Source organism: Thermococcus sp., assembly GCF_027023865.1.
In the GTDB taxonomy this organism is placed as follows: domain Archaea; phylum Methanobacteriota_B; class Thermococci; order Thermococcales; family Thermococcaceae; genus Thermococcus.
On the sequence record NZ_JALVUC010000025.1, the window covers coordinates 67,981 to 124,870 of the forward strand.

Annotated in this window: 55 protein-coding genes and 1 other RNA gene (2 of these 56 running past the window's edge); 34 read left to right on the plus strand and 22 right to left on the minus strand. The window is 52.9% G+C overall.

Going from position 1 to position 56,890, the window contains the following annotated elements:
• From MV421_RS09960 to MV421_RS10010, 11 genes are all read left to right on the plus strand, one after another.
• On the plus strand, window positions 1–1,517 hold the 3' portion of the coding sequence (locus tag MV421_RS09960) for a V-type ATP synthase subunit I (RefSeq protein WP_297418640.1). Its footprint begins 457 nt before the window's first position; the window shows 1,517 of its 1,974 coding nt (coding positions 458–1,974); the start codon falls outside the window, past its left edge; it ends in the stop codon at window positions 1,515–1,517.
• Between the two features lie 15 nt (window positions 1,518–1,532).
• Window positions 1,533–2,018 (plus strand): V-type ATP synthase subunit K, encoded by a 486-nt coding sequence (locus tag MV421_RS09965; RefSeq protein WP_297418637.1) that lies wholly within the window; start codon window positions 1,533–1,535, stop codon window positions 2,016–2,018.
• Window positions 2,019–2,056: 38 nt separating this feature from the next.
• Complete coding sequence (locus MV421_RS09970; protein ID WP_297418634.1) at window positions 2,057–2,668, plus strand: V-type ATP synthase subunit E; 612 nt, start codon at window positions 2,057–2,059, stop codon at window positions 2,666–2,668.
• A 5-nt stretch (window positions 2,669–2,673) separates the two neighbouring features.
• The gene (locus MV421_RS09975) at window positions 2,674–3,774 is read left to right on the plus strand and encodes a V-type ATP synthase subunit C (protein ID WP_297503988.1); all 1,101 of its coding nucleotides are present in this window, start codon (window positions 2,674–2,676) and stop codon (window positions 3,772–3,774) included.
• Window positions 3,771–4,079, plus strand: a complete 309-nt coding sequence (locus tag MV421_RS09980; protein WP_297418629.1) for a V-type ATP synthase subunit F — start codon at window positions 3,771–3,773, stop codon at window positions 4,077–4,079. The genes MV421_RS09975 and MV421_RS09980 overlap by 4 nt, the downstream gene beginning before the upstream one ends.
• 5 nt (window positions 4,080–4,084) lie before the next feature.
• Window positions 4,085–5,842, plus strand: coding sequence for an ATP synthase subunit A (locus MV421_RS09985; protein ID WP_297518306.1), 1,758 nt, complete (start codon window positions 4,085–4,087; stop codon window positions 5,840–5,842).
• A 5-nt stretch (window positions 5,843–5,847) separates the two neighbouring features.
• Window positions 5,848–7,236 (plus strand): ATP synthase subunit B, encoded by a 1,389-nt coding sequence (locus MV421_RS09990; RefSeq protein WP_297503191.1) that lies wholly within the window; start codon window positions 5,848–5,850, stop codon window positions 7,234–7,236.
• Between the two features lie 27 nt (window positions 7,237–7,263).
• Window positions 7,264–7,917, plus strand: coding sequence for a V-type ATP synthase subunit D (locus MV421_RS09995; protein WP_297418620.1), 654 nt, complete (start codon window positions 7,264–7,266; stop codon window positions 7,915–7,917).
• Window positions 7,918–8,014: 97 nt separating this feature from the next.
• Entirely contained in the window at window positions 8,015–8,782 is a 768-nt protein-coding gene (locus MV421_RS10000) for an MBL fold metallo-hydrolase (RefSeq protein WP_297418774.1), read from the plus strand.
• Between the two features lie 10 nt (window positions 8,783–8,792).
• Window positions 8,793–9,560 carry a methyl-accepting chemotaxis protein gene (locus tag MV421_RS10005; RefSeq protein ID WP_297418773.1) on the plus strand — a complete coding sequence of 256 codons (768 nt, stop codon included), beginning with the start codon at window positions 8,793–8,795 and terminating at the stop codon, window positions 9,558–9,560.
• Between the two features lies 1 nt (window position 9,561).
• Complete coding sequence (locus tag MV421_RS10010; RefSeq protein WP_297418617.1) at window positions 9,562–10,776, plus strand: DHHA1 domain-containing protein; 1,215 nt, start codon at window positions 9,562–9,564, stop codon at window positions 10,774–10,776.
• Here the strand turns inward: MV421_RS10010 and MV421_RS10015 are convergent.
• From MV421_RS10015 to MV421_RS10035, 5 genes are read right to left on the minus strand one after another with little or no spacing between them, the layout of a single operon-like run.
• The gene (locus tag MV421_RS10015) at window positions 10,771–11,625 is read right to left on the minus strand and encodes an ATP-binding protein (RefSeq protein ID WP_297418613.1); all 855 of its coding nucleotides are present in this window, start codon (window positions 11,623–11,625) and stop codon (window positions 10,771–10,773) included. The two genes, MV421_RS10010 and MV421_RS10015, sit on opposite strands and share 6 nt — an antisense overlap.
• Window positions 11,626–11,656: 31 nt before the next feature.
• Window positions 11,657–12,346: a hypothetical protein gene (locus MV421_RS10020; RefSeq protein WP_297418772.1), complete on the minus strand. Its 690-nt coding sequence runs from the start codon at window positions 12,344–12,346 to the stop codon at window positions 11,657–11,659.
• Window positions 12,347–12,377: 31 nt separating this feature from the next.
• The gene (locus MV421_RS10025; protein WP_297418611.1) at window positions 12,378–13,295 is read right to left on the minus strand and encodes a radical SAM protein; all 918 of its coding nucleotides are present in this window, start codon (window positions 13,293–13,295) and stop codon (window positions 12,378–12,380) included.
• Between the two features lie 47 nt (window positions 13,296–13,342).
• Complete coding sequence (locus tag MV421_RS10030) at window positions 13,343–14,044, minus strand: dihydroorotate dehydrogenase electron transfer subunit (protein ID WP_297418608.1); 702 nt, start codon at window positions 14,042–14,044, stop codon at window positions 13,343–13,345.
• Window positions 14,028–15,251, minus strand: a complete 1,224-nt coding sequence (locus MV421_RS10035) for a dihydroorotase (protein WP_297503188.1) — start codon at window positions 15,249–15,251, stop codon at window positions 14,028–14,030. The genes MV421_RS10030 and MV421_RS10035 overlap by 17 nt, the downstream gene beginning before the upstream one ends.
• Window positions 15,252–15,637: 386 nt before the next feature.
• Here MV421_RS10035 and MV421_RS10040 point away from each other — a divergent pair, with 386 nt between their 5' ends.
• The 8 genes from MV421_RS10040 (at window position 15,638) to MV421_RS10075 (ending at window position 24,969) form a co-directional block, all read left to right on the plus strand.
• Window positions 15,638–18,124 carry a CGP-CTERM sorting domain-containing protein gene (locus MV421_RS10040; protein ID WP_297518309.1) on the plus strand — a complete coding sequence of 829 codons (2,487 nt, stop codon included), beginning with the start codon at window positions 15,638–15,640 and terminating at the stop codon, window positions 18,122–18,124.
• A 149-nt stretch (window positions 18,125–18,273) separates the two neighbouring features.
• Complete coding sequence (locus MV421_RS10045) at window positions 18,274–19,314, plus strand: ABC transporter permease (RefSeq protein ID WP_366938831.1); 1,041 nt, start codon at window positions 18,274–18,276, stop codon at window positions 19,312–19,314.
• 11 nt (window positions 19,315–19,325) lie between these two features.
• Window positions 19,326–20,858, plus strand: a complete 1,533-nt coding sequence (locus MV421_RS10050) for an ABC transporter permease (RefSeq protein ID WP_297418599.1) — start codon at window positions 19,326–19,328, stop codon at window positions 20,856–20,858.
• Between the two features lie 10 nt (window positions 20,859–20,868).
• Window positions 20,869–21,828 carry an ABC transporter ATP-binding protein gene (locus MV421_RS10055; protein WP_297418596.1) on the plus strand — a complete coding sequence of 320 codons (960 nt, stop codon included), beginning with the start codon at window positions 20,869–20,871 and terminating at the stop codon, window positions 21,826–21,828.
• A 10-nt stretch (window positions 21,829–21,838) separates the two neighbouring features.
• Window positions 21,839–22,846 (plus strand): ABC transporter ATP-binding protein, encoded by a 1,008-nt coding sequence (locus MV421_RS10060; protein ID WP_297418593.1) that lies wholly within the window; start codon window positions 21,839–21,841, stop codon window positions 22,844–22,846.
• Between the two features lie 15 nt (window positions 22,847–22,861).
• Window positions 22,862–23,320: a hypothetical protein gene (locus tag MV421_RS10065; protein WP_297418590.1), complete on the plus strand. Its 459-nt coding sequence runs from the start codon at window positions 22,862–22,864 to the stop codon at window positions 23,318–23,320.
• The gene (locus MV421_RS10070; protein WP_297418586.1) at window positions 23,320–24,084 is read left to right on the plus strand and encodes an NAD+ synthase; all 765 of its coding nucleotides are present in this window, start codon (window positions 23,320–23,322) and stop codon (window positions 24,082–24,084) included. The genes MV421_RS10065 and MV421_RS10070 overlap by 1 nt, the downstream gene beginning before the upstream one ends.
• A 9-nt stretch (window positions 24,085–24,093) precedes the next feature.
• The gene (locus MV421_RS10075) at window positions 24,094–24,969 is read left to right on the plus strand and encodes an EamA family transporter (RefSeq protein WP_297503185.1); all 876 of its coding nucleotides are present in this window, start codon (window positions 24,094–24,096) and stop codon (window positions 24,967–24,969) included.
• Here MV421_RS10075 and glnA read toward each other — a convergent pair.
• Window positions 24,966–26,291 carry a type I glutamate--ammonia ligase gene (gene glnA / locus MV421_RS10080; RefSeq protein ID WP_297418579.1) on the minus strand — a complete coding sequence of 442 codons (1,326 nt, stop codon included), beginning with the start codon at window positions 26,289–26,291 and terminating at the stop codon, window positions 24,966–24,968. The two genes, MV421_RS10075 and glnA, sit on opposite strands and share 4 nt — an antisense overlap.
• Window positions 26,292–26,509: 218 nt before the next feature.
• Here glnA and MV421_RS10085 point away from each other — a divergent pair, with 218 nt between their 5' ends.
• The 4 genes from MV421_RS10085 to rnpB all read left to right on the plus strand — a co-directional run bounded on the left by MV421_RS10085 (window position 26,510) and on the right by rnpB (window position 29,242).
• A complete protein-coding gene (locus MV421_RS10085) occupies window positions 26,510–26,917 on the plus strand; it encodes a DUF61 family protein (RefSeq protein ID WP_297418577.1) in 408 nt (135 codons plus the stop codon).
• Window positions 26,917–27,198, plus strand: a complete 282-nt coding sequence (locus tag MV421_RS10090; protein WP_297503184.1) for a hypothetical protein — start codon at window positions 26,917–26,919, stop codon at window positions 27,196–27,198. Before MV421_RS10085 ends, MV421_RS10090 begins: the two co-directional genes overlap by 1 nt.
• 40 nt (window positions 27,199–27,238) lie before the next feature.
• Window positions 27,239–28,882 carry a hypothetical protein gene (locus MV421_RS10095; RefSeq protein ID WP_297418572.1) on the plus strand — a complete coding sequence of 548 codons (1,644 nt, stop codon included), beginning with the start codon at window positions 27,239–27,241 and terminating at the stop codon, window positions 28,880–28,882.
• 38 nt (window positions 28,883–28,920) lie between these two features.
• Window positions 28,921–29,242: RNase P RNA component (rnpB, locus tag MV421_RS10100), an RNA gene on the plus strand.
• A 17-nt stretch (window positions 29,243–29,259) separates the two neighbouring features.
• Here rnpB and MV421_RS11085 read toward each other — a convergent pair.
• The 4 genes from MV421_RS11085 to priL form a co-directional block, all read right to left on the minus strand.
• Window positions 29,260–29,418, minus strand: coding sequence for a hypothetical protein (locus tag MV421_RS11085; RefSeq protein ID WP_366938832.1), 159 nt, complete (start codon window positions 29,416–29,418; stop codon window positions 29,260–29,262).
• A gap of 306 nt (window positions 29,419–29,724) precedes the next feature.
• Complete coding sequence (locus tag MV421_RS11090) at window positions 29,725–30,090, minus strand: DMT family transporter (protein ID WP_366938830.1); 366 nt, start codon at window positions 30,088–30,090, stop codon at window positions 29,725–29,727.
• Window positions 30,080–31,120 (minus strand): DNA primase catalytic subunit PriS, encoded by a 1,041-nt coding sequence (priS, locus tag MV421_RS10110; protein ID WP_297418569.1) that lies wholly within the window; start codon window positions 31,118–31,120, stop codon window positions 30,080–30,082. Before priS ends, MV421_RS11090 begins: the two co-directional genes overlap by 11 nt.
• On the minus strand, window positions 31,113–32,345 hold the full coding sequence (gene priL / locus MV421_RS10115) for a DNA primase large subunit PriL (protein WP_297418566.1): 1,233 nt from the start codon (window positions 32,343–32,345) through the stop codon (window positions 31,113–31,115). The genes priS and priL overlap by 8 nt, the downstream gene beginning before the upstream one ends.
• Before the next feature lie 233 nt (window positions 32,346–32,578).
• Between priL and MV421_RS10120 the strand changes: the two genes are divergently transcribed.
• The 3 genes from MV421_RS10120 to MV421_RS10130 are packed head-to-tail and all read left to right on the plus strand — an operon-like array spanning window position 32,579 to window position 35,667.
• Window positions 32,579–33,325: an ATPase domain-containing protein gene (locus MV421_RS10120; RefSeq protein ID WP_297418563.1), complete on the plus strand. Its 747-nt coding sequence runs from the start codon at window positions 32,579–32,581 to the stop codon at window positions 33,323–33,325.
• A 57-nt stretch (window positions 33,326–33,382) separates the two neighbouring features.
• On the plus strand, window positions 33,383–34,552 hold the full coding sequence (locus MV421_RS10125; protein ID WP_297418560.1) for a hypothetical protein: 1,170 nt from the start codon (window positions 33,383–33,385) through the stop codon (window positions 34,550–34,552).
• Window positions 34,534–35,667 carry a tripartite tricarboxylate transporter permease gene (locus MV421_RS10130; protein ID WP_297418556.1) on the plus strand — a complete coding sequence of 378 codons (1,134 nt, stop codon included), beginning with the start codon at window positions 34,534–34,536 and terminating at the stop codon, window positions 35,665–35,667. The genes MV421_RS10125 and MV421_RS10130 overlap by 19 nt, the downstream gene beginning before the upstream one ends.
• A 21-nt stretch (window positions 35,668–35,688) precedes the next feature.
• Here MV421_RS10130 and MV421_RS10135 read toward each other — a convergent pair whose 3' ends face one another.
• Window positions 35,689–35,997 (minus strand): DUF5748 family protein, encoded by a 309-nt coding sequence (locus tag MV421_RS10135; RefSeq protein ID WP_297418553.1) that lies wholly within the window; start codon window positions 35,995–35,997, stop codon window positions 35,689–35,691.
• A gap of 68 nt (window positions 35,998–36,065) precedes the next feature.
• On the opposite strand from MV421_RS10135, the gene MV421_RS10140 reads away from it, so the two are divergent.
• From MV421_RS10140 to MV421_RS10150, 3 genes are all read left to right on the plus strand, one after another.
• Entirely contained in the window at window positions 36,066–37,256 is a 1,191-nt protein-coding gene (locus tag MV421_RS10140; protein WP_297518313.1) for a class I SAM-dependent rRNA methyltransferase, read from the plus strand.
• A gap of 223 nt (window positions 37,257–37,479) precedes the next feature.
• Entirely contained in the window at window positions 37,480–37,740 is a 261-nt protein-coding gene (locus MV421_RS10145; protein WP_297418548.1) for a hypothetical protein, read from the plus strand.
• Between the two features lie 229 nt (window positions 37,741–37,969).
• The gene (locus MV421_RS10150; RefSeq protein ID WP_297418545.1) at window positions 37,970–38,287 is read left to right on the plus strand and encodes a hypothetical protein; all 318 of its coding nucleotides are present in this window, start codon (window positions 37,970–37,972) and stop codon (window positions 38,285–38,287) included.
• Window positions 38,288–38,291: 4 nt separating this feature from the next.
• Here the strand turns inward: MV421_RS10150 and MV421_RS10155 are convergent, their stop codons facing one another.
• Together MV421_RS10155 and MV421_RS10160 are read right to left on the minus strand one after the other, a co-directional pair.
• Complete coding sequence (locus MV421_RS10155; protein ID WP_297418542.1) at window positions 38,292–39,035, minus strand: class I SAM-dependent methyltransferase; 744 nt, start codon at window positions 39,033–39,035, stop codon at window positions 38,292–38,294.
• Window positions 39,036–39,261: 226 nt separating this feature from the next.
• On the minus strand, window positions 39,262–40,527 hold the full coding sequence (locus tag MV421_RS10160) for a M20 family metallo-hydrolase (RefSeq protein WP_297503195.1): 1,266 nt from the start codon (window positions 40,525–40,527) through the stop codon (window positions 39,262–39,264).
• Window positions 40,528–40,642: 115 nt separating this feature from the next.
• On the opposite strand from MV421_RS10160, the gene MV421_RS10165 reads away from it, so the two are divergent.
• On the plus strand, window positions 40,643–41,458 hold the full coding sequence (locus MV421_RS10165; RefSeq protein ID WP_297417902.1) for an MBL fold metallo-hydrolase: 816 nt from the start codon (window positions 40,643–40,645) through the stop codon (window positions 41,456–41,458).
• Here the strand turns inward: MV421_RS10165 and glmM are convergent, their stop codons facing one another.
• The 7 genes from glmM to MV421_RS10200 form a co-directional block, all read right to left on the minus strand.
• The gene (gene glmM, locus MV421_RS10170; protein ID WP_297417958.1) at window positions 41,459–42,826 is read right to left on the minus strand and encodes a phosphoglucosamine mutase; all 1,368 of its coding nucleotides are present in this window, start codon (window positions 42,824–42,826) and stop codon (window positions 41,459–41,461) included.
• 14 nt (window positions 42,827–42,840) lie between these two features.
• Window positions 42,841–43,248, minus strand: coding sequence for a UPF0146 family protein (locus MV421_RS10175; protein ID WP_297417899.1), 408 nt, complete (start codon window positions 43,246–43,248; stop codon window positions 42,841–42,843).
• A 68-nt stretch (window positions 43,249–43,316) separates the two neighbouring features.
• The gene (locus MV421_RS10180; protein WP_297417896.1) at window positions 43,317–44,435 is read right to left on the minus strand and encodes an ABC transporter ATP-binding protein; all 1,119 of its coding nucleotides are present in this window, start codon (window positions 44,433–44,435) and stop codon (window positions 43,317–43,319) included.
• 27 nt (window positions 44,436–44,462) lie between these two features.
• Window positions 44,463–47,822, minus strand: coding sequence for a glucodextranase DOMON-like domain-containing protein (locus MV421_RS10185; RefSeq protein WP_367184463.1), 3,360 nt, complete (start codon window positions 47,820–47,822; stop codon window positions 44,463–44,465).
• A 91-nt stretch (window positions 47,823–47,913) separates the two neighbouring features.
• Window positions 47,914–49,179: an ABC transporter permease subunit gene (locus MV421_RS10190; RefSeq protein WP_297417893.1), complete on the minus strand. Its 1,266-nt coding sequence runs from the start codon at window positions 49,177–49,179 to the stop codon at window positions 47,914–47,916.
• The gene (locus MV421_RS10195) at window positions 49,176–50,078 is read right to left on the minus strand and encodes a carbohydrate ABC transporter permease (RefSeq protein WP_297417890.1); all 903 of its coding nucleotides are present in this window, start codon (window positions 50,076–50,078) and stop codon (window positions 49,176–49,178) included. The genes MV421_RS10190 and MV421_RS10195 overlap by 4 nt, the downstream gene beginning before the upstream one ends.
• A gap of 47 nt (window positions 50,079–50,125) precedes the next feature.
• Window positions 50,126–51,244 carry an extracellular solute-binding protein gene (locus MV421_RS10200; RefSeq protein ID WP_297417887.1) on the minus strand — a complete coding sequence of 373 codons (1,119 nt, stop codon included), beginning with the start codon at window positions 51,242–51,244 and terminating at the stop codon, window positions 50,126–50,128.
• Window positions 51,245–51,299: 55 nt separating this feature from the next.
• Between MV421_RS10200 and MV421_RS10205 the strand changes: the two genes are divergently transcribed.
• On the plus strand, window positions 51,300–51,596 hold the full coding sequence (locus MV421_RS10205; RefSeq protein ID WP_297417884.1) for a hypothetical protein: 297 nt from the start codon (window positions 51,300–51,302) through the stop codon (window positions 51,594–51,596).
• On the opposite strand, the gene MV421_RS10210 is transcribed toward MV421_RS10205, so the two are convergent.
• Complete coding sequence (locus MV421_RS10210; protein WP_297417881.1) at window positions 51,593–53,557, minus strand: alpha amylase N-terminal ig-like domain-containing protein; 1,965 nt, start codon at window positions 53,555–53,557, stop codon at window positions 51,593–51,595. The two genes, MV421_RS10205 and MV421_RS10210, sit on opposite strands and share 4 nt — an antisense overlap.
• Before the next feature lie 80 nt (window positions 53,558–53,637).
• Between MV421_RS10210 and MV421_RS10215 the strand changes: the two genes are divergently transcribed.
• Both MV421_RS10215 and MV421_RS10220 read left to right on the plus strand, forming a co-directional pair.
• Window positions 53,638–54,660, plus strand: coding sequence for a TrmB family transcriptional regulator (locus MV421_RS10215; protein WP_297417878.1), 1,023 nt, complete (start codon window positions 53,638–53,640; stop codon window positions 54,658–54,660).
• A 36-nt stretch (window positions 54,661–54,696) separates the two neighbouring features.
• Window positions 54,697–56,049, plus strand: coding sequence for a glycogen/starch synthase (locus MV421_RS10220; protein ID WP_297417875.1), 1,353 nt, complete (start codon window positions 54,697–54,699; stop codon window positions 56,047–56,049).
• Here MV421_RS10220 and MV421_RS10225 read toward each other — a convergent pair.
• Window positions 56,046–56,408 (minus strand): ribonuclease P protein component 2, encoded by a 363-nt coding sequence (locus MV421_RS10225; protein WP_297417872.1) that lies wholly within the window; start codon window positions 56,406–56,408, stop codon window positions 56,046–56,048. The two genes, MV421_RS10220 and MV421_RS10225, sit on opposite strands and share 4 nt — an antisense overlap.
• A 73-nt stretch (window positions 56,409–56,481) precedes the next feature.
• On the opposite strand from MV421_RS10225, the gene MV421_RS10230 reads away from it, so the two are divergent.
• Window positions 56,482–56,890 carry the beginning of a radical SAM protein gene (locus MV421_RS10230; protein ID WP_297417955.1) on the plus strand. It continues 677 nt past the right edge of the window, so only the first 409 of its 1,086 coding nucleotides appear in the window; it begins with the start codon at window positions 56,482–56,484; the stop codon falls past the right edge of the window.

The window sequence follows — 56,890 nt, forward strand, 5'->3', positions numbered from 1 at the left end:
TCCGTTCCACGAACATGCTCGAGGTAGTCGTCGGTACGATAGACAGAAACAGGTTTAAGCCCCTTGTTGAGGAAGTTCAGAAGGCCACAGAGGGGAGAACAGTTCTTGTATCCAGGAACTTCAAGGACAAGGTTTTGGTAGTCTTCGTCTTCCTCAAGAGGGATTATGAAAAGTTCAACCCGGTATTAGCCAAGTACTCCCTTGAGAGGATCGAAATCCCGGAGGGAAAGGGCACTCCAAAAGAACTCATCCGCGAGTACGAGGAAAAACTCAGGACAAAGGAGAAGGAACTTGAACAGGCCAAGAAGGATGCGGAAACCCTGGCGGAGAAGTACTACGACGACGTTGTATTCTATCAAGAGCTCATGGAGAACGAGCGCGACAAGTCGGCGGTCTTGCCAATGCTTGCGAGGACCAACATAACCTTTGCATTAACCGGCTGGCTCCCAAGGGTCAACGTTCCAGAGGTTCTGGGGGGTATTAAGAGGATCACCGAGGGGAAGGCTTACATCAACATCCGCGAGCCGAGGGAAGATGAACTGGAGGACATACCGATAAAGCTCAACAACCCCGGCTGGGCGAAGCCCTTCGAGATGCTCACCGAGATGTACGGCGTTCCAAAGTACGACGAGATAGACCCGACTCCGATAATAACCTTCACTTACTCGTTCTTCTTCGGGTTCATGCTCACGGACTTTATGTATGGTCTCATCGTCGGCCTGGTAGCGGCCCTTCTCGTCAAGGGGCACAGGAAGTTCAACGACGGCACCTACAAGTTTGCCTACACACTCCTCATAAGCTCGTTCTTCACGATGTTCATGGGTGCAATATTCGGCAGCTACTTCGGCAACGCACTTGATTTGGCTGGCTTCCACGTCCCGCGCGTCTGGGACACCTTTGAGAACGCGCTCATAGTACTCCAGCTTGCACTGGCAATAGGTCTCGCCCATCTCTTCACCGGTTATACCATAGGGTTCACAGTTAAACTTAAGAACGGCGACAAGAGGGGTGCCATCTTAGATCAGCTTTCCTGGATGCTTATCATACTTGGAATAGTGGTTCTCGCCCTCGCAAGCGGCAACCATAACGCCAAGCTAACCGGGGAGGCTCTCTTCGGAATCGGTCTGCTGCTCTTCGCGGTGGGTGAGGTGATCAACAACAAGGGACTGGCAGCACTGCTCATAATCTCAGACTTCTTCGGCTTCGTCGGTAGCTGGCTCAGCTACGCAAGGCTGATGGCGCTCGCACTGGCAACCTCGGGAATAGCCATGGTCGTAAACATCCTCGTTCAGATGATATGGGGCTTCAAACTCCTTTACATCGGCCCCATAATCGGCGTCATACTGTTTATAGGCGGCCAGCTGTTTTCGGTCGCCATCAACTCGCTCGGAGCCTTCGTTCACTCGCTCCGTCTGCAGTATGTTGAGTTTTTTGGAACGTTCTACTCAGGTGATGGAAAACCCTTCGAGCCTTTCAAGGCGAAAAGAGAAGTTTCCGAACTGGAGCTTGAAGCTTAAGGAGGTGCAGGAAGGATGGATCCGATAGTTTACGTATCCCTTGGAGCCGCACTTGCGGCCGGTCTTGCCGGAGCCGCCTCGGCCTTCGGTGTTGGTGTGGCAGGTGCAGCGGCTGCTGGAGTCGTTGCCGAGGACGAGAAGAACTTCAAGAACGCCCTAATACTCGAGGGCCTGCCCATGACCCAGAGTATCTACGGGCTGATTACGCTGTTCCTCATCCTGATGGTCTCGGGAATCCTCGGCGGCGGCTTCAAGTTCACCGCCAACAACCCGGACAACATAGTCAAGAGCGCCATACTGCTCGGTGCCGGCCTCACCGTCGGCCTCACCGGCCTCTCGGCCATACCTCAGGGTGTCATAGCCAGCGCTGGAATAGGTGCCGTCGCCAAGAACCCGAAGACCTTCACCCAGGGAATCATCTTCGCGGCAATGGCCGAGACTATGGCCATCTTCGGTCTCGTCGGCGCGCTGATAATGATCGTCACTGGAGTCGGCTTCTGACTCCACCATCTTTCTTTGATTCCAAAGGAGGAAGGAGGATGGAAGGGGCAGAGCTGATCATCCAGGAGATAAACAGGGAAGCGGAGGAGAAGATACAGTACCTTCTCAGTGAGGCAAGGGAAGAAGGCAAGAAGATAAAGACCGAGGCACGGGAAAGGGCCGAGGCAAAGGCGGAGTGGATACTCCGGAAGGCAAAAACCCAGGCGGAGATAGAGAAGCAGAGAATAATAGCCAACGCCCGCCTTGAAGTCAGGAAGAAGCGCCTACAGATTCAGGAGGGACTGATCAGGGAGGTCATTGAGGCCCTTCGCGAGAGGCTTGCCAATCTTCCAGAGGAAGACTACTTCCCGATGCTCGTGAACCTCACCGCCAGGGCAGTTGAGGAGCTTGGAACCGAGAGCATCGTCGTCCGCTCCAACGAGAAGACCCTTAACATCGTATCAGGAAAGCTTGGGGAGTTCAAGAAAGCCCTCACCGAGAAGCTTGGAAATCGAGTGGATGTCAAACTCGGAGAACCCGTGAAGACCATAGGCGGTGTTATCGTCGAAACCCCGGACGGAACCGTGAGGGTGGACAACACATTTGATGCCAGGATAGAACGCTTCGAGAGCGAGCTTAGGGCAGAGATAGCCAAGGCTCTCTTCGGGTGAGGAAAATGGAAGTCGGAGCGGTGAGCGGGATACTCGACACGACACTGGCACTGGTGTTCACATGGGTGGGCTACAAGACATCGTTGATTATCTACAAATACACACCATACTCCTATCCTAACGCGAGGATAAAGGCAATGGAGGCCAGGCTCCTGACAGAGCAGAGGTTCAACGAGCTTGCAGAGAGCGGAACTCTTCAGGACTTCGCGGTCAGTTTGGAGGATACAGACTACAGGAACTACTTCGTCGAGATCCAGAGCTACAACGTCGAATCCATAGAAAGGGCGTTTGAAGAGGCCCTCGCGGGAACCTACGAGATGATGGCTAAAATACTCCCCAAGAGGGTCAACCCGTTCTTCAAGCTACTCCTCGAGGAGTGGGACGTCAGGAACATCACGAGCGTCATCAAGGCAAAGTTCGCGGGAGAACCCGCCGAGGATTACGTAATGGAAATAGGGTTCATGTTCCCGAGAGCAAATGCCATAGCGGAAGCGAAGAGCATTGAAGAGATCCTGGTCATCCTCGAGGGCACTCCCTACGAAGAACCCTACCAGAAGCTCCTGCTGGATGAGATAGACGTCAGAACCTTTGAGACGGAGCTTTACAGGATGCACTACAGAAAGCTGCTCAACTATGCACTTTCGAAGAAGGACGAGGAAAGAACAATCCTAGAGGAGTTCGTCAGACTCAAAATAGACAAAATGAACATCCTGACGGTTCTAAGGGCCAAGGCTGCAAAGCTCCCTGCGGAGGAGATAAGACCCATGCTCATTCCCGGGGGAAGCATTAAGCTTGAGTCGCTGCTCCATGTTGAGGATCTCGGCATGGCCCTAGCTGAACTCGACTCAACGAAGTATGGACCCGTAATCAGGGACGTCAGGGAGGAAGTCGAGAGGGATCTTGGAGTTCTCGAGAAGGTCCTCAACGGCTACATACTCAAAAGGATGAACGAGCTTAACAGGTTCTACCCGCTGAGCGTCGCCGCTCCACTCGTCTACATCCTCCAGAAGGAGAGGGAAGTAAAGAAGCTCAGGGCGATAGCCAAGCTCATCAGCGACGGCCTTCAGCCGGAGAGAATAAAGGAGCTGGTGGGTGATGTCGCATGAAAATAGCGGTTCTTGGCGAAAGGGACACTGCCCTTGGATTCAAGCTTGCGGGTGCTCACGAGGTTTACGCCTTCGACAACACCCCGATTGAAATGGAAATGCTCAAGAACAAGCTTAAAGAGCTGGTAGAGCGGGACGACGTGGGTATCATACTGATAACCGAGGGCTTCGCCCGGAGGATTGAACTCCCGGAGGTTACGCTTCCAATCATCCTTCAGATACCGGATAAATCCGGTTCAAGACTTGGAGAGAAGACGATTAAGGAGATAGTCCGTAGGGCTATTGGTGTTGAGCTGAAGAGGTGAGGTAAATGGGAAGGATAATTCGCGTTACCGGTCCGCTGGTTGTTGCCGACGGAATGAAAGGCTCGAAGATGTATGAGGTCGTTCGTGTCGGAGAGATGGGGCTTATAGGAGAAATCATCCGTCTTGAGAGCGATAGGGCAGTCATCCAGGTCTACGAGGAGACCGCGGGTATAAGACCCGGTGAGCCGGTCGAGGGAACCGGCGCCTCACTCAGCGTTGAGCTCGGTCCAGGCCTCCTGACGGCCATGTACGACGGTATTCAAAGACCTCTTAACACACTTAGAGACCTGAGCGGCGACTTCATAGCGAGGGGTCTCACCGCTCCCGCTCTGCCAAGGGACAAGAAGTGGCACTTCATGCCAAAGGTTAAAGTCGGCGACAGGGTAGTTGGCGGAGACGTCCTCGGCGTAGTCCCCGAGACGAGCATTATAGAGCACAAAATCCTCGTTCCGCCAGGGGTCGAAGGTGAGATAATCGAGGTTGTTGAGGAGGGCGACTACACCATCGAGGAGGTCATTGCCAAGGTCAAGAAGCCGGACAGGAGTTTAGAGGAGCTTAAGATGTACCACCGCTGGCCTGTCCGTCTCAAGAGGCCCTACAAGAACAAGCTCCCACCGGAGGTTCCGCTCATCACCGGCCAGAGGACGATAGACACCTTTTTCAGCCAGGCCAAGGGTGGAACCGCAGCAATCCCCGGCCCGTTCGGTTCGGGGAAGACCGTCACCCAGCACCAGCTGGCAAAGTGGAGCGACGCTAGGGTTGTCGTCTACATCGGTTGTGGTGAGCGCGGTAACGAGATGACCGACGTTCTTGAGGAGTTCCCCAAGCTCAAGGACCCAAAGACAGGAAAGCCACTCATGGAAAGAACCGTCCTTATAGCCAACACCTCCAACATGCCCGTTGCCGCGCGCGAGGCCTCAATCTACACAGGGATTACCATTGCCGAGTACTTCAGAGATATGGGGTATGACGTCGCGCTCATGGCGGACTCCACATCAAGGTGGGCCGAAGCCCTACGTGAGATTTCCGGCCGTCTCGAGGAGATGCCCGGTGAGGAGGGTTATCCTGCCTATCTCGCCTCAAAGATAGCCGAATTCTACGAGAGAGCCGGTCGCGTTGTGACCATTGGGAGCGACGAGAGGATCGGTAGTGTCTCGGTCATTGGTGCCGTTTCACCGCCCGGCGGTGACTTCAGCGAGCCGGTCGTCCAGAACACCCTCCGTGTCGTTAAGGTCTTCTGGGCGCTCGATGCTGACCTCGCGAGGAGGAGGCACTTCCCGGCTATCAACTGGCTTAGGAGCTACTCGCTCTACGTTGACTCAATCCAGGGCTGGTGGCACAGCAACGTTGACCCGGAGTGGAGGAAGATGCGCGACCAAGCCATGGCCCTCCTCCAGAAGGAGGCCGAACTCCAGGAAATCGTCCGTATTGTCGGTCCAGACGCACTGCCCGACAAGGAGAAGGCGATACTCATCATCACCAGAATGCTCCGCGAGGACTACCTCCAGCAGGATGCATTCGACGAGGTCGACACTTACTGCCCGCCGAAGAAGCAGGTCACCATGATGCGTGTAATCCTCAACTTCTACGAGAGGACGATGGAGGCAGTTGATAGGGGCGTTCCGGTCGAAGAGATAGCCAAGCTCCAAGTCAGGGAGAAGATAGGCCGTATGAAGTATGAGCCGGAAGTCGAGAACGTTAGGGCACTCATAGACGAGACGAACGCCCAGTTTGAAGAGCTGTTTAAGAAGTACGGGGCGTGATGCTGATGCCGGGAATGGAGTACTCAACCGTTAGCAAGATTTATGGGCCGCTCATGATCGTCCAGGGAGTTAAGGGAGTTGCCTATGGTGAGGTCGTTGAAGTAGAGACCCAGAAAGGGGAGAAGAGAAAAGGACAGGTTCTTGAGGCAAGGGAGGATCTCGTGATAGTCCAGGTCTTCGAGGGAACACGCGATTTAGACGTCAAGAGCACGCGCGTCCGCTTCACCGGTGAGACCCTCAAGGTTCCAGTTTCAATGGATATGCTTGGGAGGGTATTCAACGGTATCGGTAAACCCATAGACGGTGGACCGGAGATCATCCCCGAGGACAGGAGGGACGTCCACGGTGCACCACTCAACCCGGTCGCGAGGGCCTACCCAAGGGACTTCATCCAGACCGGTGTCTCTGCCATAGACGGAATGAACACCCTCATCCGCGGTCAGAAGTTACCCATATTCAGCGGTTCCGGTCTTCCGCACAACATGCTGGCGGCCCAGATAGCAAGGCAGGCAAAGGTTCTCGGCGATGAGGAGCAGTTCGCCGTTGTCTTTGCGGCGATGGGTATCACCTACGAGGAGGCCAACTTCTTCAAGAAGAGCTTTGAGGAGACTGGAGCCATAGAGAGGGCTGTCCTGTTCCTCAACCTCGCCGATGATCCTGCCATCGAGCGCATCATCACCCCGCGTATGGCCCTTACCGTCGCCGAATACCTCGCCTTCGACTACGACATGCAGGTGCTTGTCATCCTCACTGACATGACCAACTATGCGGAAGCGCTCCGTGAGATTTCCGCGGCTAGGGAGGAGGTTCCCGGAAGGCGCGGTTACCCCGGTTACATGTACACCGACCTAGCGACCATCTACGAACGTGCAGGTCGCGTCAGGGGCAGGAAGGGTTCAATCACGCAGGTGCCCATCCTGACGATGCCCGACGACGACATCACCCACCCGATCCCGGATTTGACAGGCTACATCACCGAGGGCCAGACAGTCCTCAGCAGGGAACTCCACAGGAAGGGTATCTACCCGCCCATAGATGTCCTTCCGTCACTCAGCCGTCTGATGAAGGATGGTATCGGTAAGGGAATGACGAGGGAGGACCACCCACAGCTCAGCCAGCAGCTCTACGCAGCCTACGCAGAAGGCAGATCCCTTAGAGACCTTGTGGCAGTTGTTGGTGAAGAGGCATTGAGCGAGACCGACAGGAAGTACCTCAAGTTCGCGGACCGCTTTGAGAAGGAGTTCGTTGCCCAGCGCTACGATGAGGACAGGAGCATCTTCGAGACACTGGACCTAGGCTGGGAGCTTCTTGCGGAGCTTCCGGAGAGCGAGCTCAAGCGTGTCAGGAAGGAACACATCCTCAAGTACCATCCCAAGTACAGGAAGAGGGCTTAACGCCCTTCAAAATTTTAGGTGGTCGAAATGGCAGAGTTGCTCAACGTGAAGCCGACGCGGATGGAACTCCTGAACCTCAAGAGACGCATCCAACTGGCCAAGAAGGGACACAAGCTCCTCAAGGACAAGCAGGACGCCCTTGTAATGGAGTTCTTCACCATCTACGACGAGGCCCTTCAACTCAGGGAAGAGCTCGGAATGAAAATGGAGGAAGCTTTCAAAGCCCTCCAATCGGCCGAAATAGACGTGGGGACGCTCCACCTTAAGGAGATAAGCCTCTCGGTGAAGCCAAACAGGGAAGTCAACGTCAAGAAGAGAAACGTCATGGGCGTTCCGGTCCCGCTCATTGAGGCCAAATCATTCAGAAGGGGTGCAGAAGAGCGCGGATACGCGTTCGTATCAAGCTCGTCCAGGGTAGATCTCGCCGCCGAGAAGTTTGAAGAAGCACTTGACCTGACGGTTCGCCTTGCAGAGGTTGAGGAAACCCTCAAAAGGCTCGCAAAGGAGATAGAGACAACCAAGAGGCGCGTCAACGCGCTCGAATACATCATAATCCCACGCATGGAAGCCACCGTCAAATTCATAAAACAACGCCTCGACGAAATGGAGCGCGAGAACTTCTTCAGACTCAAGAGAGTTAAGGCGTTAATCGAGGCAAGGAACCGGGCTGAAGGTTCCTGAAGCCCAAGCCCTCTTTTTTCTCCAGACGTTTATGTAAGTGGTTGTGTAAGCAAATCACTTAAATATGGCTTTCTCGGAATCCTCTCATGTGGTGACGGTGGGAGAATACTTCATCGAAGCAGGCCTAGATCCAAGGAAGGGCCACGTTCTCTATAAAGACGAGGATCACATGGTGGTCTACCTCGGAACCCAGGAGGGAAGAGAGGAGATAGACATCAACAGTTACCTCATAGTCAGTGGGGGCAAGGGCATACTCATCGACCCCGGAGGATACAAGATATTTTCGAAAGTGCTCGCTAACTCCTCCAAATACATCGACCCTAGGGACATAGAGTACGTTTACATCTGCCACCAGGACCCGGATGTTGCCGGGAGCCTACCGCTATGGAGAGAAGTGAGCAACGCCAAAATACTCGTCCACTGGCTCTGGACGAGGTTTCTGCCGCACTTCGGTTTTGAGGACGCGGGGGCGGTTACATACCAGCTCCCCGACGAGGGGGAGAGTATGAGATTTGGTGCAACAACGCTGGAGTTCATACCAGCTCATTTTCTTCACAGTCCCGGGCACTTTACGCTGTACGACCACAGGAGCAAGTTTCTTTTCTCCGGCGACATAGGTATAGCCCTCCTCGATGAACCATACATCGTCGTTGACAGTATGGAAAGGCACATACAGGCGATGAAAGCCATCCATGAAAGGCTCATGCCAACGAGTGCCGCCATAAAACTCTGGCTTGGCCGCGTAAAGTACCTCGAGGTAGAAGCCATACTGCCACAACACGGTGCCATAATCCCCAAGAAGCACGTTGGAAGGTTCTTTGACTTCCTGGCCAACCTCAAAACGGGAATAGACGTCATGAGATGAGGTGGTGGGGGTGCAGATAAGGAGCATCGAGAAGGCATCGAGTGCACTGGCCCAGTCGGTGAGGATAAAAACCTCCAGTAGAGAGTCAAGCAAGATAATAGACGAGCTGGCAGACCAGATAAGCGGAAAGTTCATGAGGAACAACACGATAATTATCGAGAACATAGGCAAGCTCTCCCAGGTTATGAAGGAGATGGAACGCTTTCAAAAGGATTTCTTACCCTTTTTTCAGCGCTTTGAGGTCTTCGCCCGGGAGTTCAACATGCTGGTGGAAAACTTAGAGTACATATCAAGGATAAGCGATTCAATAGGCAGCGTGGCCAAGCAGACCAACCTTGTAGCCCTCAACGCCTCGATTGAAGCGGCACGAGCGGGGGAAGCCGGGAGGGGCTTCGCCGTTGTTGCCGACGAGATAAGGAAGATGGCGATTCAGACCATGAACCTTGCCCGGGAGATCAAGGACTTCAACGCAAAGGTCATGGAGCAACTGGACACACTGAGGGATGCACTCACGGTTATGGATAAGATAAAGGAGGGAACAGACGTCCTCGGGAGGGACATAGGAGCAATGGTGGAAATAAGTGCTGTTTTAAACGAGATATCCCGCAAGCAGGAGGGGATAGTCACCGACATCAAGAGGTTGAACGGTATAGCCCTCGCCCTCAGGAAGTTCGCGGACATGCAGGACCGCTACAACAAGGATATGGCCTCGCTACTGAGGATGATGGCCAGCGAATACGCGCGCGAGATGAAAGGATCGGAGGAGTGGGGTGGTTGAAGTGACCGAGCTTCTTTTCTACAGGGACCCGTACCTTAAGGAGACTACCTCAAAGGTGGTTGACGTTAAAAACCTCAGAAACGGTTTCGTTGAGGTCCTGCTTGACAGGACGATATTCTATCCCGAGGGAGGGGGCCAGCCCTCGGACAGGGGACTTATCGAGGGCAATGGATTTACCATCAAGGTGACCAAAGTTAAGAGCCGCGAGGATGTTTGGCACGAGGGAATCATAGAGGACAGGATTCCGGAAAAGGGGGAGGAAGTGAGGCTAAAGCTCGACTGGGACTGGAGATACGAGAACATGAAGAACCACACGGGTCAGCACATCTTATCTGCGGTTCTCAAGAGGCTTTATGACTTAGACACAACAGGGTTCCAGATATTCGAGGAACACAACAAGATAGAGGTCAATGGTAAACTCGACTGGAGTATGATAACAAGGGCTGAGATAGAGGCCAACGACATCATCAGAAGGGCCATCCCCATTGAGACTGAGGAGTTTAAGTACCTTCCTGAGGATATCGCCAAGACCCTTCGGAAGCACGTCAGCAAGGTCACGGACAGGGTGAGGATAGTAGAGATTGAAGGTGTAGACAGAACTCCCTGCGGCGGAACCCACGTTAGTAACACCTCCGAGATAGGGCTGATAAAGGTCCTCAGGTTCTACAGGAAAGCAAAAGGCCTCTGGAGGATAGAGTTCGTCTGTGGCAACAGGGCACTGAAAAAGCTCAACGGGATTCTCGAAGACTACTGGAGCGCCCTCAACGACATGCCCAACAAGAACCCACCCCTAACGGAGAGGGTAATGGAATTTAATGAAAATATCAAGGCACTTGAAGGGCAGATAGACGACCTTAGAAGGGAGCTGTGGCACTGGAAGGGCCGTGCCCTCATCGACAAGGCGGTAGAGATGGGGAACTACAACGTCTTCTCCCTCGTCGAGAAGTGGGAGATGAAAGACGCTCAAGCCTTCGCTATCAACTTCGTCAAGGAGAATCCCGGGTCGATACTCCTGCTTGCTGGGGAGAACTATGTTGTATTCGCCAAGAACGAGGAAGTCGATGTCTCGATGAGGAAACTCCTCAGGGAGGTCATAGAAGAGCTTGGGGGCAAGGGGGGCGGCACCGACAACCTCGCAAGGGGGAAGGTAGATGCGGAGCCTGAAGATGTCATAGAGGTCGCAAAGGACGCCCTCAGGAGAACCATTGGGCTATGAGCCTTTACCTTTTAACACCATCCCAGAGCAGGAAACGTTAAGCCCAAGTTTCCCAAAGACGGTCCTCCTCTGCTCCTCCGGAACTGAGGGCCTTTCAAGCTCCCTCTCGGCCCTCTCCCTGCTCATAAGCCCGTACCTCACAAGGGCCGCTATTCTTCGTTGTTCGAAGCTGTGGCCGTGTTTCTCCCAGTAAAGCTCAAGGGCCGGACCCAAAACCAGACAGTTAGTAGTGTACCCCGGTAGCTCCGGGAACCGGAAGGGGAGCTTTTTCAGGATTTCAAAGCGCTCCTCCTCCGTCATCATTGAGAGGAGTCTTACCTGGGTTATTCCCCCGGACATTTTCTTGTAAGGATGGTGGCCGAAGGGAAGCTCATGGCCGGTTATGATGTAGTGGTAATTGTTCTTCAACGCGTACTTCCTAAGCTTCTCCATCATCCTTTTGGAGCAGGCTCTACACGGGCTTTGGGCCTTGAGAAGGGCCTCGCGGAAGATGTACAAGTAGTCGTATTTGAGGAGCTTGAACGGAACTCCAAGGTGCTCTGCTATTCTTTCCGCGTTCTCTATGGCCTCCTTTGCCATGAGTCCGTGGTCTATCATCACCGCCTCGAGTTCAGGGATTTTGTAAACTTCCTTCGCGAGGTATAGGGCCACAACACTGTCCTTTCCGCCGGAGTATGCGACAACCGCCCGATTAACGTTTTTCATAAGCTCATCTAACTCCTTGCGAACGGCGTTTCTATCGATTGGATGTCTGAGGTAGACTTGGCACTCCCGGCAGAGGGGCCTCCCGTTGATTACGTCGATCTTCGCGGTCCTCTCGTCGTGAACGCAGAGTGAGCACTTGAGCATGGTGGAAGAAAAGGGGAGACGTTTAAAAAGGTTATTTGCGCGTTTTTGATGTCCTTGGGAGGAGCTTTTCAGGGGCTTTTTTGACTGCCTCGACTGTCTTGTCCGCCTTGGATTTGCCCTTCCTAATCGTGAAGAAGCCAACGGTTGCTATGGCGTTCCTAAGGAGAATTCCGCGGTTGTTCCTGGCAATGAACCATCCAAAGAGCAAGCCAAAGAGCAAGCCGGAAAGCCAAAGATAAACTATGAAGGTGTTGGCCCCAACCCCCGGTCGGATTGCAACGGAGAGGGCCTTGTACGTCAGTGCAAAGGCCAGAACAAGAACAGTCTCCAAAAGAAGCGAGAGTTCGGTTGCCCTGGCCACTACGCCGAGAACCTTTCCTCCACTATCCTGCTCCTTGATAATCCTTCTGTCATGCAGGCCGTAGACGAGGGTTCTGGTTACGTTGGCACCGCTCCTGAAGGAGAGGAAGCCAAAGATGGCCCCGATGATCCTCATCAAACTCCAGCCCCAGAGGGTGATGAACGCCCACAGCCCAACGGCGAGCCAAATGAGGGCGTGCAACCTCTCCCAACCTTTTTTCTCATTCTCCGGAAGGTCGAGACGGAGAACCGTTCTCCATGCCATCCCCGTAAGGCTCCCTACCGTCCTGGCGAAGAGCACCACTATGTTGAAGATGATGAACAGACTCAGCAGGAACAGCGATAATAACTCCGATAGCATCGTTACCACAGACAAAATAGGGCGGAAGGACTTAAACGGTTTTTCCGTCTTCCCGCTCACGCTTCATTGCAGGTGCAACGTCCCTTGCAACGCGCCTCGCGCCGAAGAGCGTTAGCGGGTCCATCGTCCTGTATACCGCGAGCTGACAGCCGCTTATCCTTACGTCAATGTATTTCTTCGCCTCCATCGCCACCTTCAGGAACTCCCTCACGCTCTCTGCCCTCTCAAAGTCGAGGCCAGCCTCCCTCAAGCGCTCAACGTTGAGTTCGTGGATAGTTAGAGGTTGAAGCATCATCTCATCTATTCCGAGCGAAGCGGCAAGCTCCGCTATCTTTGGAATATCCCCATCGTTTATTCCGGGCATGAAGATCGTCCTCACGACGGAGCGGGCGCTTTTGTCACATCCGACTATCCTTAGAGCGTTCATCACTGCGTTAAACGTGTCCGCGTTCGTTATCTTCAAGTGTTTTTCCCGTGAAGCGGCGTCGAGGCTTATCATCACGAGGTCAAAGTCAAGTTTGCTCCATAGCTCCTCCGTCAAGAGCGAACCATTTGTCTGGAGATCGAGCCTCGCCTTCGGAAAGCGCTCGCGGAGCATTTTATTGACCTCGACGATGCGAGGGCTGAGCAATGGCTCACCGTACTGGGAGACGGTTATCGCGTACGGGTCACTCCCGCCGTAGTATCCGGGTTTGGGAGCCTTCCCAAGCTTTACTGCGACGTTTGAGTAGCAGAATATGCAATCGTGGTTGCAGGCTGGGGTCAGCTCGTAGCTTGGGTGGTGGACTGGATTGGGGTTGCTTAAATCCAGTCCCTGGCAGCCCCTGCAGTGGGTAGGGAACTTCAAATCCATGACGAACTCCTTTAAAAGTCTCGCCTCCCTGTTCTCGAGCCTCCTCGGCTCGACGCCCATGCTCCTTGCAAACTCCTCCCAGCTCATCCTCTTCATTCTCTCACCGACCGGGACGGATTCCCGGGGTTTAAAAAGTTGACTGGTTAGAGGAGTCCCCTGAGCTGGGAACCGCTGAAGACCGGGCCGTCCCTGCAGACTAGATACTTCCCAAGGGAGCAGGATCCACAGACACCTATTCCGCATTTCATGTAACGCTCCGCGGATATCTGGACGTTTCTGTAGTCCATCGCCCGAAGAACGGCCTTCAGCATCGGCTCCGGACCGCAGGCGTAGACTTGGTCAAACTCATCCTTCCTCTCGGCCAGGACGTCGGTTGGAAAGCCCCTCCTCCCCAAGGAGCCGTCGTCGGTGGTTATAACAACCTCGTCGACGTAGTCCTCGATATCCATGAGAGCCAGCTCTTCCTTAGAACGAGCACCGTAGATAAGGGTTATCTCCTCAAAGCCCCCCCTGTAAGCCCTGGCCAAGGCATAGAGCGGAGGTATCCCTATCCCTCCTGCAACGAGGGCGACCTTCTTCCCCACGGGTTCAAAACCCTTTCCGTAAGGCCCGCGGAGCCACAGCCTATCACCGGGTTCAAGCTCGAAGAGCCTCGAAGTGAAGGATCCAACGCGCTTGACCACTATTAGGTCTTTCCACGCTAGGCTGAAGGGTTTCTCCCCAACTCCAGGAAGCCAGACCATGACGAACTGGCCAGGTGAGAAATCGAAACGCTTTTTCAGCCTGAAGGCCTTAACATCCCTTGCCGCGCTTAGAATCTCATCAGTCTCAACCATCGTGTACATCAAGCCTAACCCCCATAGGTTTTCCGATGATTTCATCGTCCTCCATAACCACCCTTCCGCGGAGGATCGTCATCACGACCTTTCCCCTGATTCTCTTCTCCTCCCAGGGGCTCCACCTCGCCTTCGTGTAAAAGTCTCCGGGTTTAACGGTCCACTCCTTGTTAAGGTCCACCACCGTAAAGGTGGCCTCCTCCCCAGCTTCAAAGTGGCGTCCAGTTATCCCAAAGATTTTCACTGGGTTGTCATGCATCTTCTCCACGATATCAAAGACCGTAATTAGACCCCTGTTCACGGCATCGAGGAGAAGCGCCACTCCAGTCTCCAGCCCCGGAATCCCTGCCGCGCCATCCTCCTTGTCCCCCAGAGTGTGCGGCGCGTGATCGCTCGCTATAATTGGGATCCTTGAAAAGTTCTCCCAGAGCGCTTTTCTGTCCCTTTCATCCCTGAGCGGTGGATAAACCTTGAGCAGGCGGTTCCTCTCGTAGTCTTTCTTCGTGAGGAAGAGGTGGTGTGGTGTAACTTCAAAGCTCACCCATGGCAGTCCCACTTCCAAGATGGTTCGTATTCCTTCCTCCGTGGAGACATGGCAGATGTTCAGCGGTTTTTTAAGTCTCTTAGCGGCTTCCAAAGCACGCTTTACCGCCGTGATTTCCGCCTTGGGCGGCCTCTCCGGGTCTTTCCTGATTACTCCTGGGTCTTCAGCGTGAACACTCACAATACCCGGAGAGCAGGAGTAGTCCCCCTCAAAATCCTTGGAAAAGATTCCTCCAGTGGATGCGCCCATGAAGATCTTGTAGAAGTCGGCCTTCGACTTTTCTGCCTCACCACAGTTTCCACTGAGGAGAAAGCCGATGGCGTAGTCTGTGTACGCTTTCTCCCAGAGGAGTTCCTCCCTCCTCTTAAAGGTCCGCGCGTCCATGACTGGGGGTTTCGTGTTGGGCATGTCAAAGACCGCTGTTATCCCCCCGTGAAGCGCAGCCTTGGATCCACTCTCAATTGTTTCTTTGTCCCTCTGCTCGAAATCCCTGAGGTGAACGTGCGTATCGACGAGCCCCGGAAGGATGAGCCTACCATGAAGGTCTATTACCCTTTCACCCTTCAGTTCACCTACAGAAATCTTGGAGATTACCCCATTGGAAATGCCAATTGAACCGTTCAGGATGCGGTTCCTAAAAACAAATTTACCTCTTAGGACAAGCTCATGCATAGTGCCCGCCCGCCGTTGAAGTGAATAACGTTTTAAACTTTTCTATGATTTCATAATGGTTAGTATGAGGGCATGGTTTTTTCAGATTTCTACAGCTCGCTAACTCGGTTGATCACGGAACATAATAGTTAATGAAGTCTTAATTAATGTTCCACCCCAAATAGCGTCGCAATTTTATATACAAACCCACGTGATCCTGTTAAAGGATAAAGAACGCCGAATACATCTTTTTACATTCTAGCACTTTTACAATAACGTAACCCTTAAATAGGCTCTCGCTGTATAAGTCCATGCCATTATACCCCGTAGATGGCAATATTGCCAAAAAGTGAAGGAGGCAATGGAGTATGAATCGGAAGGCTTTGGGATTGTTTGTTATGGGTTTGATGTTGTTTAGTGTTTTCTTAGTTTCCAAGCCTGCAAGCGCTGCCAGCACTCCTCAGGGCGATGTTCTTAAAATCGTCCAGCTGGCTTCGAGCAACAACCTCTTCATGGGTGTCTTCAACCCATCACCGAGTGGAATGACCGACGTTTACACCCTTAGAGTCTGGTACTTCCTCAACGACCCACCCTACGCGGTAGGCGCGGACGCCCAGTACCACAACTACAGGTGCCAGCTCGTCAGTGTCAAGTACAACGTCCAAGTCCCGAACGATGCTTACATCTGGAACGGGACTCAGAAGACTTGGGTTGACCCGTACGCCGGCAAGACTGCAAAGAGCGCAGTCACCTGGAAGTGCGGTCTCGGCCAGTGGGTTGATGGTCAACCCATGACCCTCGCAGACTTCATGTTTGACCTCGCCATGAACTTCGAGTGGGCCTACCAGAACGGTAAGAACGATAAGTACTACGACCAGACTTGGGGCAACGACCTCCAGCAGGTCCTCGCCCAGTTCTGGGGTATAAAGGTTAACAAGCTCACGAACGATTACGTCGAGTACACCATCTACCAGAACTACGTTGTTCCATACAGCGAGTGGGGAACCGCTGTTGGAAACCTCATGGAGTACCCGTCCATCCCATGGGAACTTTACAACGTCCTCAGTCAGGCCGTTGCCAACGGTGTTGGAGGGAAGAAATTCTCCTGGAGCCAGCAGCCGCAGAACGGTTACCAGCTTGACATGATAAGCCCGAGTCAGGCGCCATACTTCAAGCAGGAGGCTCAGTCACTCCTCAACAGCGGGACCATCCCAATCTGGCTGAGCACCCTCAAGCCTGTCCTCCAGAAGTGGGGCATAACAATGGACCAGGCAGGCATCACCGAGAGCCTTGCGAAGCAGGGTTACCAGGACGTCATCAAGTGGGTTGACAACTACAAGAACGTCATCATCAGTAACGGCCCGTACTACGTTGCAAGCTACAACCCGAAGGCCCTCACCGTGGTCCTCAAGCTCGCTGGCAACAAGAGGATTGGTTTCGCCACCGGTAAGATCAACGGCGTCCCAATCCCGTGGCAGCCGCACTGGAAGCAGGTCGACATTTACGGTACCGCCAACGCGCAGACCGCAATCCTCGCCGTTGCAAAGGGCGACTACGACTTCTACTGGTACGCTACCCCGTATACTCAGCTTTCTAAGGTCGTTCAGAACTACGGTCAGGACGTCAGCCTTATCAAGTCCATTGGCGTCTGGTGGGCGCTCGACCTGAACCTTGTCGGCAACCCGCAGACTGGTCTCGTTAACTCGACTGGTACCGTTAAGTTCAACCCGTTCGCCCTCCGTGGTGTTAGGTACGCCATGAACTGGCTCGTCAACAGGAACTACATCGTGAGCAACATCCTCCAGGGCGGTGGATACCCGCTCTACGGTCCTGAGGTTAGCGGTCAGGTTGACGCTGCCAAGAGGATTGACATTGTTGCGAAGGCCCTCGGCTTCACCCCGCAGGGTGATGAGCAGTACGCTATTAAAATGATCGACCAGGCTATGAACAAGGCTGCTCAGGCGCTTCAGGCCAAGGGTCACACCCTGAAGCAAGTCAACGGCAAGTGGGAGTTCGACGGCCAGCCGGTTACGGTCAAGGTTGTTGCCCGTGTTGAGGACCAGAGGCTTGACGAGGGCAAGTACATCGGCCAGCTTCTGCAGAAGGCTGGTTTTGACGTCCAGGTTCTGAAGTGGAGCAGGACCCAGGCGAACAAGGTTGTTTATGGTAGTAGCCCAACGACCCTTCAGTGGAACGTTTACACTGAGGGTTGGGTTAGCAGTGGCATTCAGCCGCTGAGTTCAATTGCCTGGGATTACTGGTTCTTTGACTACTACGTTGACCCGAACTGGGGTACCGCCTACAAGAACCCAATGACCATTAACGACCTTATTCAGACGGTTGCTAACGGTAACGTTAACAAGTTCATCCAGGAACTCAACCTCAAGTACTACAACACCCCTGCCAAGCTCAAGCCGCTTGAGGACTGGACCGGTTACGACCTCGCCATGGTGCTCGCGTACAACAGCTGGAAGGGGCCGGACAACATGACCGTCAGCATCAAGAACGCCAACCAGTTCTGGGATCTTTATGAGCTTGCTTACGGCACGCACATGCTGAACTCGCCGCGTGTTTACACTGTTGAGACCTGGAACTTCTTCCTAGCCAACAAGAAGAAGATTAAGGTTACAATGCCCGACCCGATCAGCGGTCTCGGAAGCTTCTTCGCAGCAAGGTCAGTCGAGCCGGTTACACAGCAGACCACCACTTCAAGCCCCACAACCACGACAACCACCAGCAGCCCCACAACCACGACAACCACCAGCAGCCCCACAACCACGACAACCACCAGCAGCCCCACAACCACCTCAAGCAGTGGACACAGCATCTGCGGTCCGGCTTTGATCGTCGCCCTTGCGGCACTCCCACTCCTCTTCCTGAAGAGGAGGGAGTGAGGCTTTTTCCTTTTCTCATTCTTTCTAAGTAATGTTCATTCTGACAAATGTGTGCATCCGTGCATTTTTTAGAGAAAACTATTTAAAGTTTAACTAGCACGTAAAACCTGTTATCCTGGTGATTTAGAGACGTGCCCGGAGGGGATACAATGGGAATGAGCTTTGGAAAGTACGTTGCGTACAGAACCGTGAACGCCATTATAATCCTGTTTCTGGCAGTGCTGCTAATGTCAGCACTGTTCACAAAGCTGGCCACCATCCAGCTTGAATCGCAGGTTCAAAGCACAGTCGTTCAGGAGGTCAGGGCATACTCCCAGCATCATGGTTCGGCTCCATCACAGGAGTGGATAGACCAGAGGACAGCCTATTGGAGGCACTACTACGGTCTTGACCAGCCATACTGGGAACGAGCATGGCATTATACAGTGAACACGTTCCTGTTCCGGTGGGGGCGATCTATCGTTCCGCTGTTTGGAACCCACAACGTTAAGGATCAGATATGGACAGCACTCTTGAGGACAATACTACTCTTCACCACGGCTGAGATACTGGTCATCCTAATCGGTGTGAGTCTCGGTGTCAAGAGCGCCCAGAGCCCGGGAAGCCTCCTCGACAGGACAATATCCATCCTTGCAATGGTCACCACCAGCCTTCCGATGTGGTGGCTCGGAATGCTGATGATACTCCTATTCGTCGTTTACCTGGGCTGGCTGCCGATAACGCTCTACTCTCAGGTTGAAGTCAACGGATGGATCAACATACTGAAGAAGATGAGCCTTCCGGTTCTCACCATAGTCATCAACCTCTTCGGTGGATGGGCATGGCAGACCAGGAACATCATGATAGGGACCATGCAGGAGGACTTCATCATGGTCGCCAGGGCCAAGGGCGTCCCCGAGAGGAAGGTCATCTACGGTCACGCCCTCAAGGCCGCCTCACCACCAATCATAACCATGGTTATCTTTGGACTCATAGGCTCGCTCGGTGGAGCAATAATCACTGAGATAGTCTTCAACTGGCCGGGAATGGGCAGGCTCTACTGGACTGCCCTCGGAATGAACGCAGTAAGGACGATGATGGCACTTAACTACATGTTCGCAATAATCACCGTCTTCGCAATGGTGCTCGCAGACATACTCTACGCATACCTCGACCCGAGGGTCAGGATTGGTGCGTCGGCAGGTTCATGAGGTGGTGAAAGATGAGATGGGTAGACTTCAAAGACAGCGTCAAAAGGTTCTGGGACGATTACAAGCACCAGAAATCCGGTATAACCGGTTTAATCCTCCTCATATTACTCTTCGTATTGGCCATTGGAGCACCTTTCATGACGAGCCCCAACGTCCCCGTCAAGTGGCAGACGGGCACAGCATGGATTACCAACCCAAAAAACGCCCCACCCTCGTGGGAGAACTACTTCACCTCTCAAACCAGAGCCCCCCAAAAGGAGTACACTATCAATAACCTCCACCTTGAAACCCTAACCAACGGTTCCTACAAGGTTTACAAGCTGGCCCTAACATACGACATGAAGTACGACATTCCACCGGCGGATATCGTCATAATTGGCCTGAACTCCACGGCTACAAACCCAAAGGAAGTTCCCGTCGTTGCTGTGGAGCTTATAAGACCGCCTGAGAAGGGAGTCAAGGACAACAACCTGCAAATCATCTCAGGCATAACTCTGCCCAACGGCAATGCCATCCAGATTGGACCGCTTGGACAGACAAAGAACCACATCCTCTACTGGCTCTATGTAAACGGCATACTCCATCTCCCCAACGTTCCCCCCCAGATGGTTAACCCCAACAACATCAACATGTTCGCCATGGCCAACTCCACCCTCTACCAGCTGGTAGCCGCAATGGATCCGATGAGGGTAATGTTTGGAAAGATGACCAATAACGGCAACAAGCTTTCAGTTAACCAAATCCTCTCAAACCCGGTGTCCCTCAAGGGCACCTACGGACTAGTGATCACGATAACCGTTCCTAAGGATGTTAAGCTCGACTTTAGCAACTTCAAGGTGGCATTCGTTGGAAGAACCTATGGAATCCTTGGAACCGACCAGTACGGCAGGCCCATTGCCCTTGGTATCCTCTGGGGAACCAGGGTTGCCCTAGCGATAGGTCTGGCAGTTTCAATAAGCTCCGTTCTCATCGGAATACTCATCGGAGTTACGAGCGCCTACCTTGGCGGCTGGGCCGATGAAGCTATACAGAGGTTCACGGAGTTCATGATGACCCTTCCAATGCTCCCAATGCTCATCCTCCTTTCACTGTACTTTGGAGGCAGGATTGATCTCACGCAGCTGGTTTTGATCTTGGTCCTCTTCGGATGGATGGGCACCACGAAGGTCTCAAGGAGTATGGCTCTCCAAATCAAGGAGCAGACCTACGTTGAGGCGGCGAGAGCGCTCGGTGCCAGCACCGGAAGGGTTGTCTTCAAACACATAGTTCCCCAGCTCCTACCGTACGCCTTTGCAAGCATAGCCCTCAGCGTTCCGGGAGCAATCCTCTCAGAGGCTGGACTGAGCTTCCTCGGTTTGACCTCACAGAACCTCATCACCTGGGGTCAGATGCTTAACGCGGCACATCAGAACGGAGCCACGATAAACGGCTACTGGTGGCAGGTCATACCGCCCGGACTGGCAATATCGTTCGTCGGCCTGGTGTTCGTCCTGCTCGGTGTCTCGCTCGACACAGTGCTCAACCCGAGGCTCAAGCGCACGTGAGGTGATGTGAATGACGGACTATGCTCTTGAAGTTAAGAACCTTAAGATGTACTACTTCACCAGCAAGGGCGCTGTCAAGGCCGTGGACGACCTCACCTTCAACCTCAAGAAGGGTGAGGTTATGGGGCTTGCCGGAGAGAGCGGATGCGGCAAGTCCTCCCTCGGCTTTACCCTTTTGGGCATGCCCACCCCACCCGGAAAGATAGTCGGCGGGAGCATAAAGGTCGACGGAAGGGAGATAGTCGGTCTTCCCGACAACGTCCTCAGAAAGGAAATCCGCTGGGAAAAGATAGCTATGATCTTCCAGGGTGCAATGAACGCTATGAACCCGGTTTACACCGTCGGCTACCAGATGACTGAGCCGCTCGTCTATCACAAAGGCATGGAGCATGAAGAGGCCCTTGACAGGGCGCAGAAATACCTCGAACTCGTTGGTCTCGACCCCGAGATAGTTTACCGCTACCCGCACGAGCTTTCCGGAGGTATGAAGCAGCGTGTCATCATTGCAACGGCTCTCCTCATGGAGCCGAGCGTCGTTATAGCGGACGAGCCGACCACGGCCCTCGATGTTATCGTCCAGGCCCAGATTATCAACCTCATGAAAAAGCTCAAGAAGGAGCTTAACCTGTCAATGATATTCATCACCCACGACCTCAGCATCCTCGCGGAGATAAGCGACAAGATAGCGGTAATGTACGCTGGAAAAATAGTCGAGCTTGGCCCGAGTGAGAAGATTTACTACGAGCCTGCCCACCCGTACACCCAAAAGCTCCTTGCAGCTATACCAAGACTTCACGAGGACGTTGACAGACTCGAGTTCATCCCAGGACAGCCACCCAACCTCGCCCACCCGCCGAGCGGATGCCGCTTCCACCCGAGGTGCCCGTACGCGATGCAGGTGTGCAAGGAGCAGGTTCCCGAGCTTAAAGAAGTTGATAAGGACCACTACGCCGCATGCTGGTTGCTGTGAGGTGTGAGAAATGGCGGAGCCAATACTCAAGGTTGAAAATCTCAAGAAGTACTTCCCGCTCAAGAGAGGAATCATGGACTCGCTCCGCGGACTTCCCCCGAGGTTCGTCCATGCCGTCGACGGAGTCAGCTTTGATATATACAAGCAGCAGGTATTCGCCCTCGTTGGTGAGAGCGGCTGTGGTAAATCGACCACAGGAAGGCTAGTGGTCAAGCTCCTTGAGCCAACCGACGGAAAGATATACCTCGAGGGAACGGACGTTACCGAGATAACCACCAAAGAGGAGCTTCTTGCATACAAGAAAAAGGTTCAGATAATATTCCAGGATCCGTTTGCCTCCCTGAACCCGCGCTTCAGGATATTCGACGTCCTTGAGGAACCCCTCCTGATACATGGTATAGGTGAGACTAGGGCGGAGCGCGAGGAGCTTATCTACAAGGCCCTTGAGATGGTCAAGGTAACCCCGCCCGAGGAGTACGTCAGCAGGTTCCCACACATGCTCTCCGGCGGTCAGAGGCAGCGTGTTGCCATAGCCCGTGCCCTCATCCTCAACCCAACGTTCATTGTCGCCGACGAGCCTGTCTCAATGCTCGACGTTTCAATAAGGGCAGAGATACTGGAGTTGATGAAGGAGCTCAAAGATAAGATGGGTGTTACCTACCTCTACATCACCCACGACATGTCCACCGCCAGATACTTCGCCGACTGGATGGCAGTCATGTACCTCGGTAGAATAGTGGAGATGGGTCCGGCGAAGCGTGTCATCGACAATCCACTCCATCCGTACACTAGGGCACTTCTGGCAGCGGTTCCAGAGCCGAAGCCAGAGCGCAAGAACGTCATAAAAGAGCTGCCTATCAGGGGTGAGGTCCCGAGTGCAGTCAACATACCACCCGGATGCCGCTTCCACCCGAGGTGTATCTATGCCCAGAAGGGACTCTGCGATGTCAAGCAGCCAAAGCTAGTCGAGTACGAGCACAAGCACTTTGCGGAGTGCCACCTCGTGGGCAAGTTCTAGCCTCGGGGTGGTCCCATGTCCTCTTTCAACCCTTTTTCTTTCTGGCCCATAAAATTCGGTCTGACCTTTCTATTCCTGGCGCTTTTTCTCTCGGTAATAGGCCTCCATAAGGTCCCCATAACCTACGAACAGTCTGGAAAGCTCGGTCCTGGATATCACCTCCTCGGAAACGATAGCTTTGAGAACAACTACCTCTACGCCAATAGGACACTCCAGCTTTCCTCCAGCAACGCTTCCCTTGAAATTTACTGGGGCAGTCAGGAATACCCACTCAATCTAACCACCAGTGTGACCCTGAAGCCTGCTGGAAGGCCCGCGGTTAGGGTTATTTCAGGAGAGGTTTCTTACAGGTACAAGGCCAGTTCTTGGAGGTATCCCTACGCCTTTCTGGCAATTCCTGCCCTCTTCTCCGTGATGATTGGCTCGGTCCTTGTCTTTGTTGGATACATAAAGTTCAAACAGGGGGGTGCCTGATGCGCCGGTTAAACTACCCAAAAGTAATCTCGGAGATTAACAGGTTCATCCTGGAAAAGACCAGCGAGGTAGGGGGAAATGGAGCCGTTATCGGCGTAAGCGGCGGGGTAGACAGCGCCACCGTTGCGTACCTTGCCGCGAAAGCCTTAGGAAAGGAAAAAATCCTGGGCCTAATAATGCCGTACTACATGAACGGAGACGTTGAAGACGCCGAACTCGTCTGCGAGAGCCTTGGGATTGAGTACAAAGTAATCAATATAAAACCCATCGTTGACGCCTTCGTCTCCAAGCTCGGCTTCCAGCCGGACAAACGCTCCCTCGGCAACATAATGGCCAGAACGAGGATGGTTCTGCTCTACGCCCATGCAAACGTCAAGAACTATCTCGTCCTTGGAACGAGCAACAGGAGCGAGCTCCTCACCGGCTACTTCACCAAGTGGGGGGACGGTGCGAGCGACTACGCGCCTCTGGTAAACCTCTACAAGACAGAGGTATGGGAAATAGCCAAACTCCTTGGTGTCCCAGAGAAGATAATCAAAAAGAAGCCAACCGCTGGCCTCTGGAAGGATCAAACGGATGAGGATGAGCTTGGCATGAGTTATCACCTGCTTGACGAGATACTCTGGAGGCTGGTTGACCTTAAGAGGCACAAGGATAAAATCGCGGAAGAGCTTGGAATCAGCGTGGGGAAAGTTGAATATGTCGAGGGGCTTGTTAGGAGGAGCGAGCACAAGAGGCGTCTCCCCCTCGGTCCGTCATTCTGAGGTGAGCCGATGAGGCGTGGCTACCTCTTCATTTTTCTCGCGGCAAGCATGTGGGGAACTCTAGGGATATTTGCAACCTACATCTATCGCTACGGTGTTGACTCTTTCACGATGGTGTTCTGGCGCGTCCTCTTCGCCCTCTTGATACTAGGCACTTACATAGTGCTCTTCCTGCGAGAGAATCCCTTCACCCGTGAGAGGTTGTGGTTCTACGCCCTCTACGGCCTCGTTGGCGTCTTCGCATTTTACACCCTCTACTTCTACACGGTAAAGATATCATCCGTTGGATTCGCGGTCCTCTTAGTGTACACTGCCCCGGCATTTTCCGTCATCCTCGGGAGGCTGATTTTCGGGGAACCCCTGATCAGAGAAAAGATGGTAGCGCTCTTTCTCGTCCTGACCGGGGTTGTCCTTGTTGCAGGAAATGTGGACTTCCACGTGGGTTATCTAGCCCTCATAACGGGCATCACTACAGGATTTACTTACTCCATCTACAGTATTCTGGCCAAGTTTGGGGTGAGAAACGAGAGACCGGAAAGGGTGCTCTTCATGATCCTCTTCTTTGGACTGCTCTTCTTGGCGCCGTTCTCTAAGTTCTCCGTCCCTGGAGGAGCCATACCATATCTCCTCGGCCTTGCCTTCTTCCCTACATTCTTGGGTTACATCCTTTACAACCATGCCCTCAAGGAGGTTGAGGTGAGCAGGGCGAGCATAGTGGCGACGGTCGAGCCGGTTGTCGCAATAATCCTTGCGTTCCTCCTCTTCGGGGAGAAGCTGACGACTGAGCAGCTCATCGGTGCGACCCTGATAATAGGGGGATCCATCATAGTGCACTTGAGGGGAGAAGAAAAACCAGAGGAGAACCTGCTGGAAGAGACCCACTAAACGTGGAAGTACCTCTCCAGCTCCCACTCCGTTACTTTCTTGGTGTTTTCAGGCAGGTTCATGGACTCTAGGTACTCCACGTAGGCTTCCCACTCCCTTTCCTTGTATGTGACAAAGTTCTCGTAGGCACCGCCGAGGGCCTCCCTGACAATCCTGTCCCGCTTCAGCCCCTCAAGTGCCCCCCCAAGGTTCTCGGGTAGCGTCTCTATACCCACCTTCTTCCTGGTAGTATCGTCCATCTCGTAGACGTTTGTCTCAGCGTAAGCCTCAGGTTCCAGTTTTCTCTTTATCCCGTCGAGACCTGCCATCAGGATTGTCGCGAATGCCAAGTAGGGGTTTGCACTAGGGTCAGGACAGCGGTACTCTATTCTAGCACCGTTCCCCCAGAAAGCAGGGACCCTTATCAGCGTGCTCCTGTTCCTGTAGCCCCAGCTTATGTAAACCGGTGCCTCATATCCGGGGACGAGGCGTTTGTAGCTGTTGACAGTGGGATTGGTTACCGCTGTAAGGGCCTTTGCGTGCTTGAGTATCCCTCCAACGAAGTGGAGTGCCGTTTCGCTCAGCCCTCCTTCTCCTACGAAGATATTCTCTTCCTCCTTCCACAGGCTAATGTGAAGGTGCATGCCGTTGCCGGGAAAACCGTAGAGGGGTTTTGGCATAAATGTGGCGTGTAAACCATGCAGCTCGGCAACTGCCTTCACCGTGTACTTGAAGCTCACGATGTTGTCGGCTGTTCTCAATGCCTCGTTGTAGCGGAAGTCTATCTCATGCTGTGCATTCCCAACCTCGTGATGTAGAACCTCTGGAACGAGGCCGAGGGCTGGCATGTAGAGCGCTATCTCCCTCCTCACTTCCCTCACCCTGTCGAGGGTTACTAGGTCAAAGTAACCGCCCCCATCGGGCAGGTGAAGCTCCCATGTACCGTTCTTTTTGAAGAGGTAGAACTCCGGTTCTGGCCCTATGTAGGCCTTAAAGCCCTCTTTCTCGAGTTTTTCAATTGTCTTTTTCAAGACCCCCCTTGGATCGGCCTTATACGGCTTTCCGTCCTTGTAGACGTAGCCGTAAACCCTCGCTATCCCCTCCCAGGGAACCTCAGCGTATGTATCAGGATCAGCTTTGAAAATCAGGTCGCTGTCCGCTATTCCCTGGAAGCCCGGTATGGATGAACCATCAAAGGCTATCCCTTTCTCAACTGCCTCTTCGTACCTGCCCGCCGGTATTTCCATCCCCTTGGGGACACCGTTTATGTCGACAAAGATCAGTTGGATGAAGCCAGGCTTCTTAGCCTCTCCAGTACGGGACGCCGTGGAAACTTCGTTCATTTTTATCACCGTTTAACAGTTTAATGTTCATTTTTTTGATGATTTAATAAACAAACAGTAAAATAAAAGCCTTTTCTCTGAGAATTTGTCATTATGACGGAAGAAATGGGAGGGAATGCTCCTTTGCTATGGAGAAGGTTAAACTTTTGACAGCCACACACTGGATATACATTTTTATGTCAAACAAAGCTTTTTGTGCTACCACCTTAAACCCAAACATGCCTACTGCAGATGATGTTTTGAAGATGGAGATAGCAAGGGTTAACCTGCACTTACCCACGGTTAGGCCCACACTCTCTCAACTCTTGGCAGAGGAAAAGCCTAGGGTCCACCTCAGGGATGGAAGCGAGAGCCACTTCAAGCGCTCGGAGCTAGAATACGTAGAGAGCCTGCTCGATGATAAAGAGGTAAAACTCCTCCGGCTCCCGATAATCCTGGAGATAAGCACGGTTTACAGGGGTTACTTCCGCGTCCGTGGGAGGATTGAGGTCAAAGTCGTCGAGAAGATCCTGGAGACCTACGACGAGCTCGAAGAGAAAACAGAGGGTCTCTATCCAAGGTACCTCCTGCCTCGGGTTAGGCGGGTCCTCCCGACGACGACAACCTACGCCTTCATAGCGGAGTGATGAGTATGGACGAAGACATGAGGGTGTTCAGGGACTACCTAGCCTTCACGGTCCCCCACATTACGATCCTGGCCGGGGCGATACTCGGTGTCCTCATAATAGCCAGACTCCCAACGAACCTGGCACTGGGGATATTCGCACTGATCTACGGGATTATGCTGACTGTTCTGGGGCTAGTGATCCGGCCCCACGCATCACACCTGCTCGCCTACAGGTTTATGATGGCATTTTCGACAGGCCTGACGGTGGTAGGGGCGTTTCTGATTGTGGCAGGAAGGTAAGTTTATATTAAGAAAGGGCAAGGTTATACGGTGGGAGGGCATGAAAAAGATAACGGTCTCTCTGGTCATAGCCCTCATTCTGCTCACGATTCCACATGTTCTTGCGCTATCCCCCCCCGTCAGGCCTGAGGGGGGGATAACCGTTCTGACCGGGGATTACAGTTCGGGGGCCATAACCCTAATCAATCAGGATGAAATAACGTATAGGATAACGGGCTACCAGCGTTTTTGGGTTGAAGATAAAAGCGGAAAAACCGTTAACGGGTTCAACCTAACGGTGTTCCCAAAAACTATCTCTGACTGGGGTCCGGGAACGGGTGTCGTGCTCAACTACAACCTGTCCTGCCCTGAGAACATAAAAGGCGGCAATTACACACTCTACCTAAGATTTCTCGCGGTCGTATCGGGAGATTCGAGCTACCATATCATACAGGTCGCGGTTCCACTCCGTGTTATAGGGCATCCACTTAAGTTCGGTGTTGCTGGGGCATACGTTGTTGAGAACCCCAACTCCCCTTATGTCCTAAACGGACAGACCATAACGGTTTTCTCCAACGTCAAAAACCTAGGCCACAAACCGGTGGTGGTGAACGCGAGCGCTGAACTCTCCCAGGGTGGGAAGAACTACTTCGAGGATACTAAAACGGTCATCATAGAACCGGGGAATGTGCTTATACACTTCCAAATTCCCATAAGCTATAACCTCCCAGAGGGAACTTACAGGGTCAAATATACCGTAAGATACCCTGGAGGAGCCTTTACGTACTCAAAAGACCTCCCAGTTAAGTTCGGCGTCTCAGTGCTGGCGGCTTCGGTAGAGCGGAGTGAAGTAGTTCCAGGCGTGAAAAACGAGGCGTACTTAACCGTGGTCTCCGTCAGGAGAATAGTCATGAACCTTAGTGTTCGGGCAGAGGTTCACAACATCACAGTAGAGAGGAGGGAAAAGGTCGTGGTAACCCCAGGAACATCTGTGCTGAGGGTCAGCCTGCCAAGCGAAAGGCCGGGGAACGTAACGGCGATACTGATACTGAACTATGGGGAGAGAACAGTGGGGAAAGCGGAAGTTGAATACAAAGTGCTCTCACCACCCAAGTTGGGGAACGTGAGCTACACCCTCCAAGGAGACATGGCGAAGTTCAACGTTGTTCTGTCCAATCCCGAGGGGCATCCTGTGGACGGAAGACTCACGTACAACCTCTCGTCAGGTGGAGAGAGCCTGTATCTTGATACGATAACACTGGAAATTCTCCCCGGGGAGAAAACTCTAAACATGAAATTCCAGCTCCCAAAGGGGAAAAACGTGAACTACTCCTTCACACTCTCCGCTTGGGGAAGGATCTGGGATAGAAAAAGCGGGGTTATGAGGGTACCCCTACCCACACCACCAACGACCACCCCGACGTCAACGAGCACGGTGAGCACAACAGCAGAGCCATCCACCTCAATCACCACGGTTATCCAGACGAGTACGACCCCCCAGGAGGGGAATTCAGTACTGTGGAAAGTTGTTGCTCTTACGGGCCTTCTACTAGTGGTCTCGGCAGCTACATGGTACTACCTCAATGGAGACACCAAGAGGAAAAAGCGCACCCGCTCAAAACCGAAGAGGCATTCGCCCTTAGGGAGGTTCAAGAGACCTAGAAAGCCCGAGGTTAAAGAACCAAACGGACTGCCCAAAAGGTAGCCTCAACCTTTTTATTCTTCATACCCGACATGCATCAGGCGAGGGAGTCGGGGACTCCCGGGGCGCTCCCGAGGAAGTTCCGCCCACCACACCGGGGCCGCGGTGCCGCAAGGCATCTCCCGAGAGGGAGGGCAACGGCGCAGAAACGACACGGCCTCCGGGGGATGTGGATGAAGCGCGCGAAGGACCCGGCGACGGGTTCCGAGCTAACCCGTAGACTATCCCGGAGGATGCGGTGAAACGGCCGTCCCGCGGGGTGCAAGGCCGAGGGAGGGGCTATGAGTTCCCGGTGCGAGCCCCGTGGTAGGCCGCTCAGTCGAATGTCCCCTCCATACAGAAGGCGGGCTACGACCCCCTCGCCTCACCTCCTCAGGACGTCAAGGGCAGAAGCAAGGAGTATAAGAACACCCCCCCAATTGCCGTTGTAGCACCTGTACCTCTCCAAAAACAAGAAAGGCGTAGATTATCGCGCTCATCGGATCGAGATAGCTGAGCAAAGCCGCTTCGTTCACCTCAACCGTTTTGAGGCCGTCCATATAGAGGAAGAGTGCCAGAACAGTATGAACCACCACCAGAACCAGAATCGCTCACCAGACCAGGTCTCCGATGTTTTGAACTGCAGCGAAGGGCAGGAGAACAATGGAGGCCATCCCCCAGCTGGAGGGGTGTTAGAAGCTTTCCATCAACTTCCCTGAGGAACCGGCCGAAGTTAGGAATCAATGCGTAGAAGAGCGCCACTACAAAAGCCAAGAGTACCCCAATGAAGTCCCTGTTTTCCAGGCTACATTTCTGGCCACTTATTATCAGAGCCAGCCCTAGAAGGCCAGCCCAATTAACGCCCATCACTTCCTGGAAATTCTCTCGCCTAGGAAACGCCATGAGATCAGAGTGGCTAAAATCGGTGTCGTGTAGTAAACGAGAACCGCGTTCGCTATGGTTGTGTAGTTAAAGGCGGTGAACAGGAACGTCCAGTTAAGGACCAGGGCAACGCCAAGACCCAAAAGTGGCCTCCACCTCTTCCTAATCAGGCCAGGTAATCTCTCAAGTTCCCTCCCCTTGGGAAAGTAGACCACCGGTAGGAGAACGAAAAACCCCAGGAAAACCCTGACAAATGCCACTCCGGTTCCTGAAAGCCCCGAGAACCGCCCAAATATTCCCACGCTACCCCAGATGAGCATCGCGGTTGCTATCTTGATCCTACCGTCCATCCCCGTGCTCCTCTTTCCATTCCTTATAAGCCTCCTCAACCTCCCTTTTCCTGAACTCCGGAACGGCATCCTTAAGAGGATCGAAGCGCTCGAGCTTTCTTTCATCAGAACCTATATAAGTCGTCACGAGGCTTACCTTTGAGTGCAAGCCGGAGGGAACGCGCAGGATCCTCTTCACGTCGACCGTGACCCTGCCGTCGAAGTATGCCTTAGAAAAGGTGCTTGAGAGTGCGAATAGCCTCGTGAGGCTCTTGTAGCCTATTCCCTGTGGGAAGGCCGTCAGGAGGCCCCTCCTCACAAAATTCTCATATACCTCCTCGCGCTTCTCCAGCAGTTTCTCCACCTGGGATCTGTTGAGTCCGATGTTGAGGAGGTGGTTCGCGTTCATCCTCCTGAGGAAATAGCCGAAACGGAGGCGAAAGACCCTATGATAACCAGAGGAGAGCATTATCCTCCTGCTCCTGATGTCATCAAATGTTATCTCCTCGGCTGCGCTTATGTAAGAGAGTACCTTCTCCCTCGCCTTTCCATCAAGCTCCATCGCCCAGTCGTCGAGAACCCTTATGTGGTATCCCCTGCCAGAGTATATTGCATGAACATCTTCGAAACCGAAGTCCTCTTTGAGGACGATCAGCGTATCCCTCGCGAGTTCCTTCGCGTCTTCAAGGCAGAGGGGGCAGACCTTGCCATGCTCGTGGAGGTTCTGACACCTTCTGAGCGGTAGATCCTTTGCGTCTATATCAAAGACAAGCTCTGCTCCGAGCCAGCCCTCCATGTTCTGGGGGTTCTCATAGAGGGCAACACTCGAGAACATCGCGTAGGGGGCGGTGGCCTTGACGTAGTCCTCCAAGTCGCGGACGTCCATAAAGACGTTCTTCCTATCGCTCGGTCCCTCGCCGGTGTGATCGAAGCCGAACTCCCTGTTCTCCAGGGTCTTCACTATGAACTCCGGCAGCTTCTTCACGCTCCACTCCCTCCTATAATACCTCGCGCGCTCGGTCTTTGTGGCCTCCCTGAAGAGTTCACTCATCATCACTCACCCCCTCTTTCTCGGAGTTCCCCCCGGAGCTTTCTCCGGATTTTCCCTTCCTACCCTCGAGGTAGAGCTTCCTGAGGTAGTAAGTGAGGGGGTTTTTGATGTTCCTGCAGTCCCTGTCGGGTTTGCACAGCTCTGGAGCGTTGGCCCTTATCTTGGAGCAATTGGGCGGGAAGTACCAGGGCGAGTTCCCGCTGTTCTCCAAGGTGGGATTGTCTGTTAAGCCAAAGCCGAGGTGGTACCAAATGTTTTTTACCTCATGCGGCTGGTCCTCAAAGAGCGACGGCTTGCAACGGTTTCCGGCTTCAATGATAAGGGGAAATATTTCCTTCTTTATGACATCTAAACTTTCCACGCAGTCCTTGATGCGGATGTCCTTTCTAGGTGGATTTGGGCAGAGCCTCGCGTAGCTCAGGAAGCTCGTCAAAAGGACGGTTATCGCGTAGTTCCTCAGGCCGGAGGGGACGCCGCCGAGGGCGGTTTTAATGCAGGGGGGAAACAGGTCGAAGCGAAGTGGCCCGGCTTTGGCGCTTCCGAGCTTCTCAAGCCTCTCCTTGAAGTGCTTCCTGGCAAGCTCCCCGAGTCTCTCGTAGAGTTCCCTGTAGAAGTCCGGCAGTTCGTCACGAACATCATACAACAGGTTCACGGCCCGCTCAAAGTTGCGTTCAAATGCGCGCTTCCAGAGTTCGAGGGCCTGCTCTCCCGTGACATAGGCGTAACTCCTCCTCACATAGACCTCCTTAAGGGAACCGTCCCAGAGCTGAAGGAAATCATCCAAGCGAATTTTGTAAGACAACCTCAGCTTCCGCCTCTCCTCCTCAGACATCTCCCTGTATTGGGTCCTCTCAAGGATTGCCCTATCCCTTTCCGGGACATCATTTTTTCCCACCGGCTCGAGGGACACCGAAATGCCCTCCAAAGAGTTCGCCATTCTTATTCTCTCAAGGTATATCCTCGAGTTAGACTCCTTCACAAGTTCCATCTCAATACCGTAAGGTGAGAGGGCGATGGCACCAAGGAGTGCGTAGAAGGTGAGGATATCCCGAACATCATCGAGTTCAACGACTTCCTCTGGAGGTTTTTTGAAGTCAAGCCAGCTAACCCTCTTCAGGACGATATCAACGCCAACGTACGACGGGATGATTGAAAGCAGTTTGATTATACCCCCAAACTCTTCACTCACAATTTCCTTGGCCCTTTCGCCAAACGGATCCAACATTTGACATCCCCCAAGTGGTTGGGTATGCACCCAACATTAGAAAAACGTTTTGCCGAGGTCAGGTTCGTTTCGGGGCATTGCTCATCTAGGGAAGGCTCTCTTGAACTTTATCCATTCCCGGTGGATATCTACGGCCGAAATTCCAAAAGTTTTATATTCTTTCCCATCCAGAAATAATATCAGAGTGGAACAGTCGGCCAGTGTTCACGGACTAACGCTCAAGGGTGATTTAAATGGAGAGATATCATGTGGAGAGGGTGAAAAGTGGCATCCCTGGGTTCGATGATTTAATCCAGGGTGGGTTCCCCAAGGGAACTACCGTCCTCGTCACAGGTCCCACGGGAAGCGGTAAGACCACTTTTGCAGTTCAGTTTGCTTATAAGGGTGCCGCGGAGTATAACGAGCCTGCCGTCATAGTTACCCTCGAGGAGAGGGCACAGGACCTCAGGAAGGAGATGCAGGCGTTTGGATGGGATTTCGAGCGCCTTGAAAGGGAGAGAAAGCTCGCAATAGTCGACGGTGTAAGCGCCGTTGTTGGACTCCCCTCCGAGGAGCAGTATGTCCTCGAGGGCAACCTCAACACGGAGGACTTCCTCCGCTACATCTACCGCGTGGTGAAGGCAATCGACGCAAAACGGCTTGTTATTGACTCGATTCCATCGATAGCCTTCCGCCTCCAAGAAGAGTCAAAGATAAGGGAGGTCCTCCTTCAGCTCAACACGATACTCCTCGAGATGGGCGTCGTCTCAATACTCACCACCGAGGCCCCCGATCCGGCTAGGGGCAAAATAAGCCGCTATGGAATAGAGGAATACGTCGCGAGGGGCGTTGTTCTCCTAGACTTCGTTGAGAAGGAGGTCGAGCTTAAGCGCTACCTGCTCATAAGGAAGATGCGCGAGACCAAGCACTCGATGAAGAAGTACCCCTTCGAGATAACCGAAGAGGGCATAGTCGTATATCCGAGTGGAGAAGTCTACTGACTTCTTTATCTTCCACTAGAGTAACACTTTTAAAGGGTAGGGTTATTATTTTCCATGATGCAGCGATGGAAGCTTATCATCCTTCTCATGATCGGAATCTTCCTCGTTTTTTCAGTCCTCGCAAGGATAGATAAGCCCGGCGATGAGTCATTCGTGGGGCTTTGCGTCTACTCCTCAGATGGATTTTCCGTCATGACAAACGGGAAGACGAGCCTCGGTGTCTACGCGGAGCTAAAGCTCGGGGGGATTTACAATGTTACGGGAGGCGTTTTCAACACTTCCTCAGGTTTGAGGATGAGGCCAAAATACATCAGACCCTCCCTTCCAACCTTTCCAACCTCAGATATCAAGGGTTTTTACTGGCCCTCACGCGGGTACTACCTTCTCATTCCCGATTCCGAAAAGAGGACTAAGCTCGCCCTCCCACTTAACATCTCAAAAGGTGACATGGTGAATGTCAAGGGGCTTTTCTACCGCGGTAGGTTATATCCTGTGGCATACTCCAAGTTAACTCCCCCCTCGAACCCGCGGGATGGTATGCCATGGCGAGTTGAAGGGGTTGTCCTTTATTCCAGCAGAAAACCTATCCTCTGGAATGGAAGTGATAAAATCGTTCTCTACCTCCCATACAGCCTCCGGCTGAAGCCAGGGACTGAGGTAAAAGTTCTCGGAATATTCAGGCGCTACTCGATGCCCTCTCTCATCGTGGATTCCCAGGATGACGTAACCGTCATCGGCATGGCACCCAGAGTCCCCTTTATGGAAGCAGGGATTGGGAAGATAGCAGTAGGAGCCTGCATGGTAGTTGGGAGGGGAAAATCCTCATTGAGGTTGGACTGCACGAAGCTGAGACTTACCGGCTTTAACGCCCGCATGGGGGACACCATCCGCTTTGAAGCCCTCGTGAGGAAGTCCTCGTTGCTGTGCTTGAACTGTTCAGTCCAAGAAGGGAGGGAGGAACTGCCAAATGGGATATGCAACTTCTCCCCAGGAGAATTCGTTAAGGTTCATGGAAGGGTTGAGTGGGTTAGAATATATGGAAACGGCTTCGGCCTCGCTAACGTCACAAAAGACAATTGCTGGGTCCTTTTAAAGCTCAGGAAGTCTCTAGGAATTTCTCTTACCACCAACGAGGCGGTGACGGCCTACGGCACTTTCAAAACATACCATGGAATGCCCGCCCTCAATATCGAATCGGGTGATGACGTTTGCTTTGGGAACTGCTGATTGGGATAGCCGGGGGAACGCTGAGCGGAATCTCGCCGGGGATACACGTCAACACACTAGCGGCGCTGATATCAAATTTAGGCCTTAGGAACAACCTAACACTCTTTACCCTGGGTTTAACTCACACCTTCATGGACGTCGTTCCCTCAGCCTTCCTAGGTGTTCCCGATGAGGGGAGTGCTCTCGGTGTCCTTCCTGCCCATAGGCTCGTCCTCAATGGAAGAACCATGGAAGTCGTCAGGATAGCACTGTGGGCGAGTTTCCTCTCGGTTTTCCTCGCCGTTCCCCTCATTCCGCTTTACTCCAAGATAGCACCGCTTTACAGACCGACCTACGGCAGGATCGCGGTGCTTCTCCTTGCCCTCCTCCTCATGCTGACTGAGAGGGGAGTCAAACGGTTCTACGCTCTGATCGTCTTCTTGCTCGCTGGCATCTTGGGAGCACTGACCTTCCACCTCACCCTCAGCCAGCCCTTCTATCACCTCTTCACGGGTCTCTTCGGGGTTCCGGTTATTGCAACGGCGTTTTTAGCGGGAGGGAAGCTTCCAGAAGTGAGGGATGATGGGGACATTGAGATGGATGGAGTGAGGTTCCTCGTGTTTTCAGCCATCGGAACAGTCCTTGGAGGAGTTGCCTCCCTTATCCCTACCTTCACGGCGTCCCAGGCAGCTCTGATAGGATCCTTCTTCTCAAGGGACGAGCGCTCCTTCCTTACGGTGGTCTTCTCGGTCAACACGGCCAACTTCCTGTTCTCAACGGCCAACTTCCTCATGACGGGGAGGCGGAGGAACGGGATAGTGGTTCTCATGGAGCCGCAGTCCGGGAGTGCCATCGCATTCTACATCCTCGTCGCGCTCTTTGTTTCAATGGTGGTTCTCCTCTACGGGGAGCCACTGGCGGGGTTGATGCTCTCACTCTCTGAGAAGGTTAACTACCGCGCCCTGAACGCCTCGGTTTTAACCTTCCTCGTGGCCATATCATGGGCTTTTGATGGTCTCATTGGACTTTTGGTTCTCGTGGGAGCGTCAATGATCGGCTTCCTTGCTCAGGAGCTTGGGGTGAAAAGAACGAACTGCATGGGCGTCATAATGATTCCAATACTCATCGAAGAATAATGAACGGAAAGGAAATGGGAGTCAAGAGGATTTCTCCTTCAGGATGCGCTGGAGTTCGGGGTAATCGGTTACTATCCTCTTGTTGTCGAGGGTCGTGAAGTAGGCCTTTTTGACCTTCACCTTTTTCAGTTCGGTGTACTTCATCTCGGGCGGATCGTAAGAACCCGGCTCCACCACTTCGTCCTCAACGGTGTATGTCTCAAGCTCCGGCTGGCCGACGTACTTCCAGACCTTGTAGAACACCTCCGGCTCGAGGTGGATTTCCCCGTCAACCTCTATCCAATCCGCCCCAATCTCCTCCAGAAACTCCTTCACTACCTCGAAGTTCATAGAATCACCGATTATAAGGTGGGGCTAAAGGGTTATATACCTATCGCCGAACTTCGACCGGTGAAAAGATGGCGAGGGTAACCGTGGACGCACAGGCGGCGAGAGCTATAGGAAAGGGTGCGATGATAGTCTTTAAAAAGGGTGTCGTGAGGACCGAGGGCGAGTTTTCCCCTGGAGATGTAGTGGAAGTCTACACGCGTGGGGGCAAGTTCCTCGGCAGGGGCTTCGTCAACCCCAACTCTAACATAATGATAAGGCTCATCACCCAGGATAGAAAAACAGAGATAAACAAGGAGCTCTTCCGTGAGAGAATTAAGAAGGCCAACGAGTACAGGAAAAAGGTTCTCGGCTATGATAGGGCCTACAGGATGGTTTACGGCGAGGCCGATTATCTTCCGGGTCTCATAGTCGACCGCTTCAACGAGATAGCCTCGGTTCAAATTTCGAGCGTCGGTATGGAGCGCTTCAAGATGGAAGTTGCAGAGGCCATAATGGAAGCTGAACCCGAGATAGAGACGGTCTTCGAGAAGAACACCGGCCGTTCGAGGAAAAGGGAGGGTCTACCTGAGATAGAGCGTATCCTCCTCGGAAAGGAGAAGTACCGCACGATAATCAGGGAAGGAAAAGCCAAGTTCATCGTTGACATGCGGGGGCAGAAAACCGGCTTCTTCCTCGATCAGAGGGAGAACCGGATCGCTTTGGAAAAGTACATCAAGCCCGGGATGAGGGTTCTTGATGTTTTCACGTACACGGGCGGCTTCGCAATACACGCGGCCGTGGCCGGTGCGGATGAAGTTGTTGCTGTGGACAAGTCTCCCTGGGCTATCAACATGGTCAAGGAGAACGCCAAGCTAAACGGTGTCGAGAACAGGATGAAGTACATCGTTGGGAGCGCATTCCCGGTAATGGAGAAGATGATAAAGCGCGGTGAGAAGTTCGACGTGGTAATTCTAGACCCGCCCGCCTTCGTCCAGCATGAAAAGGACCTTAAGCGTGGCCTCAGGGCCTACTTCAACGTGAACTACGCCGGCCTTCAGCTTGTGAGGGAGGGGGGAATACTGGTTACCGCCTCATGCTCCCAGCACGTTGATATGAAGGCCTTCAAGGACATGGTAATAGCGGCAGCCGCCAAGGCCGGAAAGTTCCTCAAGCTTCTTGAACCCTACAGGACACAGGCGCCGGATCACCCGATACTCATGGCCTCCAAGGACACGGAATACCTCAAGGCGCTCTTCCTCTACGTTGAGGACATGAAGTGATTAACGGGACGATGAGGAGAAAGCACCTCCACTGAACCCGGCAGATGATGAGGAAACGGGTCCGAGTCCCGCTTCATCCCTTTACTTTCCTGTCTGAATTTACCCGTATTCTTGTACGGTGGGATCAAAAACTCGTAAATCCCATGGAGAAAGAAAAGTCATTACTCTATATAAGCAGGAATATTTATAAGATTTTATGCATTATTTACTGTGAGGGATTGGCGTGCACGATTCGGGCACCGTTCGGGACATCTCCATACCTCTCGGTGTTACCTTAGTTTACGGGCTGATTGCCGGGATACTGGCCGGAGATCGTAACTCGGGGGTTATCCTGCTGTCACTCATCATTGGTTACTCTATGCTCTTTACGGCATTGCTTCAAAAGTTCGGGGGCAGATCTGTTAAGGATGGACTTGGCATTGGGCTGATCTCCATCCTTGGGGCTGCGCTCGGCTGGTTAATTGCCGCGATGTTGGGAGGGTGACGCCATTAGCGGAATCTTCCTGGGGGATGATTTCAATGGATGATATCGCGAAGGAGGAGCTGCTGAGGGGCGTGCCAATGTTTCTCTTGCTTTTTATGACCCCTTACGTTTTTGTGGGGAGCGGCTGATGGAAGGATACCCGCCGTCTGGGTGCCGGTTACATCACTTCTCATCACAATAATAGTGGTGCCCTTGCGTATCTGGTATCGGCACAGGAGGGGGTGGTGACGTGAGGATGATTCTGGGCGTTGCTGGTCTCTTCCTCTACGCTCTCTTTGAGGTGGCGGGTTCCTACCTAACCAACCCGCTCTGGAGGGCGGTACTCTTCGTGCTGAGCCTTGTTCCTGTAACGATGATGGCCTTCCTCTTCGTTGACCACTTGAGTGAGTTTAAGGATTCTAAAAAGTTCGCCTCTTTCGTAACTCTCCTAATCATCCTGACCCTTATAGGCTCCGCTTACCACGGGACTGCCAGTAAAGAGAACGTAACCGGACTACTGCTGTTCGCGCTATTCGTTTGGGCACTGGTTCCGCTAAGCGGGAGATAGCCGCTCACAATTTGAGGATCAAACCGTGCCTCCAGCGGGTTCCGGCTTTAAAGCGGACGTCCATGACGGAGTAGCCCAGCTCTTCTCCCTTCTCCATTATGGTGTTTATCAGCGGCTGCTTATCGGGCAGGAACAGCGCGACCCTTCCAGCTGGCTTCAAATAGTCTGTTGCTTCCTCGATTAGCCCCACCGAGAACGCCTCGCCGTACTTCCCGCCACCAACACCTTCCTTCTCCGTTAGAACCCCTCTTGTCGGCCTCTCGTAGTAGGGCGGAGCGGAAAAGATGACATCAAAGCGCTCACCTTCGGGAATCACACCCCTTATCATCCCCCCGGTGCTCTTGATGAGCCTTATCCTCGCGCGGTTCTTCTCAACGTTCCTCCTCGCGTATTCGAAGAACTCATCATCGAGCTCGGTTGCAGTAACATCACAGTTGAATATCTTCTCCGCCATAAGGGACATTAAAGCCGTGTGCCCGGTCCCTATCTCCAGAACCCTTTCATCGCCCCGGAGGAAGGTCTTCAGAAAGAGATAGCGTGAAATGGGGGTGGTCACGAGGCCCCGTGGGTGGTACTCGATGTCCAGTCCGAAGACCGCTTTGGCAATTACCCTGTTGTAGAGTATCCTGGCCTCCCTGTTCGAGAGGTCGAGCCTCCCACGCTCGTCCATGTACCTTTCAAGCTCGGGGAAGAGTCTCACGGCTTCAGCTATGGGCAGTCCAAGCTTTCCATCCTTCCAGGTCGGCATGAAAAAAGTTGAAGGGGAAATTTAAAAGCTCACCCCTTCGGGTTCATTAGCCTGCCCACAAAGGAGCATTGCTCCGGGTTTCCCTGTCGTGGATGAGGAATATATAGAGTCCGCGTTGAACACCTTGAGCTTCTCTCATATCAAAGTGCTCAGGGTTATCGTGACACCGCTCGCCCCCATACGCAATATCAGGGCGATCTCAACGTTGTGAAAGATAGAAAAGGCCTCAGAGAAGCGCCAAAGCGGCCATCACCTTAGCGTCTTCAACCATGTTGTCTATCTTGGCATACTCGTTGGGCTGGTGGGCGGTCTCGTCAAGGGTCGCCCAGACAACCGCTGGAATTCCTAGCCTCCTGAAGTGGGCCGCGAATGTTCCCCCGCCTATTCCACCGGCTATGGCCTCCTTCCCGCGGAGCTTTTTGAGAGCCTCCTTCAACAGGGTCACTATCTCGCTCTTCGGGTTCGTTGGTGGGGCGGCATCTCCGCGCTGGAGGACTTCAACGCTTATCTCCGGGAGGGTCCTTCCATCAAGCTCCTTCCTGTACTTCTCTTTCACCTCATTGGAGAGCCTTTCAACGTCGCTCAGAATCTCGTCGAGGTCATACTCCGGGAGGGTCCTGCAGTCAAAGACGACCTCATGCTCTCCAGGGGCTATGTTCGGACTGTCTGCGGGGTTTCCACCCATCGTTGGCTCGAAGGTGCTCTCAGGAGGGTAGAAAAGTTCGTTTCTCTTGTCGTACTTCTCGTGGAGGTGTCTGTCGAGATGGTAGGTCAAATCGAGTGCGACACGGTGCGCGTTCAGTCCCATGTCGGGCATGCTCGCATGAACCTGTCTACCTTTGACTTTGAGCTTGAACCAGAGGATGCTCTTCTCAGCCACCTCGATGAAGGTTCCGTCCTCGTTTCCGCCGTCTGGAACGAGGACGAGGTCATCTTTTCTGAAAAGCTCGGGATGGCTGTTCATCAGCCACTCAACGCCGTACTTGCTCCCCGTTTCCTCGTCGCTGACGAAGGCTAGGATAATTGTCCTCTTCGGCCTTATCCCAAGGTTCATTAAAGCTTTGACGGCGTAGAGAGAGGAGACCAAGCTCTGCCCGTTGTCCTCGCTACCGCGCCCGTAGACCTTCCCATCCTTGACAACCGGTTTAAACGGTTCAGTAACAGTCCACTTGCTCAGATCCCCGGGTGGGACAACGTCCATGTGGGTTAGAATCCAGAGACGCGGGCTTTTATCGCCATCCTGACCGTAGTAGTAAGCCAGAATGCTCGGCCTGACGCCGTTCTTGGCCCTCTCGTCGGGCGCTTCATAAACCTCAACCTTATCAAATGGCCAGTCCCTGATTATCTCAAGGAGCTTTTGTGCCTTGTCGTATTCCCCTTCGTAGCCGTAGTCTGGGCTTATGGCTGGAATCCTTATCAGCTCCACAAGGGTCTGGACTATGTCATCGCGGAGCCTTTCTACTTCCCCCGCAACTTTCTCGAGTTCCACCATTTGGACCACCGTGGACTCTACGATTGGAACCTTAAACGGTTTTCCTTTACCTCTCGAATGCCTTATATACCCTCCTACCGATACTCCCTCGTCTGAAAAAGAAGGGGGGCGGAAGTTGGTAGAGATCACATTCCTAGGAAGCGGCGGCGGGCGGTTTATAACCATAACCCAATTCCGCTCTACCGGCGGCTTCCACATCATGGCGAGCAGGAATATACATGTTGACCCCGGGCCCGGAGCACTGGTGAGGAGCTGGCGCTACAAGCTCGACCCGAGAAAGCTTGATGCGATATTTGTCTCCCATAGGCACGTTGACCACTGTAACGACCTGGAAGTGATGATAGAAGCCATGACTGGGGGGGCGCTGAAAAAGTACGGGACGCTTATCGCATCAAAGAGCGTCATCTACGGTGATGAAACTCACACGCCGGCAGTGAGCAGGTACCATCTGAACGTCCTAGAGAGCGTTCACATACCAGAACCCGGAAGCAGAATACCCATTGGAGATAACGAGATGCTGATAACACCCTGCCAGCACTCCGACTCGACGACGATAGGCTTTCGACTGAAGACCGCCAATGGGGACATCTCCTACATCCCGGACACAGCCTATTTCGATGGCCTAATGGAATGGCACGAGGGAACGAGGCTTCTGATAGCGGCCATAACGAGACCTAGAGACATGGGGATTCCCTACCACCTCAGCACCGATGACGCCGTGGAGATGCTCAAGGGTATGGAGAAGAAACCTGAAGTCCTCATCATGAACCACATAGGCATGAAGATGCACTTCGCGAACCCCTACAAGGAGGCCAAGTACATCGAGAACGTCACCGGTGTCAAGACCTATGTGGCGAAGGAAGGCTTTAGAGTGATAATGGAAAAGGGCAGTATATCAGTGAGAACGCTGAGGCCTGCGAGGTTCGTTTAGTTATCTTTCCCCTTTTTTGAGGTATTCAACCGCCTTTAAAACCGTGGAGTAGGCCAGCTCAAAAAGTTCATCACGCCTCTTCTTGTTAGGTGCCTCGACGACAACCCTTATCTTCGGCTCGGTCCCGCTCGGCCTCACAAGAACCCACGAACGGTCTTTGATGTTAAATCGGTAGCCGGAAATCGTCAGGGTTTCCTTAATCTCGTCCCCAAGCTTGTCCCCGAGAACCTTCGCGGCGCTCTCGACAGCCTTTGCCTTCAGCCCATCCGGGCAGGGGACGTTCTCCTTTGTGAGGTAGAACTCAGGGACATTCTCCTTTACTATCCCTGAGAGCGGCTTTCCCTCCTCATCGATCATCTTTATGAGAAGGCCCATTGTGACGAAGCTGTCTATCCATGGGCCAAACTTCGGGTGAACGAGCTTCCAGGGTTCGGCCGCAAAGATTGCCTCATACCTCCTCATTCCGTCGTGGGGTTGGCCGAGAGGGACCCTGATAACCCTTCCACCGGCTTCCTCAACGACGTGGTCTATCCTTGAGCCTGTGTCTATTGATACAACAACCGTCCCGCCGCCGTGTTCTTCAACGTAGCACTTCGCGAAGAGCGCTATCACCGTGTCCTCGGTCAGGTAGTTCCCCTTCTCATCGAAAACCGCTATCCTGTCGGCATCGCCATCCTGCGCTATTACAAGGTCAACACTGAGTTCCCTTGCAAGAGGCCCAAGGTAGGCCATGTTCTCGTATCTAGGCTCGGGCTTCCTCCCCGGAAAGTGGCCGTCGACGTGGGCGTTGACGCTTATTACCTTGGCCCCCATCCCGCGGAGGAGGTACGGGGCCAAAACGCTTCCCACCCCGTTGGCCCCATCATAGAGGACTTTAAGGCTTGTCTCGTGATTTACAAAGTTGAGAACCGCATTGATGTAGTCATCGATAACTTCGACGGGCTTAACCGATTTTATCTCATCCCAGCTTGCCTTCGTGAAGTCCCCTGAGAAGTAAAGCCCCTCGAGTTCGCGCTCCTGCTCGACGTAGAACTCGGTTCCGTCGCCGTTGAAAACCTTTATCCCGTTATCGGTCGGGGGGTTGTGAGAAGCGGTTATCATAACGCCGCCGTCCGCATGTTCCCTCGTCGCCCACGCCAGGGCAGGCGTCGGAATCAGGCCGAGGTCAAGAACATCCTTGCCGGTGCTCAGGAGACCAGAAAACATGGCCCTCTGGAGCATTACGCTCGACGTCCGCCCGTCCCTCGCGACCGCAATTATATCTCCATCAACGTAAGTTCCGATTGCCCTCCCCATCCTCATCGCAAGCTCTGGAGTGACCTTGTCCCAGAGGGTTCCGCGTATTCCCGCGGTTCCGAAGAGTGCCATGAACACCACCGGGGTTATTTCCTCCTCGGATTATAAACGTATATCGCCAGCCCCCTGAAGTTGACGAGCCTCATGCTTTTCGGCATGCTGTCCCCAGCTAACGGAAGGACGTAGAGGGAAACGCCCAACTTCTTAGAGAGTTCGAGGATCGGTTTTACTATTTCCGGGGTCGGTCTCACGGAGTAGAGGGCTTTGACTCCCCGGTAGAGTTCGAAGTTTGGGCTGAAGAGGTCGTCCCTCACTGCTTTGATGCCCAGCTCCCTGGCCTTCTCGATGGATTCTGGGTTCCAGTCGACGGCTGTAACTTCCCTCCCCAGCTCAATAAGCCTCAGCGCCACCTTGAACTGGAAGCCTATCCCAAGCTCCATCAGTTGTCCGTTGGTATTTTTCAGTAGAAAATCTGCGAAATCTTCGATCGGCATGAGGTACCCTGGGGGTTGTTTCTTAAAACCTTACCTCACGGGATCCATTAGAAAAGAAGGGGTAAAGGTCAAAATACTGCCGTTTGAGTTTTCTTGTTGAATATGTGAGCTTTCTTCATGTCAAAAATGATATTGACATCGGTGTTTTCCAAGACGCGTGACTCAGCCGGGAACTTAGCTAGGAGTGTTAGGTTGTCGACCCTGAGATGGATGATCTTCTCCCCACCAAGGTTTTCGATAATCTCTATTCTAGCAGTGGCCATGTTCTCCCCGGGGACCTTCACCTGCGCGAACATCGCATCGTAAACGTCCTCGGGTCTTATTCCGAATATAACATCTCCCCCAAGCAACCCCTGCTTCCTGAGTATCTCCACCTGGTCGGGGAGGAGCCTGAGTTTGAATCCTCCAAAATCCAGGAAACCTTCCTCAGTAACTGTCGCGTCTAGGAAATTCATCGGTGGGGAGCCGATGAATCCACCGACAAACACGTTCGCTGGTCTGTCATAGACATCCTCGGGGGTCCCAACTTGCTGGAGCTCTCCGTGGTTGATTATGGCTATTCTATCACCCATTGTCATCGCCTCAACCTGATCGTGAGTCACGTATACCGTCGTGACCCCAAGCTGACGCTGCAGTTTCTTAAGTTCAGCGCGCATTTTCACCCTCAACTTTGCGTCAAGGTTACTCAGCGGCTCGTCCATGAGGAAAACCTGCGGTTTTCTGATTATGGCCCTTCCAAGGGCCACACGTTGCCTCTGGCCGCCGGAAAGTTCCCTCGGTTTCCTCCTTAACAGTTCCGTGAGACCCAACATTTCGGCAACTTCCTTCACACGCTGTTCTATCTCCTCCTTCCGTATCTTCCTGAGCTTGAGCGGAAAGGCTATGTTGTCATAGACCGTCATGTGGGGGTATAACGCGTAGCTCTGGAATACCATAGCAATGTCCCTATCCTTCGGAGGGACGAAGATTCCCTCCTCTGGGTCGGCTACGAGCTTATCTCCAACGTAGATCTGCCCCTTCGTTGGTTCCTCAAGGCCAGCAATCATTCTGAGTGTTGTGGTCTTACCGCAGCCACTCGGTCCGAGGAGTATCATGAATTCTCCGTCTTTTATGTGGAGGTTCATGTCTTTAACGGCTGTAACCTCCCCAAACTGCTTCCAGATTCCAACGAGCTTAACCTCCGCCATGCTACCACCTCAAAATTAAATAAAAAATCAGCGCCTCCGCCATCTAATGAGGAGGGGTATGAGTACAAAGACGAGCAGCGCAGCCGGACCGCAGATGCTTCTGCCGGAGCTGGTGGATGTTGAGCTCGGCGTTGCCGAGGGGCTGTTGCTTCCCGCTCCACTGCCACTTCCACCGGTAGATGGCGAGGTTGTGGTTGATGTTGGAGAGGTCGTTGAAGTCATAGTCTGGCTCGGTGTGGTGGTTGTAGTGCTGGACGATGTCGTTGATGTGACTGCCCCTGCTCCAGTTCCATTTATGAGAGTCACCATCCTCACTGTGGCAAGACTACCTGTTGTGGCGTTATATGAGCTGAGCTGCTGTTCTTGGGTTGGTTTGAATCCCGATGGGACCAAGAGGTCCATAACCCTTGGGGCGACTCCAGCTATTATTGCATTCGGGTCTCCCCCCCCAATCTTCCACTGTGAGGCTTTAACGGCCACATCACGCCAGTGGTCTATTCCATAACCGTCCTGGGAACCAACCAGTATTGCCCCGTAGAGGCCGTATGTAAAGTTTATCTTCATGTACTTTTTGGGCATCATTACTATGATGGCGTTCTTCGTCGGGTCAACTGAAACCTTGAGGGCGTTCTGTATCTTTGTTCCGTTGGGCAACACTATGTAGTCTGCCCACCCCTGAACCCTTATTGCTACGTCCCAAGGGTGCTTGGGGTCGAGTTTGACGTTTGATCCCGGCCCGTTTTTGTAGATTTTTATTGCTGAAGTGTTACCTCCCTTTTTGAAGTCGAAGTATGCCTCGATCATTTGCAGGCTGAAACCGTTCGGCCCGTTCCACGGGTTACCACCCAGATTCCTGAAGTAGAATATCATCATGTAGTCGTCTTCCTGCTGTATGAGCTGGAACCTAGTGAGGTCAAATACTCCGGGTTTAAACACCTTGTCAGTTGGATAAGTGTAGTTCCCAGGCCCATGATCATCACCGACCGGGTCTTTGATGTCGACGAGAACCACTCCTTTAACCTGCTTTGGCAGTTTCAGTTCCACGGGTGTTGTTATAACGGAGAGGTTGCCGTTGTGGAGTGTTGAGGCCGCGAAGTAAACGTCGGTTGGGTTCTCAAGGTACTTGAAGGGCACGGTGACCTCTATCCCGTCGCCAGTCTTCGTGGCGTTCAGCTTTGCCATGGGTTTGTATGTGTCATACCCGGTGGCGTTGTAGATCGTCACCGTCCCGTTTGCATAGCTCACGTGCGTAGTTATCATGAGGCCGACACTCTGGGCGCTGTACGGGAACGTTGTGTATGTAAGCTCCTTCGGAATCGGCTGTCCCACTGTGAACGTGTTTCCTATGAACCTGTCGGGGTTCCACAGGCTTATCTCGAAGTTTGAAACGTTCCCGTTCACGATAAAGTGGAAGCCCTTGCTGTCGAAGTAAACACTCACGTTCTCAGCATACGGGCTCAGGCTTGAGTACGTTACCTTCTTATCTTTGGTTAGCCCAACGGTTGCTCTGACCACGTATGGCTGGCCGTCCGGGAAGTAGTTACCGTAGAGGTAGCTCGGTGGGTTTACCCCTGCAAGTTTGTACATCTCATAGAGGTTGTCCTTGAAGAGCCTTCCGAACCCTTGGTCGAAGCCGCTGTTCTCATCGTCTCCATACCACCAGAACCAGTCGCTACCCTCGGCACGCATGAGATACTCGAACGCTCTGTTCCATTCCGAGGCGGACATGTTGGACTTGTGCTCGAAGAGGGTTTTTCTGGCTAGGTACAGCCAGTACCAGCCCATATTTTCCTGCCTTTCACCAATCCATGTGGAGAGCGTTCCGTCCACCCAGCTTGACTCAGGCCAGAGGTGCTCGCCTTTGACGCCTGCAAGTTTGTAGAGTTCGCTGAGGCCCGTGGCCTCCTTGAGGGCGTTGAGGTGGTCTTTTAGGTCGAGGTAGTCCATCGGCCTCGGTTTAAGGACATTAGCCTTGTTCCCATACATCTGGATGTACTCATCGGGGGTCACCGTCCTTATCAACCCCAACCTCTGGAGTTGCTCAAGCTTCTTGTAGAGCAGGTTCAGAAACATATCTCCTTCATATGGGTAGTTTTCCCACGGGTTCTCTCCGTCAAGGGCGATGACATAAACTAAACTGCCGTCGTAGTTCTGTTTCTGTACTTCGAGGAGCTGGTTTACAAAATCGTTGACGGCTTGATACTGATTCATACCTGCGTAGTTGAAGCCAATACTGTCGCTCAGTTCGTGATCCCTTGGGAATATGTATATCTTGGTGCCATTGAAGTCCGCCACCCACGGCCTGAAGTAGTTGGTAACGTTGTACTTTATCCCCATCTCACCGAGCACTTTCTGATCACTTATTACCCATTCCCACCCGTTTTCTGCCAAGAGCTTGAGGGTTTCATCGTTCAGGGTGCATTCCGCTTCCCATCCACCGTTTGGCAAGGCTGTTCCGTTTCCGAGGTATTCCTTGTACAGCTGCTCTCCTTTCTTTATCTGGGATACAAAATCGCTCTCCCATCCGAGATCGTTAAGTATTGGCCCTATTGGGTGTGCGTACGGAACGAACGTTATGGCATCCGAACGGTTTCCTCCGAGGTACTTGTTTATGTCCCTGTAATATGCGAAGGTGTGATTTAAGAGGTACATTTGTGCGTCCAGCACCGTTTTCAAGTCGTTTCTTGTGTATCCACCGGTGTTAATCCTCTTGTAGATTGCATCGAGGGCGCTGTTGTTTACTATATAATCATGGGGCAACCAGGCAAGGTTGAAGAGGACTGCGAGATCCAAATAATCCTGAGAGCTTAGGCTGGAGGTTATTTTGACTTCCTGCTCGTTCAGGGGAAGGTTACCGTACTTCTTAAAGAGGGAGTTTCTCTCGTTTAATATCTGTGTGTATCTCTGCCAGAATACTCTGATTGGATTGCCATTTTTATCGGCCACGGGTTCGCCGTTCCATGGGATGGTATTGTCAAAGAAGCCCCCAGGAACCTGAAGCATTATCCATTTCTCCTTGGTGGTTAGAGGTTTTCCATCGGCGATGTTCCAGCTTATTCTCTCTCTGACGTCCATCGAACCGTTCATATACATGGCCATCTGCTGGATCAGCGAACCGGAGAGGTCTATCGTTACGTGAATATCGGGATACTTTGAAAGGATCTCAGCCATCCTCCAGTAATCCCTAGCCGCATGCAACCGGACCCAGGGAAGTACAAACTGCTTGGATATCGGGTCGTAATAAAAGGGTTGGTGCATATGCCAGACTATCACCACGTTCAAGGGCTTTGCCTGCTGGCTATCCCCCGCCGTGGTGTAAGGGGCCGCCATTATACTGGCCACGACTATCATCATAGCCAGCATAGAGATTGTCTTTCCTCCTTTCATACCATTCCACCCCCCTCTAGGAATTCCAATTGCGTGCACCTTTCGGATGCACGTGTACTGTACAGCATGACAAACGGACATCCTAAGTATATCATTCCTTGAGTCCCCCCAGTGTCAGTCCGCTCCTTATGTAGTTCTGTGCCAGCATGAACAGTATAAACACTGGCAATGCAAAGAGGAGGGCTGCCGCTGCAAAGTAGCTCCACTGTATTCCCCTGTTTACCCCGCTCAGTAGAGACCATATCCACACCGCAAGGGGTTGGTTGCTCTGTTCCAGCAACAGGTTAGCCAGGATGAACTCGGTCCACCCGCCTATAAACGCGAATATTGAGACGGTGGCTATACCCGGAAGTGCCAGGGGCAGGAGGACATAGCGTATTATCTGAAGGTAACTGGCGCCGTCTATTATGGCAGCCTCATCGAAGTCGGGGCTTATGGAGTCTATGTAACCCTTAAGCAACCATGTGTTGAAGGGGACACCTCCCGCGGCGTATATAAGTGAAAGAACCGGTAGTTTGTTGTAAAGACCTATCTTGACGACGATACCGTACAGGGCTATAAGACCCGCTATTCCGAGGCCCCCTGCGACCTGGGTAAACATGAGGTAGAAGTAGAGGACGTATCCCCTTCCCGAGAACTTCATCCTGGAGAACGCATACGCTGCCGGTACCGCGAACAGCCACGTCAACAGTACGGCCAGTCCTGCCAGGATAAGGCTGTTCACTAGGTAGTGGAAGAACGTTGAGTTGACAAACTTCCCCAGTGTGGTAAAGTGCACGACGGTACCGGTCCCCCTCAGGAGGATAAACCTCTGTGCCAGCGGGCCGGAAACCGTTACCGACTTCACCTTACCCCCTGTCAGCATGAGGTTCCTGATCAGCCCAAACCCGACCGTACCGTTACTGGAAACACTTGTTAAGACCACCAGCCCGTGTACTTTTCCACTGAAGATCTGGGGAGTTGCGGTTTGTCGGACGCCCCCGCCACTGAGTTTAAAAGAGATCCCCGACACGGGGACTGAAAACGTGAACCCGATGAAGGGCCCGTATTTAACCACCCCCCTGAGGACTCCGTGTTCAATGTAGAGCATACCGTCTTTCAACATGGCGGTTCCCTCTACTGTCCCCGTGAAATTCTTGTTTATCGTGCTACCGGACAGCCCAAACAGAACCTGTTCGTACGAGTTGAAACTGGGGTGTTTAGGCGTCAGCTGGATATGAGTGGTTGCGAGGGTCGAGCCCGGCTCAAGTGATACTATGAATATATAGTACACCGGAAACAGTATTACCCCCATAACCACTATTGCTAGGGTTGTCATAGCGATGCTCTTGAGCAAAAAACGTCTTTGAACCCTCATCCCTTAGCTCCCTCCTGGAGGTGGGTTAACCTGAAGTTTACGTACATGTACACCGCCAGTATTACCGTCGCTATTACCATCACGGCGGCCGCCCTTCCGTAGTAGGGTATCCCTCCAAATGCCTTGAGGAAGCCGTACAACAGTATGAACCTGTTCTGGAACAGGCCCGCGTTGTAGATATATGGAACCATGAAATACTGAAAGCTCGCCGCACTTGTGAGTATGGTTGCAAACGCTATCGGTTTTCCAACAATTGGAAGGATAACGTGCCTCAACCTCTGCCAGTAACTGGCACCGTCTATTATCGAGGCTTCCACCAAGTTGCTGGGAACGGACTGGAGGGCTGCAATTATTACGGTCATCATGAACGGGTACGCCAGCCATACCTCTATGAGGTTTAACGCAACGAAACCCCAGTTTGGATCGTTAATCCAGTTGGGCGGGTGGACCACACCGAGGGAAGTTAGTATCATGTTCACCGGCCCAAACACCGGATCAAACATGAACCTCCACACCGTTACCGAGAACAGGAGGGGAAGCGCCCACGGAATTATGAGCAGGGATCTGTATATTATCTTCCCTTTAACGTATTTGCTATTGTACAACAGGCTCAAGAAGATTCCCACAATCACTTTGAGGGTGACACTGGTCATCACGAAAAGCCATGTCCATAAAAATGCTTCCCTAAACCCAGGATCACTTAGGATCCACTCATAATTGGCCAAGCCGATAAAGTGCAGGGGGGCAACACCCGAATGACTGTAGACAGGAAAATTGCCCAGTTTGGCGTTCGTGAATGACAGGTAGATCGAGTATATTATGGGCCACAGGTTGAAGAACAGGAAAGCTACCATCCCTGGGGTTATTAGGGCTATCACGGTCAGAGTTCTCCGCCTCATTATCCTCCCTCCACGCTCACGAGAAATAAGAAAAGAAGGAAAGCCCTTTATCCACTACCGGAACTCTGCCATTGCTTTATTATATACTCCTGGTATTTCTGGAGTATCTGCGGGATGTTCGCACCTGATGGGTTCTTCAGGATGGCGTTCAGGGCGTCCTGGGTTCCTGTCCACACAGCGTCCATTAATGGGCTCTTCGGCATTAGGTAAGCATGGTCAAAGGACTGACTGAAACCGTACACGATTGGGTTGTTCTTGACTGCAGGGGAGTTTGCGGCGGCCTTCAGTGCAGGTATGTAGCCGAGTTTCTGGGCGAGGGTTTCTTCAACGCTCGGTGTGGTTGTAAGCCAGAGTGCGAAGTCCCAGGCGGCCTTCAGGTTCTTGGCACCCTTTGCAAAGTACAGGAGCTTCACACCACCGTATGGCCTGGGCCAGTATGTCTTACCGTTTACCGTTATCGGCGGTATGTAAGTGACTCCAAAGTCTATGTGGTTCTGCTTGATGGTTTCTATGCTCCATGGTCCGTTTATCATGAACGGAGACCTGTTCTGGACGAATATTGCCATCTGAGTGTTGTAGTCCGCAGTTGGAGCCATGTACGGCCATACATTCTTAAAGAAGAACTCGAACCCTTGGATAGTTTTGCTGTTGTTAAGGCCGGGCTTGAGTGTGGTGTCGTTGAAGTAATACCCGCCGAACGCCTGCGCGAACGCTGAGATGAAGTACGGGTTAACCGGGTAGGCGATACCGTACTCCTTCTTGTTCGGGTTGTAGTACTTCTTCATTATGCTAAGCATCTGTGAGAACGTGGTTGGGGGGTTCGGTACCATCTTCTTGTTGTAGATAAGGGCCACAGTTTCAACGGCGAAGGGCAGGGCGTAGTAGTTGCCCTTATACTGGATAGCATCCGCAGCCTGAGGTCTGAACTTCTCCAGTATCTGGGGTGTGATAAGGTTATTGATCGGTTGCAGGAGTCCTCCCTTGACAAACTTTCCCATCCAATCATGGGCCCAGATGAACATGTCCGGCCCCTTGCCGGCCGGGATACCTGCCTGCAGGGCGGTCTGGAGGTTGTTTTTGTATTCGAACTTTATGGTGACGCTCGGGCACATCGCCATGTACTCCGCGGCCAGTCCCTGGAACACTTTAAGCTCGTTGGGCTGCATCGCATGCCAGATGACAACCGTTCCACTGCCACATTGAACCGTAGGGGAGGTAGTCGTGGTCGTTGAAGGTGATGATGTGGAACTGCTGCTGGTTGGTGTGGTTGACGGTGAGGAAGTAGTCGTTGCTGGGCTGCTGGTCGCTGAACTTGAGCTTGTTGTAGTGCCTCCTCCAATACAGCCACTGGCCACTACGCTAAAAACCAAAACTCCAACTAAAAGTAGGGTCATCAAACCTTTCTTCATCTTTATACCACCCGCACTTGTGTTGGGTGATACAGTATCATCAACAGTGATATATATACCTTGCGCTTCACTGTCTCCCTACGATGGCATGTACTCTAATGTACCCTAAGGTGTATGGCTGGCGGCGCGTCTCAAGATGAGAAACGAGATAGGAGCAATCCGTTTTGGTTTCATATGCTCTCCATACCCGCCCGGGGGCACCACCTCAACAGTGCTGTTCGAAAGGTTTATAGCTATCATAATCCGTTCCGAGGTCCATATCCTCTCGTAGATAAGCAACTTTCCGCTGAATTTTAAGGGTCTGAATTCACCGATCTGCAGTGCCCTACTGGTCCTTCTCAGGTTGATCAGTTCCCCTGTTACTGTGAGGATTTCCCTACTCCACCCTTCCTGATTCCAGTCCATTGGGGTTCTGCCCCCGGACATATCCCCAACGCTTCCCCTGAGTCCTATTTCGTCGCCGTAGAATATCGAGGGGATGCCCTTGTACGTCATCAGAAACGCAAGGGCGCAGAGGTACTTTCTCCTGTCACCCTCAACCAGGTCTAGGAAGCGTTCTGTATCGTGGTTGTCGAGGAAGTTGTAGGTGAGGTATTCCGCCGGTCCGTAGTACGCGCTTAGAAGCTCCAGTTCATTTAAAAACTCCTCCGCATCGATTTCCTCCGTAACGAAGAACCTCAGCACTGCATCGTAGAGACGGTAGTTCATGACTCCGTGGAAGGCATTGAAGAGCCAGGGTCTTGCGTCGTCCATGACCTCACCTATAAGGTAGGCCTCGGCGGGCATCTTTCTCCTCACCTCATTCCAGACCTCCGGAGGGACGCCGTGAGCAACGTCGAGGCGCCAGCCGTCTGCACCCCTCTCAAGCCAATGCTTCATGGTCTCGACTATGAGCCCGCGCACCCTTGGATTATCGTGGTTCAACCTCGGCATCAGCCACACAGAGAAGAAGCTCTCATAGTTTCTCCCCATCCCCTTCGGCCGGAGGTACTTCTCCACCCATGACAGCTTTGGGTTGCTGAGGACGTCTAAGAACTCCCTTGGAACCACTGGGAACCCCCTTATCCTGTAAAACTCCCGGTACTTGCTTTTCTCTCCGTTCCTGATTAAGTCCTGGAAGTACGGGTGGAAGAAGCTTGTATGGTGGAAAACACCGTCGAGGATCAGCCTGATGCCCATCCCCTTAAGCTCCCTCACGAGGGCATCGAACTCCTCATCGCCCCCCAGTCTCCGGGCGACGTGGAAATAGTCTTCAACGTCGTAGCCATGATAGGTCTTTGATTCAAATATGGGAGTGAGGTAAAGGCCGTTTACGCCCAGTTCAAGGAGGTGATTGAGGTGATCCCTTATACCTCTCAGGTCTCCCCCATGGAAGTTCTCCCCCTTCGCGGGGAGCCCCTTCCGTTCAAGTCCTATAGCGAACCTGTCCGGCATTATCTGGTAGAAAACGCTCTCCAGAACCCAGGATGGTGCACTGATCTCTGAGGGGATGGCCTCAAATGGCCCTAAGTACTCAATCCTGCCGTCCTTCATCTGGGCTTCAAAGGAGTACTCCATCCTTTTTTCGGCCGGAACAACGGCCTCGAAGTAGTCAAACAAGCCGTCACTTCCCTTCTTCTGCATCGGCACCTTCTCGTTGGTGATCAGTGCTACCCCTTCCATCCTGCCCCCTTTTGCCCTCAGCAGCACGTGGGTTCTAGTGGAGAAGGTGTACAGATAGAGTAACGACGGGACGTGGAAGACCTCTTCATCCCCCGTGATCCTGGCCACACTTGCAGTGCGCTCGAACTTGTAAGAGCGGCGTTTGTACGTCGTTTTTTCCGGGTTCTCAGGGTCGGTTGTGTAGCTCCCGTCCACCGAAAACGCGTAGTGCCAGAGGCCCTCGGGAAGTTCTGTCTCTATCTTCCATCGGCCTCCAGCTTTTGACATCCGGAAGGAGCCCTCGTTGAAGGCGTTGAAGCTCCCGAGGAGGTACGCGTATTTCTCCTCCCTCTCCACGGGCGTTGAAAACTCGACGAGCGTCACCCTCCCAAGGGCTTTATCCTTTCTGAACCCGAAAATTTTATACACTCCGCTCACCTCAAGTATCACTAACGATGATTAAACTTTGATTGGTGAACTTAGAACTTAAAGACTTTGGGGGTATATCCATGAGAGAGGATGAGATTATTGATAAGCTTCAGAAGCTTGGCCTGACCAAGTATGAGAGCGTTGCCTACATAACCCTTCTCAAGCTGGGTCCGAGCAAGGCCACCGACGTAACCAAGGAGAGCGGAATCCCTCACACGAGGGTTTACGACGTCCTCAGCTCCCTCCACAGAAAGGGCTTCGTCGACGTGATGCAAGGTTCACCAAGGCTCTACAAGCCCGTCAACCCGGAAGTCGTCTTGGAGAAGATAAAGGAGGACTTCATAGAAGACATTGAAAAACTCAAGGGAGCGTTCCTCGACCTCTACCGCGAGGCCCACGGCGAGGATCTGCCGGAGATATGGACGATACAGGGCTTTGACAATACCGTTGAGAGGGCGGAGTACGTTATAAGGACGGCAAAACACGAGGTTCTAATCAATACGCCCTTCGAGTTCCTCACACTCCTCAAGAGTGAAATCCGAGCAAGGAAAGATATCCTTTTCGTTATAATCAGCAACTTCGACGAGGCTCCAGACTGGCTCAGGGGGAGCAACGTGATCCTCTCAAGGTCTGGGGGTGCACCCTGGCTTATGGCCAGCTGGATAATAGGAGACATTGACTACGCCCTCTTCTTTGGGGCGCTTCCAAAGGACAGGAGGAGGGAGAAGTTCTACTCCTTCTGGGCCAAGAGTCCCAAGATAATCCAGAACTACATGCACTGGTTCTACACCATATACTTCGACAACAGCGAGGTCATAAAACCCCTTGACTACGAGAAGCTGCCCAAGCCTTTCTCCCTTGTCAACATAAGAACTCTCATAACTGCCCTAAAGAGAGTAGGAACCCCACGGAGAGCCGAAGTGGTTGGCAAGATGATCGATAGCAAGGAGCCGGTAACGCTAAGCGGCACCATAGTAGATTATGAGTACACTCCGTTGACCGCGAACATAACCTTCCGCTACAACGGAAGGAAACTCAAGGTCGGCGGCATAGGCAGCTACTTTGAGGACGTCGAGGGGGAGAAGTTCATCCTCCTCGAGTGACCCCCTATCATTTTTGGACTTCTCAGAGGTGAGCGAATGCGGATTCTCATGCTCGGCTTTGAATACCTGCCCGTCAAGGTTGGTGGCCTGGCCGAGGCGATAACGAACATAGCTGAGGGACTTGCGGAACTCGGTCACGAGGTCGTCGTTTTTACCCCAGATCACGGAAGAAACCTCGGGGAGCCTGTGGAGAGGTTTAAGATAACCGCGTTTGGTGAGGAAGTCGAAATCGAGGCCAAAAAGCGCGAGGGAAATGGTGTAACCGTTTATTCCCTCGCCGGCGGTCTCCTGAGCGAGCCTGACGTCTACGGCCCCAGTTGGGACGGCCTCCTGAGGAAGACCGTTCTCTTCGGAAAGGCCAGCGCCGGTCTACTGAACGGGCTCATCGGTGAGTTCAGGCCCGACATCGTCCATGCCCACGACTGGCACACCGTCTTTGCACTGGGTCTGATAAGGAAGTATTTCGGGATAAGGAGTGTCTTTACAATTCACAGGCTCAACAAGGCTAAAATCCCGGCCTCCCTCTTCCAAGAGACCAACCTGGATGAACTTGCCCCCTACCCTGAGATAGACCCGGAACACACCGCTGCATACACAGCCGATATGGTTACAACGGTGAGCAGAAGCTACCTCTTGGAGGAGTGGGACTTCTTCAGGCACTTCGAGGGCAAGGTTACCCACGTCTTCAACGGCATTGACTGCTCCTTCTGGAACGAGGAGTTTTTGGAGAACGCTCGACTCCCCAGAGAGGAGCGTAGAAGGCTCATCTTAAAGCGCTTCGACCTCTCCGATGGCAAGGCATTCATGTTTATAGGCCGCTTCGACAGGGCACAGAAGGGCGTTGACACCCTCCTCCGGGCCATCGAGATACTCTCAAAAGACCCGGCTTTCAGTGACATGCGCTTCCTCATCGTCGGCAAGGGTGACCCAGAGCTTGAGAGATGGGTGGGAACCGTCCAAAACCGCTTCCCCGATAACGTTAGAGCCATCACTGAACTTCTGAGCAGGGAGACCGTCCGCGAGCTTTACGGTTCGGTGGACTTCGTGATAATCCCATCTTACTTCGAACCCTTTGGCCTAGTTCAGCTCGAGGCCATGTGCCTTGGAGTGGTTCCAATAGGTAGCGCCGTCGGCGGGATAAAGGATACCGTGATAGACTTGGATAAAGATCCCAAAAACGCCACTGGAATACTCGTTCCGCCAAAAGACGCATTTGTACTGGCTAGATCAATGATACGGGCAAAAGGCATTGATGAGAAGACCCTGATGAGGCTCAGGGAGAACGGGAAGAGGCGCGCAAGGGAGAACTTCACCTGGGAGAAAGCCTGCAAAAGGTACGTTAGGGTTTACGATGGCCGTGTGGACAGAGCCATCTCCTTCCTCCGCTAACGCCATCCATACTCGGCCAGAAACTTCCTTTTCAGCCTTTTTATCGTCCCGGAAGTGCCGAGCGTCCTGAAGATTGCCCTCGAGCCATTTATCTGGGTGATCAGAGTTAAGGCAAAGCGCAGCTCTTCAACGTGTTTCCTGTCGACCCTAACGATGCCTGTCTGACTCTTCTCGTCGAATTTTATGAACCAGGGTTTAGCTTTGGCAGAGCCGAGCACTCCCAAGGCCAAGAGGCTCGCGTCCCATATCGTTCTCTTTACCTCATCCTTCGTGAATTGTCTCTCCCCGAGGATCTGAAACGCTATATAACGGTGCTTGTCCCTCAGAGTCGGCGGCAGGTACTTCGGCTTCTCTCGCATATTCACACCTTCACGAATTTGGTCACCAACCTTTTTAAGCCATGCCCAGAGTTGAGTTAGCGAGGTGAATCAGTTGGTTTGGGAGACCCCTTACTTCTCATACGCAGTGCGCGAGTTACCGAAGGGCTGTCAGCTCTGCGTTAGGGGTGAAAAGCTCGTCCTCTTCACCACTGGAAAATGCCCGAGAGACTGCTTTTACTGCCCACTAAGTCCATGGAGGAGGGAGGATGTTGTCTACGCCAACGAGAGACCGGTTAAGAGTGCTGACGACGTCATAGCGGAGGCCCTCCTCCAGGAAGCGAGGGGTGCCGGCGTTACAGGTGGAGACCCGCTCGCGAGGCTCGACAGAACGGTAAAGTACATAAAACTCCTAAAAGAGAATTTTGGGGAAGGCTTTCACATCCATCTTTATACCACCGGCACGTTAACCACGGAGGAGAACCTAGAAAAGCTCTACGATGCCGGTTTGGATGAGATACGCT

What these genes read in the sequence shown, in the direction of transcription:
- MV421_RS09965 (WP_297418637.1), top strand. Translation starts at nt 1,533, where the DNA reads ATGGATCCGATAGTTTACGTATCCCTTGGAGCCGCACTTGCGGCCGGT.
- MV421_RS09970 (WP_297418634.1), top strand. Translation starts at nt 2,057, where the DNA reads ATGGAAGGGGCAGAGCTGATCATCCAGGAGATAAACAGGGAAGCGGAG.
- MV421_RS09975 (WP_297503988.1), top strand. Translation starts at nt 2,674, where the DNA reads ATGGAAGTCGGAGCGGTGAGCGGGATACTCGACACGACACTGGCACTG.
- MV421_RS09980 (WP_297418629.1), top strand. Translation starts at nt 3,771, where the DNA reads ATGAAAATAGCGGTTCTTGGCGAAAGGGACACTGCCCTTGGATTCAAG.
- MV421_RS09985 (WP_297518306.1), top strand. Translation starts at nt 4,085, where the DNA reads ATGGGAAGGATAATTCGCGTTACCGGTCCGCTGGTTGTTGCCGACGGA.
- MV421_RS09990 (WP_297503191.1), top strand. Translation starts at nt 5,848, where the DNA reads ATGCCGGGAATGGAGTACTCAACCGTTAGCAAGATTTATGGGCCGCTC.
- MV421_RS09995 (WP_297418620.1), top strand. Translation starts at nt 7,264, where the DNA reads ATGGCAGAGTTGCTCAACGTGAAGCCGACGCGGATGGAACTCCTGAAC.
- MV421_RS10015 (WP_297418613.1), bottom strand. Translation starts at nt 11,625, where the DNA reads ATGCTCAAGTGCTCACTCTGCGTTCACGACGAGAGGACCGCGAAGATC.
- MV421_RS10020 (WP_297418772.1), bottom strand. Translation starts at nt 12,346, where the DNA reads ATGCTATCGGAGTTATTATCGCTGTTCCTGCTGAGTCTGTTCATCATC.
- MV421_RS10025 (WP_297418611.1), bottom strand. Translation starts at nt 13,295, where the DNA reads ATGAAGAGGATGAGCTGGGAGGAGTTTGCAAGGAGCATGGGCGTCGAG.
- MV421_RS10030 (WP_297418608.1), bottom strand. Translation starts at nt 14,044, where the DNA reads ATGTACACGATGGTTGAGACTGATGAGATTCTAAGCGCGGCAAGGGAT.
- MV421_RS10035 (WP_297503188.1), bottom strand. Translation starts at nt 15,251, where the DNA reads ATGCATGAGCTTGTCCTAAGAGGTAAATTTGTTTTTAGGAACCGCATC.
- MV421_RS10040 (WP_297518309.1), top strand. Translation starts at nt 15,638, where the DNA reads ATGTTGTTTAGTGTTTTCTTAGTTTCCAAGCCTGCAAGCGCTGCCAGC.
- MV421_RS10045 (WP_366938831.1), top strand. Translation starts at nt 18,274, where the DNA reads ATGGGAATGAGCTTTGGAAAGTACGTTGCGTACAGAACCGTGAACGCC.
- MV421_RS10050 (WP_297418599.1), top strand. Translation starts at nt 19,326, where the DNA reads ATGAGATGGGTAGACTTCAAAGACAGCGTCAAAAGGTTCTGGGACGAT.
- MV421_RS10055 (WP_297418596.1), top strand. Translation starts at nt 20,869, where the DNA reads ATGACGGACTATGCTCTTGAAGTTAAGAACCTTAAGATGTACTACTTC.
- MV421_RS10060 (WP_297418593.1), top strand. Translation starts at nt 21,839, where the DNA reads ATGGCGGAGCCAATACTCAAGGTTGAAAATCTCAAGAAGTACTTCCCG.
- MV421_RS10065 (WP_297418590.1), top strand. Translation starts at nt 22,862, where the DNA reads ATGTCCTCTTTCAACCCTTTTTCTTTCTGGCCCATAAAATTCGGTCTG.
- MV421_RS10070 (WP_297418586.1), top strand. Translation starts at nt 23,320, where the DNA reads ATGCGCCGGTTAAACTACCCAAAAGTAATCTCGGAGATTAACAGGTTC.
- MV421_RS10075 (WP_297503185.1), top strand. Translation starts at nt 24,094, where the DNA reads ATGAGGCGTGGCTACCTCTTCATTTTTCTCGCGGCAAGCATGTGGGGA.
- glnA (WP_297418579.1), bottom strand. Translation starts at nt 26,291, where the DNA reads ATGAACGAAGTTTCCACGGCGTCCCGTACTGGAGAGGCTAAGAAGCCT.
- MV421_RS10085 (WP_297418577.1), top strand. Translation starts at nt 26,510, where the DNA reads ATGCCTACTGCAGATGATGTTTTGAAGATGGAGATAGCAAGGGTTAAC.
- MV421_RS10090 (WP_297503184.1), top strand. Translation starts at nt 26,917, where the DNA reads ATGAGTATGGACGAAGACATGAGGGTGTTCAGGGACTACCTAGCCTTC.
- MV421_RS10095 (WP_297418572.1), top strand. Translation starts at nt 27,239, where the DNA reads ATGAAAAAGATAACGGTCTCTCTGGTCATAGCCCTCATTCTGCTCACG.
- MV421_RS11085 (WP_366938832.1), bottom strand. Translation starts at nt 29,418, where the DNA reads ATGGACGGCCTCAAAACGGTTGAGGTGAACGAAGCGGCTTTGCTCAGC.
- MV421_RS11090 (WP_366938830.1), bottom strand. Translation starts at nt 30,090, where the DNA reads ATGGACGGTAGGATCAAGATAGCAACCGCGATGCTCATCTGGGGTAGC.
- priS (WP_297418569.1), bottom strand. Translation starts at nt 31,120, where the DNA reads ATGAGTGAACTCTTCAGGGAGGCCACAAAGACCGAGCGCGCGAGGTAT.
- priL (WP_297418566.1), bottom strand. Translation starts at nt 32,345, where the DNA reads ATGTTGGATCCGTTTGGCGAAAGGGCCAAGGAAATTGTGAGTGAAGAG.
- MV421_RS10120 (WP_297418563.1), top strand. Translation starts at nt 32,579, where the DNA reads ATGGAGAGATATCATGTGGAGAGGGTGAAAAGTGGCATCCCTGGGTTC.
- MV421_RS10125 (WP_297418560.1), top strand. Translation starts at nt 33,383, where the DNA reads ATGCAGCGATGGAAGCTTATCATCCTTCTCATGATCGGAATCTTCCTC.
- MV421_RS10135 (WP_297418553.1), bottom strand. Translation starts at nt 35,997, where the DNA reads ATGAACTTCGAGGTAGTGAAGGAGTTTCTGGAGGAGATTGGGGCGGAT.
- MV421_RS10140 (WP_297518313.1), top strand. Translation starts at nt 36,066, where the DNA reads ATGGCGAGGGTAACCGTGGACGCACAGGCGGCGAGAGCTATAGGAAAG.
- MV421_RS10155 (WP_297418542.1), bottom strand. Translation starts at nt 39,035, where the DNA reads ATGCCGACCTGGAAGGATGGAAAGCTTGGACTGCCCATAGCTGAAGCC.
- MV421_RS10160 (WP_297503195.1), bottom strand. Translation starts at nt 40,527, where the DNA reads ATGGTGGAACTCGAGAAAGTTGCGGGGGAAGTAGAAAGGCTCCGCGAT.
- glmM (WP_297417958.1), bottom strand. Translation starts at nt 42,826, where the DNA reads ATGGCACTCTTCGGAACCGCGGGAATACGCGGAACCCTCTGGGACAAG.
- MV421_RS10175 (WP_297417899.1), bottom strand. Translation starts at nt 43,248, where the DNA reads ATGCCGATCGAAGATTTCGCAGATTTTCTACTGAAAAATACCAACGGA.
- MV421_RS10180 (WP_297417896.1), bottom strand. Translation starts at nt 44,435, where the DNA reads ATGGCGGAGGTTAAGCTCGTTGGAATCTGGAAGCAGTTTGGGGAGGTT.
- MV421_RS10185 (WP_367184463.1), bottom strand. Translation starts at nt 47,822, where the DNA reads ATGAAAGGAGGAAAGACAATCTCTATGCTGGCTATGATGATAGTCGTG.
- MV421_RS10190 (WP_297417893.1), bottom strand. Translation starts at nt 49,179, where the DNA reads ATGAGGGTTCAAAGACGTTTTTTGCTCAAGAGCATCGCTATGACAACC.
- MV421_RS10195 (WP_297417890.1), bottom strand. Translation starts at nt 50,078, where the DNA reads ATGAGGCGGAGAACTCTGACCGTGATAGCCCTAATAACCCCAGGGATG.
- MV421_RS10200 (WP_297417887.1), bottom strand. Translation starts at nt 51,244, where the DNA reads ATGCAGCCCAACGAGCTTAAAGTGTTCCAGGGACTGGCCGCGGAGTAC.
- MV421_RS10215 (WP_297417878.1), top strand. Translation starts at nt 53,638, where the DNA reads ATGAGAGAGGATGAGATTATTGATAAGCTTCAGAAGCTTGGCCTGACC.
- MV421_RS10220 (WP_297417875.1), top strand. Translation starts at nt 54,697, where the DNA reads ATGCGGATTCTCATGCTCGGCTTTGAATACCTGCCCGTCAAGGTTGGT.
- MV421_RS10225 (WP_297417872.1), bottom strand. Translation starts at nt 56,408, where the DNA reads ATGCGAGAGAAGCCGAAGTACCTGCCGCCGACTCTGAGGGACAAGCAC.